Genomic DNA, 56095 nt, shown 5'->3' on the forward strand with positions numbered 1-56095 from the left:
TAGTCGCCGCCCTTCACGAGCACGTCCGGATGCACGGCTTCGATCAGTTGCAGCGGCGTCGATTCCTCGAACTTCACCACCCAGTCCACGCTTTCCAGCGCCGCGAGCAGCGCCATGCGATCGTCTTCGCGATTGATCGGCCGGTCGTCGCCCTTGCCGAGCGTTCGCACGGAAGCGTCGCTGTTCACGCCGACGACGAGCGTCGCGCCGAGCGCTTTCGCGTCCGCGAGATACGTGACGTGTCCGCGATGCAGGATGTCGAAAACGCCGTTCGTGAAGACGACGGGCCCGGCGAGCGTCGGACGGAGCGCGGCGAGCGCGTCGCGCGTGATGATCTTGCGTTCGAAGATGGCGGGCATGGCGAGGCTCGGCGGGAAGTTCTGAAAGCGCGCATTGTGCCACGGCGCACTATGCGCCAAGCGGAGCGCAATGCGCGGGCAGGAAGCAAAACGGCCCGCCGGTTTTACGTGGCGGGCCGTCTTTTCAACGATAGCGGGAAAGCTCAGGCGGGCTGCCCGGACGAGCCGCCCGGCGCGGCCTGAAGACGCTGGACCACTTCCTTGCGATAGCGGTTCAACTCCTGCGCGGTCACGAACGAGCGCTCGAAAAGAATCGACAGGTTGTGCAGGATACGCTCGACCACCTTCTTCTCCCAGAGGTCGTCGAAGCGGATCTGGTCGTCCAGCCAGCGCTCGAGCCACTCGGGATCGGGCAGGCGCGACTGCACGGTATCGCGCGGGAAGAGCGCCTGATTGACGTGCAGGTTCGTGGGATGCAGCGGCTTTTCGGTGCGGCGCGCGGAAGCCATCAGCACGCCGATCTTCGCGAACGCGGCGCGCGCGGTGTCGCCCGCATTCGCGAGCGCCTTCTTCATGTAACGCAGATACGCGCCACCGTGACGGGCTTCGTCGCGCGAGATGGTTTCGTAGATGTGCTTGATGACCGGCTCTGTATGCCATTCGGCCGCGCGGCGATACCAGTGGTTCAGGCGGATTTCGCCGCAGAAATGCAGCATCAGCGTTTCGAGCGGCGGCGCGGGATCGAATTCGAAGCGCACGGCGTGCAACTCCTCTTCGGTCGGCACGAGTTCGGGCCTGAAGCGGCGCAGGTATTCCATGAGCACCAGCGAATGCTTCTGCTCCTCGAAGAACCACACGCTCATGAAAGCGGAGAAGTCGCTGTCGTGATGGTTGTCACGCAGGAACATTTCGGTTGCGGGAAGAGCGGACCATTCGGTGATCGCGTTCATCTTGATGGTCCTTGCCTGCTCGTCGGTGAGCAGGGACGCATCGAACTTGTCCCAGGGGATGTCCTTCTCCATATCCCAGCGGACGGATTCCAGCGATTTATAAAGTTCCGGATAAAGCATGGTGTTCATAGTCCACCCCTGATGCCACTTATGCGACGTTATATCTATATGACGTTCGGCCGAGCGTGCGACAGACCGCTGCACACAAGCAACCAAGCTTTCAATTTTACGCGGGATTCGGGCGGCCGCAGGCGAAAACCGACAAGGGTCCGCCACATTTTGGCGCAGCGGCAACGCGCGGCGCGGCGCATTCGACATCGCACCGTTGCGTGCCGATGCCCTTCACTTAGGTCTTGTTCTACCGTGGGTAAAAAGCCAATCGTGTGCCTCAGGTAGGACCAAGGCTGCGTTCGGTACCTTCCCGCCGCCTTGCCGCGCGACTGCTTCAGCCCGGCGCACGCGTATGACAGCGACACGGCGCGCCGGTTTCCCGGCACATGAAAACGCCTATTTCGGCGACCCGGCGACCGATGCAACTTCGTCCGCGAGCCCGCTCCAGTGCGCGCCGACGAGCGTCTTCGATCATAGCACGGCGCCTTCGCGCCACCCCGTCACGAACTCCTCGATGGGCGTCAGCCCGGGAATGTAATCGATGCCCTCGCTGAACTTGCGGCGCAGCGCCGGGCTGCTGCCGCCCGCCCAAATCCGCACGTGCGACGGCAACATCGCGCGCAATTCCGTGAGTCCGTTCGCGATGCCTTGCGCCGGCAGCACCGCCGTGAACGACAGCCCGACGATGTCCACGTCATGCGCCGACGCCGCCGTCACGATGTCGTGCAGCGGCGTCTGCAGTCCCAACTGAATGCAGTCGCATTCCGAGAGCAGGAACATGGCTTCGGCCATCAGGATGCCGAGCCCGTGGCCTTCGCCGGAGAGCGTCGTCAACAGCACGCGGGGACGTCCGCCGCGCGCGCGCAGTGCGTCGGAGAGCGGGCGCATCAGCGTGCGCAGCGTGACCTGGATCGCCTCGCTGAAAAGGTGCTCGTGATAGACCTGGAGCGTGCCCGCCGCCCACGCATTGCCGACGCGCGCGGACAGCGGCGCGGCGACGTCGATGACGAACCGTTCGAGCCCGGCGCGCGTGGCGCGCTTCAGCAGTCCGAAGCGAAAGTCCTCGTAAGCGCCGTTGCGCAGCAGCGCGACGAGCTGATCCAGCTCCGCATCCGGCGCATCCTGCCCGACGCCCGACGATTCCGCGAGGTGCTGCAGCGTTTCGATGGGCTGCGCGAGCACTTTGCTCGGACGGTGCCCCGCGTCGAGCAGACGTTTCACGAGCCGCAGCTTCGTTACCTGCTCTTGCGGATACAGCCGCTCGCCGCCGGGCGAACGCATCGGCTCGGGAAACCCGTAGCGGCGCTCCCAGACACGCAGTGTGTCCTTCGTCAGACCAATTTCCTGCGCGATGGCGCCGATGCCGATGCCGGACACGCCGGAGCCCGAGGCCCGCGCCAGCGGCGGGTCCTGCGCGCCATCGGCTTCGCCATTGCCGGCGTGGGGTTCCGAGTCGAAGTCTTGTTCGGATGTGATTGTCATGGACAAAATCGATTTGAACGCACACCTCAGTGCGTGCAGTTTGCGTGCCCGGTCCGCAAGGTGGACAAAACGCTTTGAAGTCGACGCTTAATCATGGACAAAGCCTGTGTGCACGCGGGCGTAAGCCGCATCGAAAGACACAGCGCCCGTGCGCAAAAAAGCCCGGCGCAACAGCAGCCAGGCGTTTCTTGCATCGGGCGGGCGTTCGGCGCTTGGCGCCGAACCCCGTGGCTACTCCTTCTTTCGCGGCGGCGCCTTGCGCGCTGCCGCTTTCGTCGCTGCCGCGGCGGGCTTGTCTTCGCCAGCGTCCGCGGCCGTCTTGTCGGTTGCAGCCGCGTTTCCAGGAGCATTGGCTGGCGCGCCCGCATCGCCGGGAGATGCGCCTTCGCCGGCCGGTGCGCCCGTCATGCCGGGCTGGAGCATCGCGAGGTGCGCAAGCTGGTTGAACTGCGATTGCAGAACGTTCCACCAGCCGCCCGGATCGAAGCCGGGCGGAAGTCCCGCGCCGGCTTTGTCGCCGGATTGAGCGGCGGCGGCAGCGGCAGCGGCGGCCGGCTGCGCGGCCGCTTGCTGCGGCGCTTCGGGTGCCGCCGCGCCGGGCATCGGCCAGCGGCTTGCGGCTTTTTGCATGTCCGCCGCCGCGTTCTGCGCGCCCTGCGCCGAACTCTGCGCGAACGCGCCGAACGAACGCAGCGTCGCGAGCGTGGCGCGCTGCACTTCGAGCGCCTGAATCGCCGATTGCAGCATGTTGAGATTGAGCTTCAGCCATTGCTCGACGGCGCGCATGTCGGTCACGCGCTTGTCGAGCTCCTCGATGTTCGTGAGCGGCGCGAGCATGTCCGACATCATCGACAGCGATGGATTCGCGCCCTGCCCGCCGCCCGACATCGCCGCCGCGAACGGATTCAGGCGCATCATTTCCCACATCTTGCCCATCATGTCGGCCTGGCCGAAGCCGGCGAAGCCGGGAATGGAAAACGGCGGAGTGCCGCCGCCCGAGGTATCCGTCATTCGTCGTTCCTCCTCAATTGATTGATCGCCGATGCGTGCCGTCAGGCCCGCTTCCGTCAGAACGGCGCGCCGCCCGGAAAATCCGGCGCGCGGCGCTCGCGCAGCGAACGCATGCCTTCGTGCACGTCCGGTCCCGCAAAGCCCATGAATTCCAGCGCAAGCGACGTATCGAAGGTCGGCCCCGCCGTGCGCAGCCAGTTGTTCAACGCGTACTTGGTCCAGCGTATGGCCGTCTGCGATCCCTGCGCGAGCCGGTTCGCCACTTCGATCGCCCTGGGCAGCAGTTCGCTTTCCTCGACCGCGAGCGACACGAGGCCGATGCGCTCCGCTTCTTCGCCGCTCATCGGCTCGCATAGCAGCAGATAGTACTTGGCCTTCGCCATCCCGCACAGCAGCGGCCACACGATCGCCGCGTGATCGCCCGCCGCGACGCCTAAGCGCGTATGCCCGTCGATGATGCGCGCCGACTTCGCTGCGATCGAGATGTCGGCGAGCAGGCCCGCGACGAGGCCCGCGCCGACCGCCGGGCCGTGCATCGCGGAGACGATCGGCTTGCTGCAGTTGATGACGTTGTACACGAGGTCGCGCGCCTCGCGCCAGACGCGCGCGCGCACGTCGAAGTCGTTCGCCATCTCCTCGACGAGCGCGAGATCGCCGCCCGCCGAGAAGCCCTTGCCTTCGCCGCGAATCAGCGCGACGCGCGTGTCGGGATCGCGGTCGATGTCGCGCCAGATATCGGCCAGTTCGCGGTGCATGTTGGCGTCGGCGGTCGAGAGGCCGCTCTTGTTCGCGCCGGCGCCCGGCATCACCACTTCGAGCACGCCGTGCGCCTGCCGCCGCAATTGCAGCGACGTGTAGCCGCTATAGAGAGAAAGGTCGCTCATACCAGGTTCGCCTGTGATTTAGCGCGGCTGATACACCCATTTGCCGTCGCGGATTTCGACCATCACGCGGGCGCGCTGATCGAGACCGATGTGATCGTTCTGCGTCATGTTGACGAGCCCGTTGGTATCCGCGAAGTTCTTCGTGCCTTCGAGCGCGTCGCGCAGCGCACCGCGAAAGGCGGGCGTGCCGGGCGCGCCCGCTTTCATCGCGATGGGCACGGCGCGTTGCAGCAGCATGCCGGCATCCCACGTGTACGAGCCGAACGCCGACACCGTGCCCGCGCCCTGCTTCGCTTCGTACAGTTTGATGTAGGCGAGCGCGAGCCGCTTGGCCGGATGATCGTCGGGCAACTGCGCGGCGACGAGCACCGGGCTCGTCGGCAGGAAGGTGCCGTTGCAATCCGCTGCGCACACGCGCAGGAAGTCGCGGTTCCCGACGCCGTGGTTGTGATAGACGAGGCCCTTGTAGCCGCGCTGCGCGAGCGTCTTCGGCGGCAACGCGGCGGGCGTGCCGGCCGCGCCGACGACCACCGCGTCCGGCTTCGCCGCGAGGATCTTGAGGATCTGCCCGGTCACGCTCGGGTCCGTGCGGTTGAAGCGCTCGTTCGCCACGACCGCGATCTTGTGAATCTGCGCGAACTTCGCGACCTCGGCGTAGAACGTCTCGCCGAGCGCGTCAGCCTGGCCGATGTAGGCGAGCGTCTTCACGCCATGGTTGCTCGCGTGCTCGACGATCGCCGATGCCATCATCGCGTCGGTCTGCGGCGTCTTGAAGACCCAGCGCCGCTTGTCGTCCACCGGCTCGATGATCTTCGCCGACGAAGCGAGCGAGATGGTCGGCGTCTGGCCTTGCGCGACCACGTCGATCATCGCGAGCGAGTTCGGCGTGATCGACGAACCGATGATCGCATCGACATGCTCTTCGGTGATGAGCTTCTTCGTGCTTTGCACGGCTTGCGTGGTGTCGGAGGCGTCGTCGAGGACGATGTAATCGACCGGGGCGCCGCCCATCTGCTTCGGCAGAAGCGCGGCGGTGTCGCGCGCCGGAATGCCGAGCGATGCGGCCGGTCCGGTGAGCGACAGCACGAGGCCGATCTTGACGTGCGGCGTCTCGGCCAGCGCGGTTGTCGTTGCGGCCAGCGTGATCGCCGTGATCGCCGTGGCCGCGATGGACCCCGCCACCTTCCACCTGCTCCTGCGCATGAGAGTCTCCATGTCGTTTGTTCTTGTCGTGCGGCGCGACGCGCCCCGGCAAGTGTAAGGTGGCGGCTGCGTTCGACGCATCGGGCGAAACCCGTTGCGCCGGCGTTGCGTCGACGTTGCACCGAGGTCGCCTAAGCCGCGCTCAGTGCTCGAGCTGCACGACCGCCTGATCGATCGCGCCGAAGATCGACTTGCCGCCTTCGTCGAACATTTCGATCTTCACGCTGTCGCCGAACTTCATGAACTCCGTTTGCGGCGCGCCGTGCTCGATGGTCTCGAGGCACCGCTTCTCGGCGATGCAGCAGTAGCCGCGCTTCTCGTCCTTGTTCGAGATCGTGCCCGACCCGACGATGGACCCCGCGCGCAGATTGCGCGTCTTCGCCGCATGCGCGATCAGCTGGCCGAAGTGGAAGACCATGTCCACGCCGCAATCCGGCTGGCCGACCTTCTTGCCGTTCCAGTGGACGGTCATCGGCCGATGCACGCGGCCTTCGCGCCAGGCATCGCCGAGTTCGTCCGGCGTGACGGCGACGGGCGAGAACGAAGTCGCCGGCTTGCTCTGGAAGAAGCCGAAGCCTTTCGCGAGTTCGGCGGGAATCAGATTGCGCAGCGAAACGTCGTTGACGAGCATCAGCAGGCGCACGCTTTTCACCGCTTCGTCGGGCGTGGGCGCCATCGGCACGTCGGATGTGATGACCGCGACTTCCGCCTCGAAGTCGATGCCATACGACTCCGACGCGCACACGATGTCGTCCGTCGGCCCGAGAAAGTCGTCGCTGCCGCCCTGGTACATCAGCGGATCGGTCCAGAACTCGGGCGGCATCTGCGCGCCGCGCGCGCGTCGCACGAGTTCCACATGATTGACGTAGGACGAGCCATCGGCCCATTGAAAAGCGCGCGGCAGCGGCGCCATGCACGCTTTCGGATCGAACGCGAACGCATGGCGCGCGCGGCCCTGATTCAGCGCTTCATAGGCGTCGAGCAGTTGCGGCGCGTAGAACGCCCAGTCGTCGAGCGTGCGTTGCAGCGTCGAGACGATTCCATCGGGAATGACGGCCGTGCGCAGGTCGCGCGACACGACGATGAGTTGGCCGTCGCGCGTGCCGTCCTTCAGCGTGGCTAGTTTCATAAAGGCAGTCGTGGCTGGGATGACGTTAAGGGAAATGTATTTTACGATGGTGAATCCCTGTGACTTCGGCTCGCCCGCGCTTTTCATGTCCTCGAACTCGACCGCCACCGCCGACGACGATATCGACGCTTCTGACGCAACTTCGGAGGAGAAGGCGCGCTCCGGCATTCAATCGATCGAAGTCGGCTTCCGCCTGCTCGATGTGCTCACCAACGAGCCGCGCGCGATGATGCTGCGCGATCTCGCGCAGCGCGCGGGCATGAGTCCGGCGAAGGCGCATCGCTATCTCGTGAGCTTCGTGCGGCTCGGGCTTGCATCGCAGGACCCGCTTTCCGGGCGCTACGAACTCGGCGGCTTCGCGCTGCAGATGGGACTCGCGCGGCTCGCGCGCGTGGACGGCGTGAAACTCGCGCGCATCGCGCTCGCCGAACTGCGCGACCGGCTCGATCAGACCGTTGGCATCGCGGTGTGGGGCAATCAGGGGCCGACCGTCGTGCACTGGATGGAATCGAGCTATCCGGCGAAGGCATCGCTCAAACTCGGCGATGTCATGCCGCTGCTGTCGTCGGCGACGGGCCTCTTGTTCGCCGCGTATCTTCCGCGCAGCAAGACGCAGCCGATGCTCGACCGCGAACTCGCGGCCACGAAACAGACGCTCGCGGATGTCGAGCCGCTTCTCGCCGATGTGCGCGAACACGGCGCGGCGCGCGTCGAAGGCATGCTGCTGCCGACGATCCACGCGTTCTGCACGCCGGTGTTCGATTCGACCGGCGCACTCGCGCTCGGGCTCATCGCGCTCGGACACGAAGGCGCGTTCGACACGCGCTGGGGCGGCGAAATCGACACGGCGCTGCGCGAATGCGCGCGCGGCTTGTCGTATGAACTGGGGTACAAGACGGGCGAGCGGTGATGGCGGTTCGTGCGCCGGGGCGAGGAACATGGTTTCCGGCGCGCGTGTCTTAAGATCTCCGCTTTTTTGCTTGCAATTCCGATGTCCCTGTTTTCGATACTTCGCCCTCGTCCCGCGCGCGGGGAGCGCGCCGATGCCGCGTCGTCGCCTTTTGGGCCACGCGGCTGGGGGCGCTGGCTTCTGGCCGCGCTGATCGTCGCCGTCCTGCACTGGATCGCGATGCGCTGGATCGAGCGCGCGAAGCAGCCGGTGAATGAGCCGCCCGCCGAGAAACCGCCCGTGCAGGTGGAATTGCTGACGCCGAAGCCCATCGCGCCGCCGACGCCCGCGAAGCCGGCTGCGCCCGCGCCCGCGAAGAAGCCGCCGCCGACACCCGCCGCGCGCCCGGCGCCCGCGCCCGCGCCCGCCGCCGTTCCGAACGCGACGACGCCTTCGAGCGCCCAGCCGGACGCCGACCTTGCCGCGCAAGAAGCGGCACGGCAGGCTGCGGAACGGGCCGCACAAGCCGCAGCCGCGCAAGCCGCAGCCGCCGCGCAAAACACGGCCGTCGCTTCCGGCGACAAGTTCAGCGTCCCGCCCACCGGCGAATTGCGTTACGACACGCTGGTCAACGGCGTGATGAACCAGACCGGCACGATCCACTGGGCGAACGACGGCCAGCATTACCAGATGGTCGTTTCGATCCCGCTGCCGTTCGTCGGTCCGTACGTTTATCTCAGCCAGGGCCATATCGACGGATTCGGCATCGCGCCCGAGCAGTATTCGGAAAAGCGCGGCCGCCGCGCCGCCGACATCGCCGTCTTCAATCGCGAGACCAGGCAGATCGTCTATACGCGCACGCCGAACGCGCAGCCGCTCGCGGACGGCGCGCAGGACCGCTTCAGCTTCGTCATGCAACTGGCGAGCCTCGTGCGCGGCGCGCCGGATGTTTACAAACCGGGCGTCACGCGCCAGTTCAGCGTTGCCGACAACGACAGCAGCGAAATCTGGCCGATTGAGACCGTCGGCGATGAAACCGTGCAAACGCGCGACGGCTTCGTGAGCGCGCGCCACTTCACGCGTCTGCCGCGCCGCGAAGGAGACCGGCGCAAGCTCGACATCTGGCTCGCGCCCGCGCTGGGCTGGCTTCCCGCGCGCATCGTGCAGACCGAGCCGAACGGCATGCAGATCGAGATGCTCTGGGCGGGAAAGCTCGCGCCGCCGCCCGCTAACGGCCAGCCGGCCGCCCCGGGCATGCCGGATGCGTCGGAGGAAACGGCGCCCGCCGCGGGCGAGGCCGTGAGGCCGTAGCGGCGGCGCCTCGTACTAGACGCACAACGCACAAGCGAACTCCACGGAGCGGATATGCAGGTGAACATCAAAGGCATCGACACGCGATATGTCCTCGATAACGAAGGCGGCGGTCCCTGGCTGACTTTCATCCATCAACTGGCCGGCGATCTGTCGGTGTGGGACCAGATGGCCGGCTACTTCCGCAACAGTTTCACCGTCATGCGCTACGACCTGCGCGGACACGGCCGCACCGCGCTGTCGCCGGACGCCTTCACGATCGACGATCTCGCCGACGACCTCGCCGAATTGCTCGACAGGCTGGGCGCGCCGACCACGCATGTCGTCGGCCTGTCGATTGGCGGCATGGTCGCGCAGAAGTTCGCCATCAACCATGCGGACAAAGTGGATTCCCTGACGGTAGTCGGTGCGCCCGCCTATATCCGCGAGCAAGCGCGCCCGGCGTTCGCCGAACGCGCCGCTTCGGTGCGCGAAAAGGGCATCGGGAGCATTGTCGAGCCGACGCTCGAGCGCTGGCTGACCGAAGGATTTCGCCGCGCGCATCCCGAAGTCGTCGAGCAAATAGGTGAGACGATTGCGCATACGCCGCCCGAAGGTTTCGCGCGCGCCGCCGAAGCCGTGAGCCGTTTCGATGCGAGGAGCGGCCTCGCGTCGATCGCGAAGCGCACGCTCGTGATTGCCGGCGAAGCCGACAATGGCACGCCGCATGCTGAATCCAGAGTGATCGCCGACACCGTGCCGGGCGCGCAATTCGAACTTCTGGATGCGGCACATCTGTCTCCGGTCGAGGCGTCGCAGCGTTTTTGCGCATTGCTCGATGCGTTTCTGCGCAGCCCAGCCTGAGTGCGTTTCAAAAAGAAAAGCCTCGATAACACTGGCAGCACGTCGAGGCCACCCCTTGAATTCCAGCCTGATCGCTCCACTTTTGATGCAGGTCGCCAAGGAGCAACAGGATTAAGGAGTGTCGCCATGCAAATGATCTACAACAGCCCTAACTATTGCGTCGTCGAATTTGCGCCGCAGGCCAACCATCTCGCGATGATGTCGGGCGGTTACGAAATCGTCGACAAGAACACGCAGCGGGAGATTTTCATCGACGGCGAGCTGGCCGCGAAGTTCCGCGAGCACGTCCAGAAGCTGATCGAGGAAGAGCCGTCGCTCGAAGATGTCGACGAATTCCTCGGCCAGTTCGATATTTTGATGAACCAGCCCGTCGTGCTTCACTGAGGGAAGCCTCGCGCCGCCACCGCTTGCCGGCGAAGAGGGCGAGCCAAGCAGCACGGCACACAAGCGACACGCCAGAAAAGACCCCGTCCGTTCATCGGCGGGGTTCTTTTTTTGCGCCCGCCGCGCCTGCAGCGCCCGCGCGGGACGAGAGCGACCGCCCGACGCTGCGGCTACAATGACGGACCATTTCTCTCTCCGGTACAGGGCCCGTCCGTCATGAACCAGAACGCCATTTCGAGCACATCGGGCGCGAGAACGCCCGCGCGCGATTACACGCGCGGCGCGGCGCTGCCCGCGCTCCTGCAGCAACGCATCCTCATTCTCGATGGCGCAATGGGCACCATGATCCAGCGCTACAAGCTCGACGAAGCCGCGTATCGCGGCGAGCGCTTCGAGGACTACGGCCGCGACATCAAGGGCAACAACGAATTGCTGTCGGTCACGCAGCCGCAGATCATCCGCGAGATTCACGACAAATATCTCGCCGCGGGCGCGGACATCATTGAAACCAACACGTTCGGCGCAACGCGCGTCGCGCAGGCCGACTACGGCATGGAAGACCTCGCCGCCGAGATGAATCTCGCATCGGCAAGGCTCGCGCGCGAAGCCTGCGATGCATACTCCACGCCCGACAAGCCGCGCTTCGTCGCCGGCGCAATCGGGCCGACGCCGAAGACCGCGAGCCTTTCGCCGGACGTGAACGACCCCGGCGCGCGCAACGTCACATTCGACGAACTGCGCGAGACTTACTACGAGCAGGCAAAGGCGCTGCTCGATGCCGGCTGCGATCTCTTTCTCGTCGAGACCATTTTCGACACGCTGAACGCGAAAGCCGCGCTCTTCGCGCTCGACGAGTTGTTCGAGAACACGGGCGAGCGGCTGCCGATCATGATCTCGGGCACCGTCACCGACGCCTCGGGGCGCATTCTTTCGGGTCAGACGGTCGAGGCGTTCTGGAACTCGCTGCGCCACGCGAAGCCGCTCACGTTCGGCCTGAACTGCGCGCTCGGCGCGGCGCTGATGCGGCCGTACATCGCGGAGCTGGCGAAGCTGTGCGACACCTATGTGTCGTGCTATCCGAACGCGGGCTTGCCCAATCCGATGAGCGACACCGGTTTCGACGAAACGCCGGACGTCACGTCGCGGCTTCTCAAGGAGTTCGCGCAAGCGGGGCTCGTGAATCTCGCGGGCGGATGCTGCGGGACGACGCCCGAGCACATCGCGGAGATCGCGAAGGCGCTGGCGGAAGTCAAGCCGCGCGCTTTCCCTTCGCAATATCGCGACGCGGCCTGAACGCTTCGATCCGAACCGAGACAAGAACACCATGACCGATCACACGATGCGTCTCTCCGGCCTCGAGGCTTTCAACGTCACCGACGGCTCGCTCTTCATCAACGTCGGCGAGCGCACCAACGTCACGGGATCGAAGGCGTTCGCCCGCATGATCCTCAACGGCCAGTTCGACGAAGCGCTCGCCGTCGCGCGGCAGCAAGTGGAAAACGGCGCGCAGGTCATCGATATCAACATGGACGAAGCCATGCTCGATTCGAAAGCCGCGATGGTGCGCTTTCTGAATCTGATCGCATCCGAGCCGGACATCGCGCGTGTGCCGATCATGATCGACTCGTCGAAGTTCGAGGTGATCGAAGCGGGCCTCAAGTGCGTGCAGGGCAAGGCCATCGTCAATTCGATCTCGCTCAAGGAAGGCGCGGAATCGTTCACGCATCACGCGAAGCTGATCCGGCGCTACGGCGCAGCCGCCGTCGTCATGGCCTTCGACGAACAGGGCCAGGCCGATACCTTCGAGCGCAAGACGCAGATCTGCAAGCGCTCATACGACGTTCTCGTGAACGAAGTGGGCTTCGCGCCCGAGGACATCATCTTCGACCCGAACATCTTCGCGATCGCGACGGGCATCGAGGAACACAACAACTACGCGGTCGATTTCATCAACGCGACGCGCTGGATCAAGCAGAACCTGCCGCATGCGAAGGTGTCCGGCGGCGTGTCGAACGTGTCGTTCTCGTTTCGCGGCAACGATCCGGTGCGCGAAGCCATCCACACCGTCTTCCTGTATCACGCGATTCAGGCGGGCATGGACATGGGCATCGTGAACGCGGGACAACTCGGCGTCTATGCCGATCTCGACTCCGAACTGCGCGAGCGCGTCGAAGATGTGGTGCTCAATCGCCGCGACGACGCGACCGACCGCCTGCTCGAAATCGCCGACAAGTTCAAGACCGGCGCGGCGAGGAGAGAAGAGAACCTCGAATGGCGCAATCAGCCGGTCGAACAGCGGCTTTCGCATGCGCTCGTGCACGGCATCACGAACTTCATCGTCGAAGATACCGAGGAAGTGCGCCAGAAAATCGACGCGGCGGGCGGGCGTCCGATCAACGTGATCGAAGGGCCGCTGATGGACGGCATGAACATCGTCGGCGACCTCTTCGGCGCGGGCAAGATGTTCCTGCCGCAAGTCGTGAAGTCGGCGCGCGTGATGAAGCAGGCCGTCGCGCATCTGATTCCGTTCATCGAGGAAGAGAAAAAGCGCATGGCCGATGCCGGCGCCGACGTGCGCTCGAAGGGCAAGATCGTCATCGCGACCGTGAAGGGCGACGTGCACGACATCGGCAAGAACATCGTGTCGGTCGTGCTCCAGTGCAACAACTTCGAAGTGGTCAACATGGGCGTGATGGTGCCCTGCGCGACCATTCTGCAGAAGGCAAAAGAAGAAGGCGCGGACATCATCGGCCTGTCGGGACTGATTACACCGAGTCTGGAAGAGATGGCTTACGTCGCCTCCGAAATGCAGCGCGACGACTATTTTCGCGGCAAGCAGACGCCGCTTCTGATCGGCGGCGCCACGACCTCGCGCGTGCACACCGCCGTGAAGATCGCGCCGCACTACGATGGCCCGGTGGTCTATGTGCCGGACGCGTCGCGCTCGGTCTCGGTGGCGTCGAGCCTCTTGTCCGACGAAGGCGCCGCGAAGTATCTCGACGAACTCAAGAGCGACTACGAGCGCATCCGCACGCAGCACGCGAACAAGAAAGCGCAGCCGCTCGTCACGTATGCCGAGGCGCGCGCGAACAAGACGAAGATCGACTGGAGCGCGTACACGCCGAAGAAGCCGAGCTTCATCGGCCGGCGCGTGTTCAGGAACTACGACCTCGCGGAGCTGGCGAACTATATCGACTGGGCGCCGTTCTTTCAGACGTGGGATCTCGCGGGCCCGTATCCGGCGATTCTCAACGACGAGATCGTCGGCGAATCGGCGCGGCGCGTGTTCTCGGACGGCAAGTCGATGCTCTCGCGCATCATCCAGGGCCGCTGGCTGACGGCGAACGGCGTCGTCATGCTGCTGCCGGCGAACACGGTCAACGACGACGACATCGAAATCTACACGGACGAATCGCGCTCGCAGGTCGCGATGACCTGGCGCAATCTGCGCCAGCAAAGCGTGCGTCCGGTCGTCGACGGCGTGATGCGCCCGAACCGGTCGCTCGCCGACTTCATCGCGCCGAAGGATTCGGGCGTCGCCGATTACATCGGTCTTTTCGCGGTCACGGCGGGGCTCGGCGTCGACAAGAAGGAAAAGCAGTTCGAAGCCGACCACGACGACTACAGCGCGATCATGCTGAAGGCGCTGGCCGACCGCTTCGCCGAAGCGTTTGCCGAAGCGCTGCACGCGCGCGTGCGCCGCGAACTGTGGGGCTACGCCGCCGGCGAAACGCTCGACAACGAAGCGCTCATCCGCGAACGGTACGTGGGCATTCGTCCGGCGCCGGGGTATCCGGCGTGCCCGGATCATCTCGTCAAGCGCGATATGTTCGAAGTGCTTCAAGCAGACGAACTCGGCATGAGCGTCACCGAATCGCTCGCGATGCTGCCAGCGGCGAGCGTGTCGGGCTTTTATCTCGCGCATCCGGAGAGCACGTACTTTTCCGTCGGCAAGATCGGCGACGATCAGGTGCAGAGCTTCGCCGAGCGCATGGCGGTTTCATCGGCGGATGCGGAGCGCGCGCTCGCCCCGCTGCGCTGAAACACTGCGCGCCAGCCTGCGCTGGCGCACTCGCGCGCCGTGGCAAAACAACATATGCGTGGCGTGATGGCGAAGAAAAGCGTCATGCCGCCAGCGCGAACTTTTTTTAATCCGTAGACTGTCGAAGCGATGGGCCGTCATCACGGCGGTCACGCATTCTTTTGCCACGGAGAAAGTCGCATGAAGAAGATGACGTCCGCCGTAACCATAGCGATGGCCGCGGCTGTGCTCGCCGCATCGAGTCCGGCTGCCTTCGCGCAGGCCAGCAGCACGCAGGCATCGTCGTACTCGCCGCCGCAGACGGAGCACAAGAAGAACACGAAGAAGCCGAGAAAGCCGAAGTCTTCGACGAACGGTCAGTCGCAATAAGCCGTTCGACGGCGACGGCAGGTAAGGAACCCCGCATCGTCATGGTGCGGGGTTTTTGCTTTCAGCGCCGCGCGGCGAGCGGGCCGCGCGTCAGACGCCCCAGAGGATGTCCTTGTTCTCTTTGCGCGCGAGACGCAGCATGTCGAGAAACGGATAGGCGCGCTGCGCAAGCCCGATTGGAATTTCGTGCGGATCGTGGCCAGCTTCGCCTTCGTGGAAGTGACCGTCGTGCTCGGCGCGCTCTTTCTTGTCGCTGATGACGGCCGCCTCCAGCTTTTCGATGGCGACAGGCAGTTCGTCGTGCGTGATGACGCCCCGTTCGGTCAGTTGCTTGCCGATGATGCCGAGCAGATACTCCGCGAGGTTATCGAGCATCATGACATCCGGTGCAGCCATGGTCTTGAATGTGATCAGCATGGAAGAGTCCTTTTCCTTATGTTGGATGACAGCCGGCGTGCGCGAGGCGCGCCGACAAGCCGATCTTTGCAGAACAACCACCCTGAATAGACAGTTTAGCACCTGCTAAACTGCCGGTTTCAGCGGTGGCCGGGCGTCTGGACGCGCCCTCGCGAGTTGCAGGCACGCCTGGCTCGCGCAGGGGTCGGCTATTCAAATCCGCGTCGTATCGGCGCCCCGCATCGCCCGCACCCGACGCACCCGACGCATCGCTCGCATCGCACCCGCATTCGACTCCGCATTCGCTCCACTGGATCACACTCAGCATGCTGCCCGCACACAAAGAAACCCTGGAAACGCTCCTCTCCGACGCCGTCAGGCAGGTCGCGCAATCCACGCAAGGCGCAACCGAAGCCGCGTTCATAGCGCCCGCCATCGTACTCGAACGTCCGAAGGTCGCCGCACATGGCGACGTCGCGTCGAATGTCGCGATGCAGCTCGCCAAGCCGCTGCGCGCGAATCCGCGTCAACTGGCGCAACAGATCGCCGATGCGGTGATGGGCCATGCGGCCGCGAAGGGTCTCGTCGAGAGCGCGGAAGTCGCCGGTCCGGGCTTCATCAATCTGCGTCTCGCCGCGAAGGCGAAGCAAGACGTGATCCCGGCGGTGCTGGACGAAGGCGCGGCGTTCGGCCGCTCGCCGCGCGATGCCGGCAAGCGCGTGCTCGTCGAATTCGTGTCCGCGAACCCGACCGGACCGCTGCATGTGGGCCACGGCCGTCAGGCCGCGCTCGGCGACGCGCTTTCCAACCTGCTCGCGACGCAAGGCTATGCCGTGCATCGCGAGTTCTATTACAACGACGCCGGCGTGCAGATCGGCAACCTCGCCATTTCCACGCAGGCGCGCGCGCGCGGCTTCAAGCCGGGCGACGCGCAATGGCCGGAAGCGGCGTACAACGGCGAGTACATCGCGGATATCGCGCGCGACTACATGGCGGGCGCGACCGTCGCGGCGAAGGACGGCGAGCCGGTCAAGGGCCGCGGCGATGTCGAGGATCTCGAAGCCATCCGCCACTTCGCGGTTGCGTATCTGCGCCACGAACAGGACATGGACCTGACCGCGTTCGGCGTGAAGTTCGACCAGTTCTATCTGGAGTCGTCGCTGTACAAGGAAGGCCGCGTCGAAGAGACGGTGAAGGCGCTGATCGACGCGGGCAAGACCTACGAGCAGGACGGCGCGCTGTGGCTGCGCACCACCGACGACGGCGACGACAAGGACCGCGTGATGAAGAAGTCCGACGGCACGTACACGTACTTCGTGCCCGACGTCGCGTATCACGTCACCAAGTGGCAGCGCGGCTTCACGAAAGTCATCAACGTGCAGGGCTCGGACCATCACGGCACCATCGCGCGGGTGCGTGCGGGGCTGCAAGGGCTCGGCATCGGCATTCCGAAGGGCTATCCCGACTATGTGCTGCACAAGATGGTGACCGTCATGCGCGACGGTCAGGAAGTGAAGATTTCCAAGCGCGCGGGCAGCTACGTGACGGTGCGCGACCTGATCGAATGGTCGGGCGGCATGACACCCGGCAGCGAGACCGCGCCCGATCAGCTCGACGCCGACATGATCCGCCGCGGCCGCGACGCCGTGCGCTTCTTCCTGATTTCGCGCAAGGCCGATACCGAATTCGTGTTCGACATCGACCTCGCGCTCAAGCAGAACGACGAGAACCCGGTCTACTACGTGCAGTACGCGCACGCGCGCATCTGCACGATCCTCAACGACTGGAAGGAACGCTACGGCGGCGACGTGTCGAAGGCGGCGCAGGCCGACTTGTCGCCCCTGTCGAGCGATCGCGCGATGGCGCTCCTCAACAAACTCGCCGAGTTCCCCGAGATGCTCGCGCACGCCGCGGACGAACTCGCGCCGCATGCGGTCGCCTTCTATCTGCGCGACCTCGCTGGCGAATTTCACTCGTTCTACAATGCGGAGCGCGTTCTCGTCGACGACGAAAAGGAGCGCACCGCGCGCATCGCGCTGCTCGCGGCAACGCGTCAGGTGCTCGAAAACGGCCTCGCGACCATCGGCGTGTCGGCCCCGCAGAAGATGTAGTCATCGGTCGCGCGCGCTGTGAATTTGTGACGTTTTGGGCGCGCGCGGGCGAACGCATGGCGCGGGCTTGCTTAGCGCGACCGCTATAATCGTCGGCCAACTCGAAGACTTTTTGCAGGTGATTCATACGATGGCAAAACCAAGCCGCACGTCGAAGCAGTCGCAGTCGAAGCAAACGGGGGGAACCTTTCTCGGCATCGTGCTGGGTCTGATCGTCGGACTCGCGATCGCCGTGATCGTCGCGCTTTACATCACGCGCGCACCGACGCCATTCGTCGCGAAGGTCGCGCCGCCATCGGAATCATCGTCCGCGCCCGCCGCGCAGCCCTACGACCCGAATCGCCCGCTGCAGGGCAAGTCGCCCGGCCAGCCGGTGCCGCAGGCCGCGCAGCCCACGCCGCCGAACACCGCGCCGGGACAGAGCAACAATCAGACGCAATCGTCCGGCGTGCTGGACGAACCGCAGATCGTCGAAGTGCCGCCGAGCGGCGCGGGCACGACGGCTTCCGCGCCGAAGAACGCGAGCCCGGTCATCGCGAAAAAGCCTGAAGCCGCGCCGGGCACGAACGTGCTGGGCGGCTCGACCACCGCCGCCACGCCGCCGAAGAGCGGCTCGACGCCGCCCGCCACGGCAAAGACCACGCCGCCCGCACCCGGCGACGTGAACACCGGCTATTTCCTGCAAGTCGGCGCGTACAAGACGCAGGCGGACGCCGAGCAGCAGCGCGCGCGTCTCGGCTTCCAGGGTTTCGAATCGAAAGTCACGCAGCGCGATGCCGGCGGCGTGACGTACTATCGCGTGCGTATCGGCCCGTTCGCGAAGTTCGAGGACATGAATACGGCGCGTCAGCGTCTGTCCGATGCGGGCGTCGATACCGCCGTCATTCGTTTCTCGAAGCAGTAAGCCCGGTGCGGGCGGCCAGCGATCATGACTGGCGGCCCGCTTCCGGACCGGTTTAAGCCCGGCTTAAGCGTCGTATGTCCCACTAACGGACCTTTCACGCAACCTCGCCTCTTCGCCTCCTTGCACTTCTCGATCATGAAAAAACTCCTCAGCGCCCTCGCCCTTTCCCTCGGCATCGCCGCGTCGTTCAGCGTCGCGGGCACCGCATCGGCCGCGCCCGCCGCAGGCAAGGACTACACCGTGCTGCAGGCGCCGCAGCCGGTCGGCGCGCAGGCGGGCAAGATCGAGGTCATCGAGTTCTTCTGGTACGGCTGCCCGCATTGCAACGAGTTCGAGCCGTACATCGAAGCGTGGGAGAAGAAGCAAGGTCCGGATGTCGTGTTCAAGCGCGTGCCGGTGGCTTTCCGCGACGACTTCATCCCGCATTCGAAGATGTACCACGCGCTCGTTGCGCTGGGCGTCGCGGAGAAAGTCACGCCGGCCGTCTTCAACGAAATCCATGTGAAGAAGGACTACTTGCTCACGCCGCAGGCGCAGGCCGACTTCCTTGCGACGCAAGGCATCGACAAAAAGAAGTACATGGACGCCTACAACTCGTTCTCGACGCAAAGCGACGTCCAGCGCGACGCGAAGCTCTTGCAGGACTACAAGATCGACGGCGTGCCCACTGTCATCGTGCAGGGTAAGTACGTGACCGGCCCGGCGCAGACGAACAGTCTCACCGGTACCACGCAGGTCATGGACTTTCTCGTTCAGCAAGTGCGCGACAAGAAGATGTGATCGCGTGACGCCGGTATGAACGCAGCACCGTTGAAAGTCTTCATCACCGGCGCGTCGAGCGGCATCGGCCTCGCGCTCGCCGACGAATACGTGAAGCGCGGGGCCGTCGTCGGGCTCGTCGCGCGACGCGCCGACTCTCTCGCGGCATTCGCCGCGCGCCATCCTCAGGCTTCCCTCTCCATTTATCCCGCCGACGTGCGCGACCCCGACGCGCTCGCCGATGCCGCGCGCCGCTTCATCGCGGAACACGGCGCTGCGGATGTCGTGATCGCGAACGCGGGCATCAGCCAGGGCGCGCTGACCGGGCACGGCGAGCTCGCGACGTTTCGCGCGGTGATGGACGTGAACTACCTCGGCATGGTCGCCACGTTCGAGCCGTTCATCGCGTCGATGACGGCCGCGCGGCGTGGCACGCTCGTCGGCATTGCGAGCGTCGCGGGCGTGCGCGGGTTGCCGGGCTCGGGCGCGTACAGCGCGTCGAAAGCGGCGGCGGCGAAGTATCTCGAGGCGTTGCGCGTCGAGATGAGGCCGCAGGGCGTCGCGGTCGTCACCATCGCGCCGGGCTACGTGCGCTCGGAAATGACCGCGCACAACCCATATCGCATGCCGTTTCTGATGGACGCGGACCGCTTCGCCGCGAAAACCGCCGACGCCATCGCGCGCAAGGTGCGCTACGCGACGTTTCCGTGGCAGATGCGTGTCGTCGGCATGCTGCTGCATGTGCTTCCGCGCTGGCTCTACGATCCGATCTTCGAGCGCGCGCCGCGCAAACCGCGCGCGATCGACTGACGGACGCTTGAACGAAAAAAAATCCGGCCTCGCAGCCGGATTTTTTTTCAAACGCGAACGCGGCAGGCCGGCGTACCGGCCCGCGCAGCGTACTAGAAAGCCACATACGGCGCGTTGCCGTAGCCGACGTAGACGTGCCGCCCGTAGAAGAACGGCAGGCCGAAATCGAAGTCGCCGGTCATGCCTAACTGACCGCCGAGGCTATTGAACGCGAACTTGCCGCTGCCGGCAGTCAGCGTGCGCGCGCTCACGAGGCTGAACGGAACCGTCGCGGTGTGGCCTTCCGTGCCCGTGACGCTCACCGTGAGCGACTGCTCGGAACTCGGACAGTAGAACACGCTCGTGCTCGAACATAGCGGGAAGCTGTCCTGGAAGAAGTTGCCGTTCGATCCGGTGTCGAAGAACGTCTGATACGTAGCGCCCTTGTACGAGCCGCTCACGTCGCCATACGCGTCGGTGCCGAACTGCGTCACGTTGGCGACCGCGTTGTTGCCCTGCGTGCCGATGCCGAATATCAGCGTGCCGCTCGCGCTGGCGGCACCGGTATCGGAAATCGGCGGCAACTGCACGATGACCCCGTTGTTGTCGACCGGGAACTTGCGGACCGGATTCGTCACTTGCTGCGCGACCGGCACGACGGTGCCCGTGCAATTCGTGCCGTTCGTGCAGGCGAAGTACATGGCGTTCTGCGCCGTGGACGCGCAGTTCGCGCCGCAATCCTGCGCGAGCGTGCCGATGCCGAGAATGCCGTTCGCGCCGATCTCGGCGGCGGTGTTCTCGTCGTTGCCGGACGGACAGCCGTTGAGTCCCGTCGGCGCCGCCGATGGGTCCAGATCGCCGATGATCTGCACCGGCACCGCGCTCGCCACTTCGGAACCGATGCGAACGTCCGCCTGACGCACCGTGCCGAACGTGTAGCCGTCCGCGAAGCCGGCGCATTCGGCAAGTTGTCCGCCGTTCTGCGCGGTCGCGACCGGCAGCGCGCCGATGACCGATTGCGCCGCCGAATTGAGCAGGCGCAGGCCGAACGAAGCGGTGTCGATCTGAATGTTGTCGATGGTCTGACAGACGTTCGTGCCGGGCGCACAGACCGTCACCGAGACGTTCGGGATGTTCACGAAGTTGGCGACGCCGCCGTTGACGGTGATCGGCACCGCGTTCGTGCCGTTCGGCGTGATGGGTTGCGCGGTGGCCGTGCTGGACGAACCGCCGCCCGAGCCGCCCGAACCGCCGCCTGAGCCGCCGCCCGAGCCGCCGCTGGAACTGGAGTGATTGTCGTCGCCGCCGCCGCCGCATGCCGCGAGCGTCAGCGCGAGACAGAGCGCGCCGAGCCAGCGCACTGCATTGCCGGCGCGCGAGGAGCCTTGAGCGCCGAGGCCGAGTGTCGTTCTACGCATTATCGGATTCTCCCGTCGCTTACTGGATATCGCTGGCGGAAACGCCGGCGGGCAAGGATTGCGGCAGATACGCATTGCCGGCGAACGCGCCCATGTGACCGCTCGAATGCACGACGAGATCCGATCCTTCGACGCTCACCGCGCCGCGTCCGCCGCGTTCGGCGCGCTGCGCGAGCAGGCCTTGCTTGTACTGCGGGAAATAGCTGCCAAGGAGCGTCGAGAGGTCCGGCACGCGCGGTCCGCGCCACGCGATGCCGAACACCGTGCCGCCCGAGGACACGTATTCGTTGATGACCGTGCCGCTTGCGAGCGTCGTCGTGCGGACGGAGTAGTTCGCCGCAGCCGATGCCGACGCGCCGGATGCGCCCGTCGCGGCGTGCACGACGGCGTTGGCGGCGGTCGCGCCCTGCGGCGCGGTCAGGGGCTGGCTGCCGAGCGCGGCATGCGCGGGGCCGATGGCGCATACGCCGAGCGCGCCGGCGACGAGCGCCAGCGCGGTTGTCAGATGCCCATGACGGGGTTGCTTCAGTTCCTTCACTGGGCCTCCTGTCGATCTTTCGTGGATGGTTGATTGCCTGCGGGAGCGACGCTCCCCTAGCGAGACGGCGCACTCGGACGAATCCGCAGCGATCCGGGCCAGGAAGTGGCCGCGTTTTTCGCGCTCTGCCGATGCTATAGCCATCAGTATGCCAAATCCCCCGCGGCACCCGCCGGTTCGGCGGCGCACGCGGCGCGCGTCATAGGCTTCGCAACCGTAAGGCGCCTGCAAGTTCCACGTCGATCGATGGTTGCCGAAAGCGGCGAATCCCGCCATCCGCGCGACAGACGCAACAACGCGGAACGCATCCCGAAGATGCGCTCCGCGTCATGTGCTGCGGCGAAGGGAAGCCTAGAAGCCCAAGCTCGCGAGCAGATCGTCCACTTGCGACTGATCCTGCACGACGTCGCTGCGTCCCTGCGGATTGATCTGCGGGCCGTTCATCAGGGTTTCCTGCGCGCCGCTCGCCGAAACGAGCGCCGCCGCCGATGCCGCGAACTGCTCGCGGCGCTCCGGCGCGATGTTTTCCAGCAGCACGCCGAGCAATTGCTGCTCGATCAGATAAACGACATCCGTGATCTTCTTGATGACCTGCCCGGTCAAGTCCTGAAAATCCTGCGCGAGCATGATTTCCAGCAGTTGCGTGTTGGTCGCCTGCGTCTTTTCGGGCACGCTTTGCAGAAAAGTACGCGTCTGCGCGAGCAGCTCGCCCGCCTCGCCCTGCGCGAGCGGCGCGCCGTACCATTGCGCCCAGCGCTCGTCGAGCGCCTGCGCTTCGCGCTGCATGGCTTCCTGCATCGGCTTGGCAAGCTCGATGGCGTTGAGCGCGCGGTCCGCCGCCTGCTCGGTCATCGTCGCGACGTATTTCAGGCGGTCGCGCGCGTCGGGGACGGCTTGCGCGGCGGCTTCAACCTGCTTGTCGAGTCCCAGTTCGCGCATGGAGTCGCGCAGCGTGCGCGTCAGTTGGCCGATGCGCGCCAGAATGCGGTCGGTAGACTGATCGCCTTCGCTCTCGGCAACCGCTGCGGAAAGTTCAGTGGTCAGATCGTTCACGATCAGCTCCCGGTTTTGGCCATCTTCTCGAGAATCTTGGTGAGCTTCTCGTCGAGCGTGGCGGCCGTGAAGGGCTTGACCACGTAACCGTTCGCGCCGGCCTGCGCCGCCGCGATGATGTTCTCCTTCTTCGATTCCGCCGTCACCATCAGCACCGGCAGATGCGAGAGCGTCGCGTCGGCGCGAATCTGCTGCAGCATCGAAAGGCCGTCGAGATTCGGCATGTTCCAGTCGGAAATCACGAAGTCGAAGCCGCCGCCGCGCAGACGCGCGAGGCCCGCCGCGCCGTCTTCCGCTTCGTCGACGTTCGAGTAGCCCAGCTCCTTCAGCAGATTGCGCACGATACGGCGCATCGTCGGAAAATCGTCGACGACGAGGATCTTCATGTTCTTGTCCATCACCACTCCTTGTGTTCTTCAACGCGGCGACGCCGCACATTCAATCGAAAAAATCAGACGCGCTGTACGCGGTCGCCCATCGACGCCAGCCGCGCCATCACGCGGCGGCTCATTTCAGAAAGCGGCGCGACTTCGCTTGCGCCGCCCATTGCAATTGCTTCGCGCGGCATGCCGAACACCACGCAGCTCGCTTCGTCCTGTGCGAGCGTGTACGCGCCCGCCTGCTGCATCTCCAGCAACCCCGCCGCGCCGTCGCGGCCCATGCCGGTCAGGATCACGCCGATCGCGTTCTTGCCCGCGTGCTGCGCGGCCGAGCGGAACAGCACGTCCACCGAAGGACGATGCCGGTTCACCGGCGGCGCATCGGAAAGATGCGCGACGTAGTTCGCCCCGCTTCGCGCGAGCACGAGGTGCGCATGCCCCGGCGCGATATACGCATGCCCCGGCAAGACGCGCTCGCCATGCTCCGCTTCCTTCACGGTGATGCGGCACAGCCCGTTCAGGCGCTGCGCAAACGACTTCGTGAAGCCGGGCGGCATGTGCTGCGCGATCATCACCGCGGGCGCATCGGGCGGCAGCGGCAGGAGCACTTCGCGGATCGCTTCGGTGCCGCCCGTCGATGCCCCGACGATCACGAGCTTCTCCGTCGACACGAGCGGGTTGTTGAAGTGCGGCGCCGGCTTGTTCGCCGCGTGCGTCTGCGCCGGCGAAGCGTGGCTCGTCTGCCGCACGCGCGCACGCGAGGCCGCGCGCACCTTGTCCGCGAGCTTTTCGGCGTAATCGAGCATGCCTTCGCGGATGCCGACTTTCGGCTTCGTCACGAAATCCACCGCGCCGAGTTCCAGCGCGCGCAGCGTGATTTCGTTGCCGCGCTCCGTCAGCGACGACACCATCACGACCGGCATCGGCCGCAGGCGCATCAGCTTCTCGAGAAAGTCGAGGCCGTCCATGCGCGGCATTTCCACGTCGAGCGTCAGCACGTCCGGGTTATGCAGCTTGATGAGTTCGCGCGCGACGAGCGGATCGGGCGCGGTCGCGCACACCTGCATGTCGGGCTGCGAGTTGATGATCTCGGTCATCAGGCTTCGCACGAGCGCCGAGTCGTCGACGCACAGCACGTTGATCTTCGGTGTCGCATTCGTCGCGTTCATGCTTCCTCCGCCGCTTTCGCGCCGCGCGTCGCGCGCGCGATGCCGCTGAACAATTCGACGCGCGGCTTCGCTGCGCCCGCCGTCGATGCTGTATTGACCGCGCCGGCGCGTGACGCGCCGAACAGCTCGACGCGCGGCTTTGAAGCAGCGGTCGCGGGGGGACCGGCAGGAACCGCGGGCTTCACGCGATCGACGTTGAAAAGTTCGACACGCGCGCGTGCCTGCGCAAGCCGTTGCGCGCGCTCCTCCGGCGTGCGCTGCACGAGCGCCTGCTCGCGCTCGACGACGACCGGATCGTGCTGCGTCTTCAGCTTCTTGACCATCACCTGACCGGTGCGCGGCATGAACGCGACCTTGCGCGGATACATGCCCTGCAAGTCCTCGGCGACGATGCGAATCTTCTCCAGCGCCAGATAGCGGCGCACGAACTCCGAATTGCGGTCACCGATGTTGATCGTCGTCATGCCCGCGAGCACCGCGCCGCCGCCGAAAACCTTCGCTTCGAATCGTTCGCGCCGCCCGCCCCGCTTGATGAGTTCGTTGATGAGCACTTCCATCGCGTAAGCGCCGTAGCGCATGGAGTCCGACGAAGCATGCGACGGATCGGAACCGTCGTCGGGCAGCATGAAGTGATTCATTCCGCCGATGCCCGCCGTGCGATCGTTGATGCACGCCGCCACGCACGAGCCGAGCACGGTCACGAGCACCATGTCTTCGCTCGTCATGTAGAACTCGTTCGGCAGGAGCTTCACGCCCTGCTTCTTGAAGTGATTGTCGTAATACAGGTTCGACGCGATCGGCAGTGCGCTCATGCCGGCTCTCCGGCGAGTGCGCGCGCGGCCTTCGCTGCGCCGGCCGGCTTCGCGTCGCGCATCAGTTCGTACACGGTCTGACCGCGCAGCCGGAACGCCTGCGACACATACGTGAAGTTTTCCGAATGACCCGCGAACAGCAGCGCGCCCGGCTTCATCAACGGCTCGAAGCGCGAGAGCACCTGGCCTTGCGTCGGCTTGTCGAAGTAGATCATCACGTTGCGGCAGAAGATGGCGTCGAACGGACCTTTCACGTCGTAGCGCGCATCGGTCAGATTCACGCGGCCGAAGCTCACCATCGCGCGCAACTCGGGGCGCACCTTCACGAGACCGGCGTGCGCGCCCGTGCCCTTCAGAAAGAAGCGCTTCAAGCGCTCCACCGGCAGCGCCTTCACCTGATCGAGCGAGTACACGCCCGCGTCGGCCTTGGCGAGCACCTGACTGTCGATGTCGCTCGCGAACACCGTGCAATGGCGCGCGGCCTGCTCGCCGAGCGCTTCGACGAGCGTCATGGCGATGGAATACGGCTCCTCGCCCGTCGATGCCGCCGAACACCACACCGACAGCGGCTGCTGACGGCGCTTGGCGAAGTCCGCGAGAATCGGAAAGTGATGCGACTCGCGGAAGAACGCGGTGAGGTTGGTGGTCAACGCGTTGACGAACGCTTCCCATTCGGCGTTGTCGTCGTTGGATTCGAGGCGGTCGAGATACTGCTTGAACGTGTCGAGGCCACAGGCGCGCAGGCGTCGGGCGAGCCGGCTGTAGGCCATGTCGCGCTTGTGGTCGGACAGCGAAATACCCGCGCGGCGATGAATCAGCTCGCGAATCCGGGCGAAGTCCGCCACGGTGAATTCGAAATCGCGCTCGACTTCCGGCCCGCGTATGCCGCCGGCGAGTTCGACGCGTGCGTGAGGTGCATTACGCGTTGCCATGATGATGTCTCGTGCTTTCCTGTCGCGCCCGCCGCGCCGCCCGCTGTGACTGCTGTTCGCGGCCATGCGATGCGCCGCATGGCCGCTTCAGCCAGCGTGCTTCAGAAGGTTTCCCAGTCGCCGTCGTCGGCGGTGGTCGCTTTCGCTTTGCGGGGCGCGGCTGCGAGCGCCGGGGCGCTCGCGCGGGGCGCGGCGCTTGCCGGGCTCGCGGGTTTCACTGCATCGCGAGCCTTGTTCTTGATAACGGCCGTTTCGCGCCCGACGTTAGACTGTTGCGCAACTTTCGGTGCGCTGACGGGCGCTGCGGTCGACGTTGCCGATGCCGATGCCGATGCCGATGCCGATGCCGCCGACGAAGGTTCGATGCGCGTTTCCCTGGCCGCGACGGGCGCAAGACGCGCCGCCGCCACCGATGCGCTGGGCCTCGCGGACACCGACGCCGACGCCGACGCGCCACCTTCGACGCGCCATTGCCCGACGACATCCTTCAACTGCCGCGTCTGCTCCTCGAGCGAAGCCGCCGCCGCCGCCGCTTCCTCGACGAGCGCCGCGTTCTGCTGCGTCACGCTGTCCATCTGCGTGACGGCGCGGTTCACCTGCTCGATGCCGTCCGACTGCTCTTCCGACGCCGCGCTGATCTCGCCCATGATGTCGGTCACGCGGCGCACGGCCTGCACGATCTCGCCCATCGTTTCGCCGGCGCGCGTCACCAGTTCCGAGCCGCTTTGCACCTTCCCGGCCGAATCGCCGATCAGCGCCTTGATTTCCTTCGCCGCCGCCGCGCTGCGTTGCGCGAGCGAGCGCACTTCGCCCGCCACGACCGCGAAGCCGCGTCCTTCCTCGCCGGCGCGCGCCGCTTCCACGGCTGCGTTCAGCGCGAGGATGTTGGTCTGGAACGCGATGCCTTCGATCACGCCGATGATGTCCACGACCTTGCTCGAACTCGATGCGATCGCGTTCATCGTATCGACGACCTGCTCGACGACCTGGCCGCCGCGCGACGCGATATCCGATGCGTTCACCGCGAGCTGGCTCGCCTGACGCGCGTTGTCGGCGTTCTGCTTCACCGTGCTCGTCAGCTCTTCCATGCTCGACGCCGTTTCCTGAAGCGACGCCGCCTGCTCTTCCGTGCGCTGCGAGAGATCCGTATTGCCGCTCGAGATTTCGTGCGCGCCGACATCGATCGATTCCGCGCCGCGATGCACCGCGCCGACCATCGCGGTCAGGTTCGTGCGCATGCGCTCGATGCCCGCGAAAAGACGCCCGATCTCATTCGTGCTGTCCGACTGCGCCGGCTTCGTGAGATCGCCGCGCGAGATGCGCTCGAAGTGGTCGACCGCGTCGTTGATCGGCTGCACGATCAGACTGCGCAGCGCGAAGCGCGTGCCGATCAGCATGAGCACGGACACGCCGAGCATCGCGCCGATGACCGCGATGAGCGTCGAGTCGCGCGACGCCGCGTTTTCGCGCGACTGCTGCGCGTGTTGCTGCTGGAATGCGACCGCCGCCGAGACCGCCTGATCGAACGAGACGAACATCGGGCTGATCTTCGTGTCGGCGATGGCGTGGTACGCGGCCATGTCGTTCGCGCGCATCGCGGCGAATTCGGCCTCGACGCCGGTTTTCATCAGCGTGTCGTGCTGCGAAACGAGCGCATCGAGCGTCTCTTGCGGCAGCATCGGCTTCTTGGTGTCGAGGTAGAGCTTCCAGTTCTCGTAGCTCTTGTCGAGCAGGAACTGGCCGCGCTCCATCGCTTTTTTCGCTTCCGCTTCGTTACCGGCTTCGGTGAGCGAGCGCACGCGGTCGAGCGTGACGCGCGAGCGCAGCAGATACGACGACGTTTCCGCCAGCGCACGCATCGCCACCATGTCTTCCTCGGCAAGCGAGGTGAGCGACGCGCTCGCCGATTTCAGGCCGGCGAGCGACAGCGCGGCGATGACGGCCGCGCAACCGACGAACAACAGACCGACGAGCGTGAGCGTCGTGCGGATGGACAACTTCTTGAACATGGCTTTCTTCCTTCTCGCGACGCGTGCGAGCGCCTCTTATGCGGAAACGGAGTCGATCAACTCCATCTCGCGGCTGGTCATGAGCTTTTCGATATCCATCAGGATCAGCATGCGGCCATCCACCGTGCCTAAGCCCGTGAGGTATTCCGCCGTGAGCGTCGCGCCGAATTCCGGCGCGGGCATCACCTGATCCGGCGTGAGCGTCAGCACGTCGGAGACGCCGTCCACCACCATGCCGACCACGCGATGCGCGACATTCAGGATGATGACGACCGTCTGGTTGTCGTACTCGACGCGCCCCAGGTTGAACTTGATGCGCATATCGACGATCGGCACGATGATGCCGCGCAGATTGATCACGCCCTTGATGAATGCGGGCGCATTCGCGATGCGCGTCACGCTGTCGTAGCCGCGGATTTCCTGCACCTTCAGGATGTCGATGCCGTACTCTTCCGCGCCCAGCGTGAACACGAGGAATTCCTGTCCGGCTGCTTCGGCGTGCTGCGCATCGCGGCGCGAAGAGTTTGCGGCTTGAGTCGATTGGATGTCTGCCATGAGAATCCCCAAAGTCGGTCGATATGTTTAGTGAGTGTGCGAGTGCTGCACTCGCGATTCGCGATTGAGCGCGGCCACGTCGACGATCAGCGCGACGCTGCCGTCGCCGAGAATCGTCGCCGCCGAGATGCCGTGCACCTTGCGGTAATTCGTTTCGAGGTTCTTCACGACCACTTGCTGCTGGCCGACGAGTTCGTCGATCAGCATGGCCATGCGCCGGCCTTCCGTTTGCAGGATCGTGACGATGCCCTGCGTCGGCTCGGTGCGCGCGCCTTCGACGTCGAACACCGAATGCAGCGCGATGAGCGGCAGATATTCGCCGCGCACGCGCACCACGCGTTCGCCGTTCGCCACCGTGTAGATGTCCTCGGCGACGGGCTGCAGCGACTCCATCACGAAGTTGAGCGGCAGAATGAAGATTTCGTTGCCGACCTTCACCGACATGCCGTCGAGAATCGCGAGCGTGAGCGGCAGCACGATCTTCGTCGTCGTGCCCGCGCCCTGGCGCGACATGATCTCGACGTGACCGCCCATCGACTGGATGTTGCGCTTGACCACATCCATGCCGACGCCGCGCCCGGAAATGTCCGTCACCTGTTCGGCGGTCGAGAAGCCCGGCATGAAGATGAGCTGCCACACTTCTTCGTCGCTCATCGATTCGCTGACCTGCATGCCCTGCTTCTGCGCCTTCGCGAGAATCTTGTCGCGGCGAAGTCCGGCGCCGTCGTCGCTCACTTCGATGACGATGTTGCCGCCGTGATGCGCCGCCGACAGCACGAGTTGCCCGGTCGCAGGCTTGCCCGCCGCGCGGCGCGCTTCCACGGTCTCGATGCCGTGATCGAGCGAGTTCCGCACGAGGTGCGTGAGCGGATCGATGATGCGCTCGATCAGGCTCTTGTCGAGTTCGGTCGCCTGACCGAACGTGACGAGTTCCACGTCCTTGCCCAGCTTGCCGGCGATATCGCGCACGAGTCGCGGGAAGCGGCTGAATACGTAATCCATCGGCATCATGCGGATGGACATGACGGCCTCTTGCAGGTCGCGCGCGTTGCGCTCGAGCTGCGCCATGCCGTTGAAAAGGCGGTCGTGCAGCGCGGGATCGAATGCGCTCGTCGTTTCCGCGAGCATCGCCTGCGTGATGACGAGTTCGCCGACCAGGTTGATGAGCTGATCGACCTTCTCCACGCCGACGCGAATCGAGCTGCCTTCCGCCGATGCCGCTGCTGCCGGCCGCGCCTTCTTTTCGGCGTCGCCTGCGGCGGTTTTCTGCTGTGTTTCGGGCGACGGGATGGCGGCGGCCGGTTGCGCCGCCGCCTTCGCCGCTTCTTCTTGTTTTTGGTCAGCCGCGGATGCGGGCGCGTCCTGCGCCTGCGATACGTCCGGCTGCGCCTGTAGCGCGTGCTGCACCGCCTCTGCCGGTGCGCTTCGCTGCGCGTCGCCACGGCCGATCGCGATCTGCGATTCATCGATCACGAAGCAGCACACGGCCACGATGTCGTCGGCGGAGACGTCCGAATCGAGCCAAAGCACGAGTTCGGCATCAGTCTTTTTTTCTCCGACGATACTGCCCAGGTTCCCCAGCTCCTCGGTCAAGGTCGCCAGGTCCTTCTCGCCCACCCCCCGTAGCGTAATTTTCAGGTGGGGTCCTGCTTCTTCATTCGTTGCGTTTGCGTTTGCGTTCGCGTTCGCGTTCGCGTTTGCGGCGCAGTCCGCGAGTTCGAACGCGCCGTCCCAGTTGCCGTCGTCCTCGATCGCTTCGGCGGCCTGCGCGATGACGTGCGCCGGCGGCGCATTCGGGCCTTCGTAGGCCGGCGCGGCTTCCGCTTGGACCACCGCGAGCGTATGCGCCTCTTCGACAGCCGGCGCTGCGTGCGGCTCGGCGTCTTCGCTCTTCAGGCGCTCGAGCTTCGCGCAGATCGCGGCGGCAGCGGCCGCATCCGGCTCCGCGCTCGCGCGATACGCGGCGAGCTGGTCCGAGAGCACGTCCTTGGTCGCGAGGAACGTGTCGATCATGTCGCGGCGAAGCACCAGTTCGTTGTTGCGCGCGCGATCCAGCAGCGATTCGAGAATGTGCGTCGTCTCGGTGAGCGCGGTGAAGCCGAACGTCGCCGCGCCGCCCTTGATCGAATGCGCCGCGCGGAAGATGGCCGCGAGGTCCTCGGGATCGGGATTGGCGATATCGAGAACGAGCAGCAGCTGCTCCATCTGCGCGAGCAGTTCATCGGCTTCGTCGAAGAAGGTTTGATAGAACTGGGTAATGTCGAGTGTCATGCTTGAGTCACCATCGGCGCGTTCGTGCGCGGGTTGTCTTTGCGTTCGTTCGGTTCAGTGCGCCTGCGTCTGCGCGAGCGTCGCGACCACTTCGGTCAGCAGGTCCGGGTCGAGCGGCTTTTCGATCCAGCCCGTCGCGCCCGCCGCGCGCGCCGCGTCCTTGAACGGCTCGCCGTCTTCGGTCGTCAGCACGAGGATCGGCGTCGCCTTGTACGCGTGGTTCGCCCGCAATTCGACGATCAGGTCGAGCCCGCTTTTCACCGGCATGTGGTGATCGGTGAGCACCAGATCGAAGCGCTCGGCGAGCGCGCATTCGAGCCCTTCGTTGCCGTCGGCGGCGAGCGTCACTTCGTAGCCCGCGGTCGTCAGCGTGGCGCTGAGGATTTGCCGCATGGCGGCGGAATCGTCGATTGCCAGAATGTTCTTGATCATGTGTCGCCTTTCGAGTCTGCTGCGTCGCGAGCTTCTGTCCGGATGACGGCGCAAACGTGTGGAGTCTTGAGCGTTTTTTTGTGCGGTTCGGGGCGTAAGGCAGCGTTATTGCGTCAACGCCGCCGGCATGAACTGGCCGATGGCCGTCTCCCCGCCGTTGTCGAGCGTCGCGGCGGCGCCGCCGTCGTCGCGCATCATCGACGCTTCCGCGCGGTGATTCAGGACGATGACGCTGATGCGCCGGTTCTCCGGATCGAGCGGGTCTTGCTTGTCGAGGTTCTGCGTGGACGCGAGGCCGAGCACGCGCAGCACCTTGGCTTCGTCCATGCCGCCCGCGATCAATTCGCGCCGCGACGCGTTCGCGCGGTCCGCCGACAGTTCCCAGTTGCTGTAGCCCTTCTCGCCGCCCGCGTACTTCACGGCGTCGGTGTGGCCCTGCACGACGATATGGTTCGGCACGTCGTTGAGCGTGCGGCCTATTTCGCGCAGGATGTCGCGCATATACGGCTGCACGGCGTCGCTCGAGAGCGCGAACATCGGGCGCTTCTGCGTATCGACGATCTCGATGCGCAAGCCCTGCTGCGTCGATTCGATGCGAATCTGCTGCTTGAACTGATGCAGCGTCGGGTTCGCTTCGATCGCGGCCATCAGCTTCACCTGAAGATCGTGCAGCCGCGCCTGTTCGCGCCGCTCGAGTTCACCTTGCGCCTCTTTGAGGAACTGCTCGTCGGGTTTCGACGACGAGCGGTCCGCAAGCTGCGTGCGGCCGTCGGACCTGCGCGCATCGCCCGGTTCGTTGCTGGAAATGTCGCGCCCGCCGCCGGTGATGATGCTGTTGTCCATGCCGACGGTCTTGCCGCCGACCATCGCGGCCTTGAGCGGCATCTGAAAGTACTCCGCGATGCCGCGCCGCTGCACCGGCGACGTGGACGACAGCAGCCACATCAGCAGGAAGAACGCCATCATCGCGGTCATGAAGTCCGCATACGCGAGCTTCCACGCGCCGCCGTGATGCCCCTTCGCGCCCTTGCCGACGACGCGCTTGATGAAAATGGGCCGGTCCTTGTCGACGCTCATGGTGTCACTTCGCCTTCACGCGGCGGACGTGCTCTTCCAGTTCGGAGAACGACGGGCGCTCGGTCGAGAAAAGCACTTTGCGGCCGAACTCCACGGCGATCGCGGGCGCGTAACCGTTCAGGCTCGCGAGGATCGTCACCTTGATGCACTGGAACATCTTCGTCTGCTCGGCGGCGCGTTGCTCCGCGATGTTCGAGAGCGGCGCGATGAACCCATACGAAAGCAGGATGCCGAGGAACGTGCCGACGAGCGCCTGCGCGATCATCTCACCGAGAATCGCGGGCGGCTGGTCGGCGGAGGCCATCGTATGCACGACGCCCATCACCGCGGCGACGATGCCGAACGCGGGCATCGCGTCGCCCACTTTCGAGAGCGCCTGCGCGGGCGCTTCGCCTTCGACGTGATGCGTCTCGATCTCCTCGTCCATCAGGCTTTCGATCTCGAACGCGTTCATGTTGCCGCCGACCATGAGGCGCAAATAATCGGTCATGAACTCGACGATGTGATGGTCCGCGAGCAGCTTCGGGTACTGGCTGAAGATCGGGCTTTTGTGCGGATCGTCGATGTCCGCTTCGAGCGTGAGCGTGCCTTCCTTGCGCGCTTTGGCGAGCAGCACGTAGAGCAGGCCCATCAGCTCCATGTACACGTCCTTGTTGTACTTGGAGCCCTTGAAGAGCGTGGGAATGACGAAGAGCGTCGCCTTGATGGTCTTCATGCCGTTGCCGAGGATGAACGCGCCGATGCCCGCGCCGGCGATCATCAGAATTTCGACCGGCTGCACGAGCGCGCCGAGATGACCGCCTTCGAGCGCATAACCGCCGAAAACGGACAACAGCGTGACGAGCGTTCCAACGAAAATCAGCACAGTCCAGTCCTCAGGTTCGGGTGCGGGATGACCGGCGTCAGATGCGCGGTTATGTCTCGCGGATAGGTCGCGGTTATGTCTCGCGGTTATGTCTCGCGGTTATGTCTGTTTACGGCACGGGGAGGAAAAACTTTGGCGGAGGGGCGGACGGCCGGCGCTCAGGCGGCGACCGGAGCCGCCACGGAGGCCGCGTTCGATGCGGGCTGCCGGGCGCGCGCCTTGCCGGTCTTGCCCGCGCGCGATGGCGGCTGGCACAGGCCGCAGACATAGCCGGGCCGCAGATCGTAGGCATGCGCGACAAAGTGTCCGCCGCAGCGCGTGCAGGCGTTGGTTTGCAGCATGCCGGAGTCGAAGTAGCGCACGAGCGTCCATGCGCGCGTGAGCGAGAGCACCGGTTCCTCGCCGTGAAGCGACATGTGTTCCAGATACAGGCGATAGCTCTTCACGATCGACTGGATGCCGGTCAGGGAGCCGCCGCCGTGCGCAACGATGAACCGGAAGATCGCGTGAAAGAGCGACGAATGAATGTTCGGCTGCCACGTCAGGAACCAGTCGGTCGAGTACGGCAGCATGCCCTTGGGCGGCGACGCGCCCTTCAACTCCTTGTAGAGCCGGATGAGCCGGTCGCGCGACAGATTCGTCTCGGCTTCGAGCAATTGCAGGCGCGCGCCCAGCTCGATGAGTTCGATCGCGAGCGTGGTCTCGCGGACTTCAGCGATCACGCTTCGGGTCGCCATCGCCGGAAGTCCGCGCTTAGCCGATCTGGGCGACGGGCGCGTCGGCGAGCAGGATCGCGGCGTGCGCCTGCGCGAACGCCGGGCTTTTGTCCTTGTCGGCGAGCGACGCCAGAATCGTGTGGTCGTCGAAACGAAAGCGGCACAGCAGATGGCTCGACGACGCCACCTTCACCGCCTGCGCGAGCGTCAGCGCCGAAAGCACATCCGCGACCTCGCCGGAGAGCCCGAGGCGGTACATCGCCGACATGCGGTCGTCCTGGAGCAGCCGCTGCGCGAGGAGCAGGTACGCCAGGTTCACCTCGCGGATTTCCGCGAGGGCGCTCGTATTCGTGGCCGTCATCTTTCCCCCGAAGTCGTTTCGTGGCTGGTCAGGCCTGGCGGGAAACGTTTGCTCGGATGCGCCGTGGTCGCGGCATATCCGGCCCCGCTTATCGTGTCTGCCTGATTGTCACGTAGCGCGGCGGCGGTCGGTATCGGAAGAACATGCCGATTCGCGGACCGAATTCCGGCAGACAACGTGTAGGAAAAATTCGTACAACGGCGGTCGGTTAGTTACCGAATCCGCACGCGAGGAGACTGCTTATCGGCAGGAAAAGCGCGGACTTTATCCCTGTCGTCCGGGCACGCGCCGTGCTCTGAGGTGCTTCGCCGCTCGCATAGCGCGTCAAACTCGCCTCCATCGCCCGTGTCCGTGCAATTTCTGACTTCGTAACAGCCGGTGTTTCGCGCTGTAACAACGTTAAGCGATTGAAAAATGACGTGAAATGCCGCTCTCGATCCCGATAATGATCGTAAGGGATAACCCGGTCGAGAGCCGGAACCGATCTCGGGCGGCGCCAGTGACATACCGCAGCCCGCCCGACGGCATCGCAAAACGCTCCACCTGAGTGTCAGCGCGGTGTCCATCCGAACAGCTTTGCAGCGACCGGACCTTGGCGTTCACGCCCGACTCCGGCCGACACAGGAGAGTCACGTTATGCGAATCGCACAAATTGCACCGTTGCACGAAGCAGTCCCCCCGAAGTTTTACGGCGGCACTGAGCGCGTGGTGTCCTATCTGACGGATGCGCTCGTCGACCTCGGCCACGATGTAACCTTGTTCGCAAGCGGCGATTCGCAAACCCGGGCGACGCTCGAAGCCGCGTGGCCGCGCGCCTTGCGGCTCGATCCGACGATCCGCGATCCGCTCGCGCCGCACATGCTGCTGCTGGAAACGGTCCGCCGCCGCGCGCACGAATTCGACGTGCTGCACTTTCACCTCGACTACATGCCGTTCCCGCTTTTCACGCAGCTCGACACGCCGTTCGTCACGACCCTGCACGGCCGCCTCGATCTGCCGGAACTGCAGCCGATGTTCAACACGTTCACGAAGGCGAACGTCATCTCGATTTCGGACAACCAGCGCGGGCCGCTGCCGCAGGCGAACTGGCTGAACACGGTCTATCACGGCCTGCCCGAGAATCTGCTGACGCCGCAGCCGGAGAAGAAGCCCGAATATCTGGCGTTTCTCGGCCGCATCTGCCCGGAAAAGCGCGCCGATCTGGCTATCAAGATCGCGGCGCAAAGCGGGCTGCCGCTGAAGATCGCGGCGAAGGTGGACAAGGTGGATCAGGACTATTTCAAGTCGACCATCGAGCCGCTCCTGTCGCAGGCGCATGTCGAATTCATCGGCGAAATCAACGAAGCGCAGAAGCCGGAGTTTCTTTCGGGTGCGAAGGCGCTGCTCTTCCCGATCGACTGGAACGAGCCGTTCGGCCTCGTGATGATCGAATCGATGGCGTGCGGCACGCCGGTGATCGCGTTCAACCGCGGCTCGGTGCCCGAAGTGATCGACCACGGCGTGACCGGCTTCATCTGCGAAGACGTGCAGGGCGCAGTCGGCGCGCTGCAACGCATCGACGAGTTGTCGCGCACGGAGATTCGCGCGCAGTTCGAGCGGCGCTTCAGCGCGCAGACGATGGCGCAGAACTACGTCGACACCTACGCGGCGATGCTTCAGGCCGCGAAGCGCCCGGTGCTTCGTCAGGTCGCCCTCGGCTAAACGACCCCCGTTTCACGCGCTGTAGTCGGCAGTCACGCAACGCCGCCCTTTCGGGCGGCGTTTTTGTTTCGTCCACCGAACAAGGAGAAGTCCGAAGATTGCGTCGCCGTGCGAGAAAAACGCAGAGATCCACTATTTTTGACAGTTTGCCGAAAGAGCCGCGCTTAAACTGCGCTCCGCAAGACCGCTCGGTTTCTTGCGTCAAATCAAGCATCTCTCACATTGTCGAAGGCAGGATCATGCAATTGTCGAAGCGTCTCGGCGCTGAAATTTTCGGTACTTTCTGGCTCGTGCTGGGCGGTTGCGGAAGCGCCGTACTGGCCGCTGCCTTTCCCCAACTCGGCATCGGGTTCGCGGGCGTCTCGCTGGCGTTCGGCCTGACCGTACTCACCATGGCGTTCGCCATCGGTCACATCTCGGGCTGCCATCTGAATCCGGCGGTGAGCATCGGTCTCGCGGCGGCGGGCCGTTTCCCGGTGCGCGAAGTTCTGTGCGTCAAGTTGTGCAGAAACCGGATGCCGGTGGTTTCGGTTGATCGTATGCGGTCCTTAAGGGACGCCCTAGCAATGGACGAGTGATTCTCTGATGCTACCTGTCCACGTGGACAGCTGGGATGAGAGTACATGACAGAAGATCGAGACTTGCGTAGCCGTCTGGTAGTCGGCGCGAAACGGGATGGTCGCCGGGAATACGATCCGCAAGCCCGCGAGGAACTGGTCCAGTTGTGCATGACGTCCGGCGTTTCGATAGCCCGGACGGCGATGCAATACGGCTTGAACCCGAATCTGTTGCGCGAGTGGATCACGCGCTATCAGAAGACACATGCGGCGCGGAATTCGGCGGATAAGGAACTGAGACCAGCAGACAGGGCATCGCTTGATGTCACGCCGCCTGCCTTGCGGACTGACGCGACCGACGTGCCATCACCATTTGTACCGGTCGTTCAGGGGGCTGTGACGGTTGAACGAGCGGTGTCCGCGCGCACACCATCGATCACGGTTGCCTTGCACATACGTTTGCCTAACGGTGTTGAGTTCGACATCGCAGAGGCGACCATCGACGAGCTGACCACCGTGGTCCAGATGCTCGGGAGGATGCCGTGTTCCGGTTCGACGATAATCTGAAGGTCTACCTGCACCGCGATCCTGTCGACTTCCGCTACGGCATGAACAGTCTGTCGATTCTCGTCGAGCAGTCGATGCGCCTAAATCCGATGGACACGTCGCTTTACATCTTCGGAAACCGACGTCGTGACCGGATAAAGATACTTGGCTGGGACGGCAGTGGTTTCTGGCTTTTTATAAAACGATTGGAGAGCAGCCACTTCATCTGGCCAGACAACAAGGCTGAGATCGTGACGATGACGAGCAACGTGTTGCACGCGTTGCTCGATGGCGATGACATCACCGCGATACGACGGCATCCGAAGCAGGAATATCGCCGCGTGAGCTGAACAGTGAGGCCGTGCGCCGGTCTAACCGGCCATGCCGATCAATGTCACGATCACCGCCGAGGAATTGAAGGCGTTGCTCGCCGAGCGCGATGCTGCTCGTGCATTGCGAGAAGAACAGGAGGCCTTACGCGGCGCCTTGCGGCTTATGACCGCAGAGCGCGATCTTGCTGAGGAGCGACTCCGAGCCTACCGTCGCGAACTGTTCGGCGCCAAGAGCGAGGCACGAGATTCTGATCAACTTGGCTTGTTCAACGAAGCCGAGGTGCTCGGCGCGAACAGCGCGCCTGCTCAAGAAGACACGCCGGAGACGACGGTTGGCGCGCACAAGCGCAAGAAGCGCGGTCACCGCAAGCCGCTTGATCCCAATCTACCGCGCGAGGTCGTGCGGCACGAACTGCCCGAAGCCGAACGCTTTTGCACGAACGATGGACAAGCGCTCGTCGAGATCGGCGCGGAGATCAGCGAGCAGCTCGATGTGATCCCCGAGCAGCTTCGAGTGATCCAACACCAGCGCGTTAAATATGCGTGTCCGTGCTGCGATCTCGGCATCAAGGTCACTCCAGCGCCGCCGCGCATCATCGCGCGCGGACTGTTGAGCGAAGCGGCGCTCGCATGGATCGCCACCGGCAAATATCAGTTCGGCGTGCCGCTCTATCGCCAGGCCGGTTTGCTGTGTCGCTTCGGCGGAGACATCTCGTCGAACACGATCGCCGCCAGCATGGTTCGCGTTGGCCTCGCGACCCAGCCCGTGATCAACCTCATGCGCGATGCGTTGCTTGATGCCGAACTGATCTACTGTGACGAGACGACGTTCCAGGTACTGAAAGAGAAAGGGCGCAAGCCGCAAACGAAGAGCTACCTCTGGGCGCAGATGACCAATTCAGGCATCCCCATCCGCTGCTTCAGCTATACGCCCGGACGCGGTGCCAAGCTGGCCGACAAGCTGTTCACGGGGATCCGCAAGGGCGCCGTTCTGATGACTGATGGCTACGAGCCCTACAACGACATCGCTCAACGCTACGACCTCGTGCACCTCGGGTGTTGGGCACACCTAAGACGGTACTTCATCAAAGCGGAGGAGAACGTGCCGAAAGCCGCGCGTTCGCCCGATCTGCTCGCGACACGCTTCATCACGCTGATCGGCAAGCTGTTCACTGCGGAGGCCCGCTCTAAGAAATGGGCAGCTGAGCGACGACAGCGACTGCGACGTCGATACAGCACGCGCATACTCGACGCCATCTACGCTTTAGCCCTCGCGGAGTCGCCCGGCGTCGTACCAAAAAGTTTGCTCGGAAAGGCACTGACCTATCTGCGCGAGCAGTGGCCGAAGCTGATCCGCTACGTCGAGAACGGCACTTGGGCCATCTCGAACAACCCTTGCGAGAATGCGATTCGCCCCTTCGTCGTCGGGCGCCGCTCATGGCTTTTTAGCGACACCGTAGCGGGGGCGAACGCAAGTGCAAACCTCTACAGCCTGATCGAAACCTGCAAAGCCGGGGGCATCGATCCCTATCGCTACCTTCACTGGTTGTTCCAACGTCTTCCTCTGGCGAGGACCGTTGACGACTACGACGCGCTGCTTCCTTGGAAGATGCCCGCAGATCTCCGCTGACCCGCATTGCTGACGCACATCACGCGCTCTCCACCTTACTCCGAGGGGCGTCGTTCGTGGATCGCGTACGGTTGATCCTTCTTTGCGGCGTGCGGTGCGAAGGGCGTAGCCCGCAGCGCCGAACGCCCGCTATGCAGCAGCGCGCAAGAACTCCTTCTTCTGCTCGGCCAGCAGGGCCATGTTCAGATAGCGGCTACCCTCCAGCCACGTTTCATGCGTTTCACTGCAAAGCGCCCTGACTAAGCGCAGACACGCGGCCTCGTTGGGGAAGATCCTCACGATGCGCGTGCGCCGCTTGATCTCTTCATTCAATCGCTCGAGCATGTTGGTCGACTTCAAATGCTTGTGATGCGCGCGCGGCAGCCGGTAGAACGTCAGCGTCTCAGCAATGTTGCCTTCAACCCAATCCACGAGCTTCGGATATTTGCCCTGCCATTTGATAATCCACGCCGCGAGATCTCGCTGCGCCTCCTGCAGATCGCGTCGGTCGTACATCCAGCGCAACTCCTGCAAGCAGTCGTCGTCGGCCTTGCGTGGCAGATAGTCCAGTGCATTACGCAGAAAGTGCACGTAGCAGCGCTGCCAGGCGGCCTCAGGAAGCACCTCGCCGATGGCCTTCTTCAGGCCCGCATGATCGTCCGAGGCGACGAACTCCACGCCTGAGAGCCCGCGCTTTTTCAGCCCCAGCAAGAACTCCTTCCAGCTCGAATGGCTCTCGCGGTTCGCCAGCTCCACGGCCAGCACTTGCCGATGACCTTCCCAGTTGATGCCAATGGCAATCAGCACCGCCTGCGAGCGAATCACGCCTGATTGGCGCACCTTCTCATAGCGCGCATCGACGATCAGATACGGATACGCTTCCTCGAGCGGCCGGTGCGCGAATTTCGCCAGCGTCGCGTCGAGCCCTTTGTTGATGGCGGAGATCGCTGAGGCCGAGAAGCTGTGACCGCATAGCTCTTCGGTAATCGCCTTGACCTTGCGGGTCGAGACGCCCTGCACGTACATCTCCGCGAGCGCGGCCACCAATGCTTTCTCGCTGCGTGCATAGCGCTCGAACAAGGCGGTGGAGAATTCGCCATGCCGATCACGCGGCACGCGCAGCTCCAGCTTGCCGATGCGCGTCACCAGCCCGCGGCCGTAGTAACCGGCTCGATAGCCACTGCGTGTTTCGGTCCGCTCGTTGGGTAATGCCCCAGCAGCTCGGTCATCTCCGCTTCGAGCACTTCCTGAAGCGCATCCTTCATGAGCGCCTTCATCAGGTCGCGGTCGCCGGCAACCAGCGCTTCCACTGGCTGCCGGATCGTACTACGCTTGGTCGTGGCCATGGTGCAAGCCCTCCCGAGGGCAGGTTGAGGAACTCGACATTCATCAACTTACACCACGGCCACCCCTTTCTTTGGCATCTTCCTGCCTCCGAACTTTCTGCACACTTCTCGGCACATTACCGTGCGCGACCTCGCGCCGTACATCGTCGCGCAAGTGATCGGCGCGACGCTCGGCGCCTTTGCGCTCAAGCTGATCGCCACCGGCTTGCCGGGCTTCGATCTCGTCGCGAGCGGCTTCGCGGCCAACGGCTTCGGCGAGCATTCGCCCGTGCATTACTCGATGTTCGCGGCGCTCGTCTGCGAGTTCCTGATGACGTTCTTCTTCCTGTTCGTCATTCTCGGCGCCACCGACGAACGCGCGCCCAAAGGCTTCGCGCCGATCGCCATCGGCCTGTGCCTGACGCTCATTCACCTGATCTCGATTCCGGTGACGAACACGTCCGTGAACCCGGCGCGCTCGACCGGCCCGGCGTTCTTCGTCGGCGGCTGGGCGCTCGACCAGTTGTGGCTCTTCTGGATTGCGCCGATTGCGGGCGCCATCGTCGCCGGCGTGGTGTATCCGCTGCTGAGCGCCGAGCGCGAAACGCGCAAGCTGAGCGCGGTCGCCCGATAACGGCGGCATGCGGCAAACGAAACGGGCGCTTCGGCGCCCGTTTTGCATTAAAACGGCGCGACAGATGTAATGCGTGATTACGCAAACGGGCTCGTGAATTCAGTGCGCTCGTTCGAATTGGACACGTCGACGCGCGCGGGAGCCGCACGGCACAAGGCTCGCGGCGTTATCGCGCGCTCCGGCGCATTCTTTCGCACCGCTTGCACGCGGTAACAAGTCGTCGAAGCGTGTAAGACAGCAAGCGCTTACATTGGACTCATGCGACACACGTCGCTTTCCAGGAGAAACACCATGAAGCGCATCGTCACCCATCTGCTCGTCGCGTCTGGCCTTGTACTCGGTGCCGTCGGGGCTGCTCAGGCACATAGCGATGTCCACATCGGGCTGTCGCTCGGAGCGCCCGCTTATGCCGCGCCGACTTATGTCGCGCCCGCGCCCGTTTATGCCCGCCCCGCCGCGCCGGTTTATGGCGCGTCGTACTGGCGCCATGACGAACCGCGCTGGGACCGCGATCACGGCCGCGATTATGGCCGCGATTACCGCCACGACAATGGTCACGACAGCGGCCAATGGAACCGCACCGGCTGGGACCACGGCCAGTCGAACGGCTGGGGCCGTCGCGGGTAAGGCCGGCGGCTGCCGGCGGGCGGGAAACTTCGCTCGCAGAGGCAGCCGTGGCAATGATTTATCGCGGTGACGACAGTTCGTCGCGAATGCCGAAGAGCTTGCGCAATTGATGCGCGACGCCGGCTTCGAAGTTGTTGCCGATGCGCGGCACCTGCGGCAGACGCGCGATGAGGTCCGGATTCGCGTTGTTCATCATGAAGGGATGACCGGCCGTTTCCAGCAAGTCGATGTCGTTCATGTTGTCGCCGAAAGCGACGCAATGCGCCGGATCGATGTCGAGCCGCTCCAGCACGGAGCGCAGCGCGCGGCCCTTCGAAACGTCCGATGTCATGACTTCGAGGCAATCCGGCAGCGAGTAGGTGACGTAGAGTGAATCGCCGAATTCGCTTTCCAGATTGGCGGCGACTTCCTTCAGATCGGCGGGCTCGCCGATATACAGCACCTTCGCGATGTTCTCGCCGTCGTGTTCGCGCAGGTCCATCACTTCGTATTTGAAACCGGAGTCCTGATGGAAGACGAGCAGCTCGGGAGCGTGGCGGTCGATGAGCCAGGCGTCGTCGGCGAACAGATTGACGATCACGCGCCCGTGCGCGCCCGCGACGTCCGGCTGCACGAGACGGCGCACCGCCGACGGCGCGAGATCGCGGGAATAGATGCGCTCGTCGCCGGGTGCGTGAACGCGCGCGCCGTTCGACGTGATGAGATACGCGTCGATGCCGAGCAGATCGCGAATGCCCGCGACATCGCGATAATGCCGCCCCGTCGCGATGATGATCGGCACGCCGCGCGATGCGAGCGTGCGCAGCGTTTGCGCGGTGAACGGGTCGAGCTGGTGGTCGCTGTTGAGAAGCGTACCGTCGAGATCAGTGGCGATGACCGAATACATGACTGCCCTGTTTGAGCGGATTAAGTCAAAGGAAGCGAGCGCGGAGCTGGCTATTCTAGCGTGCGCTTCCGATGCGTCCCCGCGCGCCGCGCCAGTTCCAGCGCGCCAGCGGCGGAATCGGCAAGTGGTGCGCGCAGCCGTTCGCGCAATGCCGCCGGCACCAACGGTTCATACGGCGCGGCGAGCCCGCCGCAGAGCGCGACCGGCATCACGCCCGCCGGATCGAGAGCGGCGACGAGCATCTCGATCTCGCGTCCGGCTTGCGCGAGCAGTTGCGCGGCAGCGGGATGATCGCGGAACTCGAAGACGCACGGCGCGAGCGTCGCGTAAGCCGTCTGATTCGAGGCGCACAGCCAGACGACGAGACTGTCGCGATCGGTTGCGCCCGTATGCCGCAGAAGCGCGCGCGACCAGTCATCGGCGGGAAGGCGGCCATCGAGCACGCGCTGCAAATGAACCACCGCGCGCAGGCCGAGCCACGCGCCGCTCGCTTCGTCGCCGCTTGGAAAGCCGTAGCCGCCCGCGATGCGGCACGCGCCTGCGCGATCCAGCGACGCCGCGATGCTGCCCGTCCCGAGCGCGACGATTACGCCCGGCTCGCCACCGTGGGCGCCGAGGACAGTCGTGTACGCGTCGCTTTCGACGCCGAGCGCCCGAACCGGCGGCGCCGAGCCGAGAAAGGCCGCGAGCCAGTCCGCGTTGTTGACGCCCGCGAGACCGCAGCCGAGGGCGCAGTCGCGCCAGTCGAACGCGAGCGACGCGGCGTCGAAGGCGCGCTTGCACGCATCGCCGATGGACTGCCACGCGCGCTCGACGCCCAGCGCGAGCCCTGAAGGGCCGCCGGTGGCGCGCGCGAGTTCCACGCCGCGCGCATCCGCGAGAATCACGCGCGTGCCGCTTCCGCCGCCGTCGATGCCGAGCAGGAAGCCGTCGAATGTCGAGTCTGTGAAAGTGTTCATGGCCGCAAGCATAGCGGCGCCCGCGCGGGCCGCCAATTAGCCGAATGGCCGAGGTGGCGCGCATTCGCCCTTCCGCTATGCTGGCGCGATTCAGAACGAGGAGCCGCAATGCCAGTCACCGAGCCAACCCGCTGCGCCTGGGCCACGACCGACGCGATGGCGCACTATCATGACACCGAATGGGGCGTGCCTTCGCACGACGATCGCCACCTGTTCGAAATGCTGGTGCTCGAAGGCGCGCAGGCGGGGCTTTCGTGGTCGACCATTCTCAACAAGCGCGATGGCTATCGCGCGCTCTTCGCCGGCTTCGACATCGACACGGTCGCGCGCTTCACGGAGAAGGACGCCGAGCGGATCGTCGGCGACGCTCGCGTGGTTCGCAATCGCGCGAAGATCGCATCGGCCATTGTCAATGCGCAAGCCGTGCAGCGCATTCAGGCCGAACACGGCTCGTTCGCGGACTTCGTGTGGTCCTTCCTCGACGGCGCACCGATCGACACGCCGCGCGACGCGAACAATCCGACGCCCGCATCGACGCCCGAATCCGACGCACTCAGCCGCGCGCTCAAGCAGTACGGCTGCAAGTTCGTCGGCACGACCATCTGTTACGCGTTCATGCAGGCGACCGGCATGGTGAACGACCACGCCGCCGACTGCGTGTCGCGCACCCGAACTCGGACAAAGCGCAAAGCCGCACTGAAAGCCGCACATTAGGCTCCGTCCGATGCGGAGGTTTTGCTTTTGGGCAACACCCATCTCGCAAAAGTGCGTTGCCTAGGGAAACTCCCAATCGCGCGTGTTTTATTGCACTGAAGCACGGCGTCATGCCCGCCGAGTAATGCGCGGGTCGTGCTTCTGCGGCGCTGCACGAACGTGCGCGTCGTGTAAAAATGGCGGCATCGCGTGCGCTACCGCACCTTTTTACCGGCCCGAACCGTTATAACTGACGGTGTGCGGATCGTCATTGAGTGGAGAGATTCGTCGCGAGTACGGGACGCCGGGGCAAATCCCGCGTCCCAAGGCCGGGGAAACCATCGTGCTCGAAGCAGTAGCGGGGCGGCGAAGTGCGCCGTCCGATGCCGCAGGTGCAGGTTGCTCTAAATTCAACGCATGGCCGCTGCGCAGGGGCGCAGGGGAGAAAGATCATGAAAAGCTTGAACTTCCTGACGCATCAGGAGATTTTCAACAACGCGGTCGAGCATCTTTTCGCGCAGGGACAAGCTGCCTTGCTGCCGCACGGCGGCGGCGCTTACCGCGGCTACTGCGGCGGCTGCCCGGTCGGAAGCTACATCAAGCCGCGCGACTACGTCACGGCGATGGAAGGCGTGCCGATCCGCTATCTCGCGAAATCGCCCGAGGCGGTGCCGGCTTATATGGATGTCGGCGTCATGGCGCTCAAGCGCGCCTTGCTGCGCGCGCGCATCAACGTGTTCGATCCCAACACCGTCGAATTGCTCTCGTGCCTGCAGAACGTGCACGACGTCTTCGGCAAGTGGGAATGGCGCGAGCGGCTGAGTTCCATCGCGCGGCAATTCTGCTTGTCGGCCGAACTTCTGAAGACCGCTGCGTAAGCGTGCAGGTGCCGTATGTTGAGCCCTATCACGATGTTGAGCCCGAAGGACATCTACGAACGCGTAAGCGCGCATTTGCTGGCGCAAGGCGCGGTCTCCGAGGATGACAACGGCTCGTGCCGTCTGCGCAGCGCGCACGGCCGCAAGTGCGCGATCGGTTCCCTCTTGCGCGACGATCTCTACGAAGCGGATCTCGAAGGCGTCGGCATTTCGTACTATCGGCATGCGCAGGACGGCAAGCTGCTGCGCGCGCTGTATGCATCGAACGTCAATGCCTACGACCCGGCCGTGATCGACCTTCTGATCGAACTGGAGGAGGTTCACGACGACGCGAGCGTCGAAGCGTGGCCGCATCTCCTGAACGCGCTCGGCAAGCGGCACGCATTCGTTTGATCCGTGTGCGGCCCGGCGCGAGAAACGCCGGCCAAAACGAAACGGCGGTGCGCCCTCTCGGACGCACCGCCGTTTTGCATTTCGCGGCCGGCGAACCGGCTTTGGCCGGCCCCGGCGAAGACGCTTAGTGCATCTTCTTCGGCAGCATCTGGCTGCGCAGACGCTTGCGCAGCCGCGAGACGGCCGCAGCCTTCTTGCGCTTACGCTCGGTGGTCGGCTTTTCGTAGGACTGGCGCTCGCGCAGTTCCGCGATCAGGCCATTCTTCTCGATGGTGCGACGGAAACGCCGAATGGCGACGTCGAACGGCTCGTTTTCTTTAAGGACGATAGTGGTCATGAAAATCCTGTTTTGCTAAACGTATTTCTAAGTGCGCAACGGAAAAACCGCCGCGCGCCGGCACTCCGATCGTCCGCCGGACACGACACAGCACAACGAGGCGCAGCGCGACGGACACGAGCAAAGCGGCCACGGAGGCCGGAAAAGAGAGAGTTTGAGATTCGGCCGCCGGGAGCGGCATGCGAGTTCGCGAGAGCTTGCCGAACGCGCATTTCAGAGCCGTTCACCGCTGGCTGTCGACGTTGTCATTTTCAGCGGCGAAGGCAAAATCGGGCACATTTCTCGATTCGGGCGCGATGTTACCAGAACACCGCGCCCCTGCCAACACTTCGAAGCGCGCCAACTCTTTGATGCAACAGATTTATTTCTGCCAGGCGCTCGCTTGGTCGAGCGTTTGCACGTCTTCGGTGGACAGCTCGAGGCGCGTCGCGGCAGCGAGACTTTCCAGTTGCTTCACCGATGTGGCGCTCGCGATCGGCGCGGTCACGCTCGGGCGCGCGATCACCCACGCGAGCGCGACGGTTGCAGGCGTCGCATCGTTGCGCTTCGCGACTTCGTCGAGCGCATCGAGAATACGCAGACCGCGCTCGTTCAGATACTTCTCGACGCGCGAGCCGCGCGCCTTGCCTTCCATGTCTTCCTTCGAGCGGTACTTGCCCGACAGAAAGCCGCTCGCAAGACTGAAATACGTGACGACGGCGATCTTGTGCTTCTGGGCCACCGGCTCGAGATCCGTTTCGTACCCTTCACGGTCGTACAGGTTGTACTCGGGCTGGAGAATCTGATACGCGGGCAGCCCCGAATCCTTCGCGACGGCAAGCGCCTCTTCCAGCCGCTCGCCCTTGTAGTTCGACGCGCCGACGACGCGCACCTTTCCCGCCTGAACGAGCTTCTGGTACGCGCCGAGCGTTTCGTCGAGCGGCGTCTTGTCGTCGTCCAGATGCGAGAAATAGACGTCGATGTAGTCGGTCTTCAGGCGCCGCAGCGAGTCGTCGACGGCCGCCGCGATGTTCGCCGCCGACAGTCCCGCGCGCGTGCCGAGCATGCCGACTTTCGTCGCGAGCACGATCTTGTCGCGCTTGCCGCTTTCCTTGAACCACTTGCCGATGATCGTTTCCGATTCGCCGCCCTGATGTCCGTCGACCCAGGCGGAATAGACGTCTGCCGTGTCGACGAAGTTGAGGCCGTGATCGACGAACGCGTCGAGGATGGAGAACGACGTGCGCTCGTCCGCCGTCCAGCCGAAGACGTTGCCGCCGAAGACGAGCGGCGCGACCTCGAGGTCGGAAGTGCCGATGCTGCGGGTTTGCATGGGTGCTCCGTGTGCGTGAGAAGAACGGATCGAAAAGGATACGCGCGATCCGCAACGCTTGCCGGAGGCGGCCGTGCGCTTTGTTGCACGAATCGTTTGCGTGGGGGGTTAAGTTTTTTTCGACGGGCCCGATAACCACAAGTAGGCGGCCGGCTATCACCGAGCGCAGGACCGCCAGGCAACACTCGGTGCCAAAGCCTAAGCCAAGCTAGACCAAGTCTCTCAGGAGAGAACAAATGATCGGTATCAATAGCAACATCAACTCGCTGGTTGCTCAACAGAACCTCAACAGCACGCAGAGCGCGCTGTCGTCGGCCATCACCCGCCTGTCGTCGGGCAAGCGCATCAACAGCGCCGCCGACGATGCAGCAGGTCAGGCGATTGCGTCGCGCATGACGACCCAGATCAACGGCCTGAACCAAGGCGTCTCGAACGCGAACGACGGCGTGTCGATGACGCAAACCGCGGCGTCCGGCCTGTCGCAGATCTCGGACAACCTGCAGCGTATCCGCCAGTTGGCCGTTCAGGCTTCGAGCGGCTCGCTGTCGACGACCGACCAGGCAGCGCTGCAAAAGGAAGTGACGCAGCGTATCGCTGAAGTGAACCGTATCGCTTCGCAAACGACGTACAACGGCACGAACGTGCTCGACGGCTCGGCTGGCAAGGTGAGCTTCCAGGTCGGCGCGAACGTCGGTCAGACGATCAGCCTCGATCTGAGCAACGGCGTTTCGGCAGCACAACTCGGCACCGGCGTAGCCACGAGCGGTTCGACGCTCGGCACGCTGAGCGGCCTGAGCCTGACGTCGTCGGGCCAGACCTACTCGGGTACGGGCAAGGCAGACATCACGTCGATCAACGTGCTGGCTGACGGCAAGGGCGGTTACACGTTCACCGACCAAAACAACCAGAAACTGGGCGACACTGCGGTTACGTCGCTGTTCGGCGGCGCGGCGGCTAACACGGGCACGGGCAAGGTCATTCCGCTGAAGGCGCAAGGCGCGATCGCCAGCACGACCGACGCACTTGCTTCGGCAGTGTCGAAAAACGTGACGACGGCTGCTGGAACGCCCACCACGACGACCACCTTCACGGCGGCATCATCGACGCCGCTTACCACTATCAGCATCAATACGCCGCTGAACAGCTCGGACTTCGGTGGCAGCGGTTCGGCTGACATTGACGAAATTCAGGTGCTCGCGGCGGGTGACGGCACCTACACGTTCAAGGCGATGAGCGGCACCGGTGCCTCGGCCACCGCAATCAGCGGTACGGACGTGTCGTCGCTGTTCGACGTGGGCAGTGCGACCGCCGGTGCGACGCCGACGGCAGCTACGATCGGCTTCGCTGCGAAGGAAGCGGATGGCACTACCGATAACCCGCTGATCACCGACACCGGCTCGTCAGGCACGGACTTCTCGGCGATCCAGACGGCTAACACCACGACGACGACGTCCGCGGCTCTGACCGGTCCGACGTCGCAACTCGGCAGCGTCTCGGTGAACCTGACCTCCGGTGGCGCTGTTGCCGGTGCGACCGATACGACTGCGTTCACGTCGATCAACATTTACGGCAACGGTTCGGGCGGTTACACGTTCAAGGCCGTGGATAGCTCGGGCAACGAATCGACGGACGCAACGTTGAACAGTTCGCTGAGCGGCCTGTTCAACATCGGCACCTCGGCAACGGCCCCGGCCGGCAAGTCGCTCACGGCAAGCCCGGCACTCGCCGCGGCGACCAACCCCAACGCCACGAACGCCAAGGCTGGTCTGGACCAGGCAACCGCACTCGCGTCGCCGCCCAAGGTTTCGGATATCGACCTGACCGCCGCGAACGGTGCGAACCTGGCAATCGAATCGATCGACAACGCACTGAACGCAGTCAACTCGATCCAAGCTGACCTCGGCGCCGCGCAGAACCGCTTCACGTCGATCGCTTCGACGCAAACGGCGCAGTCGACGAACCTGTCCTCGGCACAATCGCAGATCACCGACGCGAACTTCGCGCAGGAAACCGCGAACCTGTCGAAGGCTCAAGTGCTGCAACAAGCTGGTATCTCGGTGCTGGCTCAAGCGAACTCGATGCCCCAGCAGGTTCTGAAGCTCCTCGGCTAAGCATCAACGCCTAAGCAGTAACCGGCGCGCATTGCGAAGTACAATGCGCGCCGAACGTAAAAAAGCATCAAAAGCATCAAAGCAGTCAGCGCCCGGGGAGCTCGTCTCCCTGTGCGCGTTTTCGGGAGATGACGACTCCCGCCCTATTCCAAACGATCGCGCAGCAACACGACCGGAGCACCCATGACCACCGTAGCGACGACAACGGCTTCCACTGTCGACCCGACGAGCGCCGTACAACAGGCCGCACAGTCGATCATCAGCGGTTCCACGAACTCGACGATGGACGTGAATTCGCTCGTCACCGCGATCGTCAACGCGAAGGTCGCAGGACAGACCGACGCGCTAAACAACAAGCAAACCGCCGACAACACGCAGTTGACCGCGGTCGGCACGCTCAAGTCGGTGATGTCGCTGCTGCAAAGCTCGCTCACGAATCTGTCGAACGGCACGGCGCTCGGCGCCTTCACCGCGACCGCCGATGGCAAGGGCATCACCGCGAGCGCCGACACCGATGCGGTCGCCGGCAGTTACGACGTCAGCGTCGGCAATCTCGCCACGGCGCAGACGCTCACGTCCGGGACGATCGATGCCAGTTCGATCGGCACCGGCTCGATGACGCTCACTGTCAACGGCAAGAGCAGCACGATCAAGATCGACGACACCAACAACACGCTGTCGGGCATGGCATCGGCGATCAATTCGGCATCCGACAATCCGGGCGTCACGGCGACCGTCGTCAACGGCTCGGACGGGCAGCACCTCGTGTTGCGCTCGACGTCGACCGGCGTCAACAACGGCATCAATATCGACGTCGATTCGTCAAGCAGCGATACGCTCAAGTCGTTTCAGGTGAAGTCGACGCCGTCGACGGTAGCTGCGGGCTCCACTGATTACAGCAAGACCGAAATCTCCAGCGATGCGACGGGCGGCGGTACCTGGACGCTGACGACAGCCGGCTCGGACGCGCATATGACGATCGCGGGCACTAACGTGTCGAGCGCGAGCAACACGATCAAGGAAGCGGTTTCCGGCGTCACCATCAATCTCACCGCGGACTCGGTCGGCCAGAAGCAAACCCTGACCATCGGCCAGGACACCGACAGCCTGAAGACCGCGATCACCTCCTTCGTCACCGCGTACAACAACTTCATCAGCACGGCGTCGTCGCTGACGTCGTACGATTCGACCGCCAGCACGCAAGGCGCGCTGCTGGGCGACTCGATGATGAACACGATCAAGAACACGATCTCCAGCACGATCAGCAAGGCGATCGGCTCGGGGTCGGGCGCTGTGAATTTGGCATCGATCGGCATCACGCTGCAGCCGGACGGCACGTTGTCCACCGACGACGACGCCCTCTCCACCGCGCTTACCAACAACGGCGGCACGGTCGCGAAGCTCTTCAACTCGACCGACGGCGTCGCGGCTTCGCTCAACAATAGCCTCACCTCGTTCCTCGCGACGGGCGGCATCATCGACACGCGCACGACCGCGCTGAACGACGACCTGTCCAGCATCGCCGATCAACAGACGCAGCTCACCGCGTACACCGCGCAGCTGACGACGGATTACAACAATCAGTTCACCGCGCTCAACACGCTGATGTCGAGCATGTCCACGCAATCGAGCTACCTGACCGCCCTCTTCGGCGGCACGAACAGCGCGGGCGCGATGTCCGATAACAAGTCCTGAGGACCGCATCATGCAACAGCACGAAATCATCCAGCGCGCATGGGCGCTGACCGAAGCGATCGAAGCCGCCGTGACCGCGCAGGACTGGACGCGCGCCGCCGAACTCACTGCATCGCGCACGCCGCTCGTCATGGCGATCGAAGCGGATCAGCCGGAAGAATCCCTCACGACGATTCGCAGAATTCAGGCGAGCATGGAATCGTTGATGACGCGCGCGCAAGCCGCGCAGACGATGCTCGCGGCGGGGTATCGGCAGTCGATGGAACGCGCCAAAGCCGCCGGGCGGTATCAACAGGCGGCGCGGTTCTAAAGTTCTGCTTTGAAACGCCGTTAAACGGAATAAGAACAACTAGAACGACGCGTTGCAGTCCGACGCGGTGGTTCGATTGGCGCCCGCTTCGTGCGGGCGTTTTTGTTTTCTGCGAATGCGTCGAGCGTCGCGGCGAATCGGACAAGGAAACGCCGCGACATCGGCTTACCTCCCCAGCGTCAACGTCAAATAAGCCAAATACAGCACGCCGTTGCCGAGCAACGCCCACAGCGCCACGCCCTTCCCCCGCGCGTTGAACCGCAGCCACGCCGCCGCCGCGAGCGTGATCAGCACGCCAGTCAGCACCTCCACGCGTGGCTCCCAGGGCGTCAACATGATGCCGATGGCCGGCAGCAACGTTCCCTGAAACACCATCGCGCCGGTGATGTTCCCAAACGCGAGCGTGTCCTTGCCGCGCCGCGCCCAGAGAATGCTATTTACTTTCTCGGGCAGCTCGGTCGCAATCGGAATGATGATGAGCGAAAGCAGCAGCGCCGATATGCCCAGCGCCTGCGATACGCCTTCGACGCCATGAATGAAGCCCTTCGCGCCGCCCACGAGCAGCACGATGCCGACGAGAAACTGCAGCACGATCGACCCGAGATTCGTCTTCAGCCCCACGCGCGACATGAACAACGTCTCGGGCGCTTCGGTGCCGTGTCCGCTTTCGACGAGATTCGCCGATGCCCTGAACGTCGAAATCACATAGATCACGTACAAGGCCACGAGCCCGGCGGCAAAGAGCGCGCGCACCTGCCACGCGTGATGCGGCACGAACATCGCTCCGGCCGCGATCAGGAACGCGAAGAGAAAGAAGTTGAGATCGCGCGTGAAGCCACTGCGCTCGGGCGCGATCACGCCGCCCAGTCCGCGCGATTTGACGATGGCAAGCGTCATCAGAAATGTGGACAGCGTGGCGAGCATCAGCGGCGCGCCGAGTATCGCGCCGACGCCGATTTCTTCATTGACCGCGCGGCTCGCCGTGCCGCCCAATAGCGCGATGATCGGCACCGTCGTCTCCGGCAACGCCGTGCCGACCGCCGCGAAAAGCGAGCCCGTCACGCCTTCCGATATGCCGAGCCGCTCGCCGAGATGTTCCAGCGCGTTCGTAAAAAGCTCGGACGCGACGAGGATGATGGCGAGCATCAGCGCGAGCTCGAGAAAGAGCATCGTCATGCGGCACCTCGCATTGAACGATGACGAGGCGCGGCGCATGCGCCGGACAAGAAGAGATGTTGGAGTTGTGGGGACACGATGATTCCACGGTCGGACGCAAGCGAACCATGATGCGCCACGCGCCGTCCGACCAAGAACGACATAGCGCATCAATGGTCTCGCCAAACCGGACCGGTCGAACGCGCCACGGCGTGAGAGCCGAGGATGTTGACGCGTTCTCCTTCGCAAGCGGAAGGAAGGCTACTCCCCAAAGACGGGGGCCAGTTTAGCGTGATGCGCCATGTTCGGCAAGCCGATGCCCCGGTGCGAGGCCATATCGGTATGCGCAATGATTCGTTGTCGCCCGTTGCGCGCTTCGTTAATCTACGCGCGCGGGCGCGGTGCTTGCTCGGCATCCCGCGTCACCGTCAATCCATCGACAACAACGAACAGGCTGTGACCGCAGTCACAGGAGATCCTATGCGCCTCAAATTCATCGCGGCCCTTGTGATGGCCGCGCCCGTGCTTGCCTTCGCCAAGCCGCTCACGGTGTGCACGGAATCGAGTCCTGACGGCTTCGATGTCGTGCAGTTCAACTCGCTCGTGACGACGAACGCATCGGCGGACGTGATCTTCAACACACTCGTCTCCTACGACGAAGCCGCGAAGAAAGTCGCGCCGGCGCTCGCCGACAAATGGGAAGTATCGAGCGATGGCCTCAGCTACACGTTCCATCTGCGGCCGAACGTGCAGTTCCAGACAACCGATTACTTTAAGCCGACGCGCCCGCTCGATGCCGACGATGTCGTCTTCACGTTCGAGCGCATGTTGTCGGAGAACAATCCGTGGCACAAGGTGGCGGGCGCAAGCGGCTTTCCGCATGCGCAGTCGATGGGGCTCGTGAAACTCATCAAGGCCGTCACGAAGGTCGACGACCAGACGGTCAGATTCCAGTTGAACGAGCCGAACGCGACCTTCGTGCCGATTCTCACGATGGGCTTCGCGTCGATCTATTCGGCGCAATACGCGGATCAGCTCGCGAAAGCGAACAAAGAGGTCGATCTCAACAGCAAGCCCATCGGCACAGGGCCATTCGTGCTGAAGAGCTACACGAAGGATTCGGTGATTCGCTACGACGTGAATCCGACGTATTGGGGCGCGAAGCCGAAGGTTGATCGCCTGATCTACGCGATCACGCCCGATGCCGCCGTGCGCGCGCAGAAGATCAAGGCGGGCGAATGCCAGATCGCGCTGTCGCCGAAACCGCAGGACGTGCTCGACGCGAAGAAGGACAAGTCGCTGAAAGTGAGCGAGACGCCCGCGTTCATGACGGCGTTCGTCGCGCTCAATACGCAGAAGAAGCCGCTCGACAATCCGAAGGTGCGCCAGGCGCTCAACATGGCGTTCGATCGCGCAACGTACATGAAGACCGTCTTCGACAACACAGCGACGGCCGCCGTGAATCCCTATCCGCCGAACACATGGAGCTATGACAAGAGCGTGCAGGCGTATCCGTATTCCGTCGATCGCGCGAAGAAGCTGCTTGCGGACGCCGGCCTTCCGAACGGCTTCGAGACGACCATCTGGGTGCGGCCGAACGGCAGCGTGCTCAATCCGAATCCGAAAGCGGGCGCCGAGTTGCTGCAGGCCGACCTCGCGAAGATCGGCGTGAAGGCGCAGGTGAAGGTGATCGAATGGGGCGAGCTCATCAAGGAAGCGAAGCAGGGTCAGCACGACATGCTCTTCATGGGCTGGGCCGGCGATAACGGCGATCCGGACAACTATCTCTCGCCGCTATTCAGCTGCAATGCGGTGAAGTCGGGCATCAACTTCGCGCGCTTCTGCGATCCGCAACTCGACAAGCTCATCGCGGACGGCAAGGCGACGCCCGAGGTCGCGAAGCGCACGAAGGCGTATGTGGAGGCGCAGAAGATCATTCACGATCAGGCGCTGTGGATTCCGCTCGTGTATCCGACGGCCGCCGCGATCACGCGCGCGAATGTCAGCGGGTATAACGTCAGTCCGTTTGGGAGGCAGAATTTTGCGGGCGTGACGGTGCAGTAATCGGGAGCGTCAGGCGGGCGAAAAGCGTACTACCCCATCATCGCCAGCCCGACGCACGAGCACGCCATCGAGCCAGAGCATGTTCAGATGCGCGAGCGCTTCGCCGAGCGCGAACGTCATCTGATGCACATCGAGCTTTCGCCTGAACATGATCGGCACGATGTCCGCGGCGCTACGCGGCTTCTCCGCGCACGCGTCGCGCACTTCCGCAAGCCGCGCGCGATGATGCTCCCGCAACTGCGCGATGCGCGTCTGCACGCCGCGAAACGGCTTGCCATGCGAAGGCAGCGCGAGCACGTCGGCGGGCATGGACTCGTAGCGCGCGAGCGACTCCAGATACAACGCAAGCGGATTGCCTTCCGGCTCGATCGCGAACACGGACACGTTGGTCGAAATGCGCGGCAAGACCATGTCGCCCGAAATGAGCAGCTTGTCAGCCGCGCAATACAGCGCGCTATGTTCAGGCGAATGACCGTAGCCCGCCACGACTTCCCATTCGCGCGCGCCGATACGCAGGCGCTCGCCATCGCGGATACGGCGAAACGCCGGCGGAATCGAAGGCACGAGCGTCGGATAGTAGCTGTCGCGCTTTCTCAACGCTTCGAGCGATGCCTCGTCCGTCATGCCGTGCGCCGCGAAGTGCCGCGCCGCGCGCTCGCCGCCCGCGTTCGAGCCGTCGCCCGCGGCCATCACGCGGCCCATCGCGTATTCGCCGAGCGACATCCATAGGCGCGCGTTCCAGCGCTTCTTCTCACCGCCACGGCAGACCCAGTCCGCGAGACCGAGATGATCCGGATGGCAGTGCGTGACGATCACGCGCAGCACCGGAAGGCCGTCGAGCGCGGTATCGAATACGCGCTCCCAGTTCGCGCGAATCTCGTCGCTCGCAATGCCGCAATCGATCACCGTCCAGCCCTCGACGCCGTCGATTTCGTCGCGCAGCAGCCATAGATTGATGTGATCGAGCGCGAAAGGCAGCGGCATGCGCAGCCAACGGACGCCCGGCGCGACTTCCTTCACTTCGCCGGATGCGGGCAATTCGTCGGCAAATACATATTCGAGCTGATGTTCGAGTGCGTTCATCGGTCGGTGCTGTGAGGGTTGCGCCGCGTTGCAATCCGGCGAGGTTGACGATAACGTAAACGTCATTCTAACGTTGCATGTGCATCCAGTGCACTTACGCGCGCCGCTTCTGCAATGACTCAAACCACGCATTACACGATCACCGAACTGGCGCGCGAATTCGACGTCACGCCGCGCGCCATCCGTTTCTACGAAGACCAGGGCCTGCTCGCGCCGCGACGCGAAGGCGCGAACGGTCTGCGGCGCGTCTATTCGGCGCGCGACCGCACGCGCCTGAAGCTGACGCTGCGCGGCAAGCGGCTCGGCTTCACGCTCTCCGAGATTCGCACGCTGCTCGATCTTTACGATTCGCCCACAGGCACGGCGACGCAACTGCGCGCGTTCGTCGATACCATCGCCGCGCATCGCGAAGTGCTCGAACGCCAGCTCGACGA

54 protein-coding genes, 4 pseudogenes and 1 riboswitch (2 of these 59 running past the window's edge) are annotated in these 56095 nt (G+C 64.2%); of the genes and pseudogenes, 27 read left to right on the forward strand and 31 right to left on the reverse strand.

Going from position 1 to position 56095, the window contains the following annotated elements; all coding sequences use genetic code 11:
* From rfaE2 to LDZ27_RS13620, 7 genes are all read right to left on the reverse strand, one after another.
* Positions 1–359, reverse strand: the 5' portion of a protein-coding gene (gene rfaE2, locus LDZ27_RS13590; protein ID WP_244814584.1) for a D-glycero-beta-D-manno-heptose 1-phosphate adenylyltransferase. It extends 124 nt beyond the left edge of the window; 359 of the gene's 483 nt are visible here — the first part of the coding sequence; it begins with the start codon at positions 357–359; the stop codon falls past the left edge of the window.
* A 143-nt stretch (positions 360–502) separates the two neighbouring features.
* A complete protein-coding gene (locus tag LDZ27_RS13595; RefSeq protein ID WP_244814585.1) occupies positions 503–1378 on the reverse strand; it encodes a ferritin-like domain-containing protein in 876 nt (291 codons plus the stop codon).
* Between the two features lie 453 nt (positions 1379–1831).
* Positions 1832–2842: a MerR family transcriptional regulator gene (locus LDZ27_RS13600; protein ID WP_244814586.1), complete on the reverse strand. Its 1011-nt coding sequence runs from the start codon at positions 2840–2842 to the stop codon at positions 1832–1834.
* A 231-nt stretch (positions 2843–3073) separates the two neighbouring features.
* Positions 3074–3853 (reverse strand): PhaM family polyhydroxyalkanoate granule multifunctional regulatory protein, encoded by a 780-nt coding sequence (locus LDZ27_RS13605; protein WP_244814587.1) that lies wholly within the window; start codon positions 3851–3853, stop codon positions 3074–3076.
* Positions 3854–3909: 56 nt separating this feature from the next.
* Positions 3910–4737: an enoyl-CoA hydratase/isomerase family protein gene (locus LDZ27_RS13610; RefSeq protein WP_244814588.1), complete on the reverse strand. Its 828-nt coding sequence runs from the start codon at positions 4735–4737 to the stop codon at positions 3910–3912.
* A gap of 18 nt (positions 4738–4755) precedes the next feature.
* Positions 4756–5940: an ABC transporter substrate-binding protein gene (locus tag LDZ27_RS13615; RefSeq protein ID WP_244814589.1), complete on the reverse strand. Its 1185-nt coding sequence runs from the start codon at positions 5938–5940 to the stop codon at positions 4756–4758.
* A gap of 142 nt (positions 5941–6082) precedes the next feature.
* Positions 6083–7069, reverse strand: coding sequence for a fumarylacetoacetate hydrolase family protein (locus LDZ27_RS13620; RefSeq protein ID WP_244814590.1), 987 nt, complete (start codon positions 7067–7069; stop codon positions 6083–6085).
* Between the two features lie 85 nt (positions 7070–7154).
* Between LDZ27_RS13620 and LDZ27_RS13625 the strand changes: the two genes are divergently transcribed.
* From LDZ27_RS13625 to LDZ27_RS13655, 7 genes are all read left to right on the forward strand, one after another.
* Positions 7155–7979: an IclR family transcriptional regulator gene (locus LDZ27_RS13625; protein ID WP_370653322.1), complete on the forward strand. Its 825-nt coding sequence runs from the start codon at positions 7155–7157 to the stop codon at positions 7977–7979.
* A gap of 81 nt (positions 7980–8060) precedes the next feature.
* Complete coding sequence (locus LDZ27_RS13630; RefSeq protein ID WP_244814592.1) at positions 8061–9269, forward strand: DUF3108 domain-containing protein; 1209 nt, start codon at positions 8061–8063, stop codon at positions 9267–9269.
* Between the two features lie 54 nt (positions 9270–9323).
* Positions 9324–10112, forward strand: a complete 789-nt coding sequence (locus LDZ27_RS13635) for an alpha/beta fold hydrolase (RefSeq protein WP_244814593.1) — start codon at positions 9324–9326, stop codon at positions 10110–10112.
* Positions 10113–10238: 126 nt separating this feature from the next.
* The gene (locus LDZ27_RS13640; RefSeq protein WP_244814594.1) at positions 10239–10496 is read left to right on the forward strand and encodes a DUF3567 domain-containing protein; all 258 of its coding nucleotides are present in this window, start codon (positions 10239–10241) and stop codon (positions 10494–10496) included.
* 216 nt (positions 10497–10712) lie between these two features.
* The gene (locus LDZ27_RS13645; protein WP_244814595.1) at positions 10713–11789 is read left to right on the forward strand and encodes a homocysteine S-methyltransferase family protein; all 1077 of its coding nucleotides are present in this window, start codon (positions 10713–10715) and stop codon (positions 11787–11789) included.
* A 31-nt stretch (positions 11790–11820) separates the two neighbouring features.
* On the forward strand, positions 11821–14538 hold the full coding sequence (gene metH, locus LDZ27_RS13650; RefSeq protein WP_244814596.1) for a methionine synthase: 2718 nt from the start codon (positions 11821–11823) through the stop codon (positions 14536–14538).
* A gap of 180 nt (positions 14539–14718) precedes the next feature.
* Positions 14719–14907 carry a hypothetical protein gene (locus LDZ27_RS13655; RefSeq protein WP_244814597.1) on the forward strand — a complete coding sequence of 63 codons (189 nt, stop codon included), beginning with the start codon at positions 14719–14721 and terminating at the stop codon, positions 14905–14907.
* Positions 14908–14997: 90 nt separating this feature from the next.
* On the opposite strand, the gene LDZ27_RS13660 is transcribed toward LDZ27_RS13655, so the two are convergent.
* The gene (locus tag LDZ27_RS13660; RefSeq protein ID WP_244814598.1) at positions 14998–15324 is read right to left on the reverse strand and encodes a DUF1840 domain-containing protein; all 327 of its coding nucleotides are present in this window, start codon (positions 15322–15324) and stop codon (positions 14998–15000) included.
* 305 nt (positions 15325–15629) lie between these two features.
* Here LDZ27_RS13660 and argS point away from each other — a divergent pair, with 305 nt between their 5' ends.
* From argS to LDZ27_RS13680, 4 genes are all read left to right on the forward strand, one after another.
* A complete protein-coding gene (gene argS / locus LDZ27_RS13665) occupies positions 15630–17414 on the forward strand; it encodes an arginine--tRNA ligase (protein ID WP_244814599.1) in 1785 nt (594 codons plus the stop codon).
* A 130-nt stretch (positions 17415–17544) separates the two neighbouring features.
* The gene (locus tag LDZ27_RS13670; protein WP_244814600.1) at positions 17545–18318 is read left to right on the forward strand and encodes an SPOR domain-containing protein; all 774 of its coding nucleotides are present in this window, start codon (positions 17545–17547) and stop codon (positions 18316–18318) included.
* A gap of 135 nt (positions 18319–18453) precedes the next feature.
* Positions 18454–19098, forward strand: a complete 645-nt coding sequence (locus tag LDZ27_RS13675) for a thiol:disulfide interchange protein DsbA/DsbL (protein ID WP_244814601.1) — start codon at positions 18454–18456, stop codon at positions 19096–19098.
* A 15-nt stretch (positions 19099–19113) separates the two neighbouring features.
* On the forward strand, positions 19114–19887 hold the full coding sequence (locus tag LDZ27_RS13680; RefSeq protein WP_244814602.1) for an SDR family oxidoreductase: 774 nt from the start codon (positions 19114–19116) through the stop codon (positions 19885–19887).
* A 92-nt stretch (positions 19888–19979) separates the two neighbouring features.
* Here LDZ27_RS13680 and LDZ27_RS13685 read toward each other — a convergent pair whose 3' ends face one another.
* From LDZ27_RS13685 to LDZ27_RS13760, 16 genes are all read right to left on the reverse strand, one after another.
* Positions 19980–21284: a DUF3443 domain-containing protein gene (locus LDZ27_RS13685; protein ID WP_244814603.1), complete on the reverse strand. Its 1305-nt coding sequence runs from the start codon at positions 21282–21284 to the stop codon at positions 19980–19982.
* A gap of 19 nt (positions 21285–21303) precedes the next feature.
* Positions 21304–21822, reverse strand: a complete 519-nt coding sequence (locus LDZ27_RS13690) for a DUF2844 domain-containing protein (protein WP_244814604.1) — start codon at positions 21820–21822, stop codon at positions 21304–21306.
* A gap of 351 nt (positions 21823–22173) precedes the next feature.
* Positions 22174–22875 carry a protein phosphatase CheZ gene (gene cheZ, locus LDZ27_RS13695; protein WP_244814605.1) on the reverse strand — a complete coding sequence of 234 codons (702 nt, stop codon included), beginning with the start codon at positions 22873–22875 and terminating at the stop codon, positions 22174–22176.
* A gap of 2 nt (positions 22876–22877) precedes the next feature.
* The gene (gene cheY, locus LDZ27_RS13700; RefSeq protein ID WP_244814606.1) at positions 22878–23273 is read right to left on the reverse strand and encodes a chemotaxis response regulator CheY; all 396 of its coding nucleotides are present in this window, start codon (positions 23271–23273) and stop codon (positions 22878–22880) included.
* Positions 23274–23326: 53 nt separating this feature from the next.
* The gene (locus LDZ27_RS13705) at positions 23327–24424 is read right to left on the reverse strand and encodes a chemotaxis response regulator protein-glutamate methylesterase (RefSeq protein WP_244814607.1); all 1098 of its coding nucleotides are present in this window, start codon (positions 24422–24424) and stop codon (positions 23327–23329) included.
* Positions 24421–25236, reverse strand: a complete 816-nt coding sequence (cheD, locus tag LDZ27_RS13710) for a chemoreceptor glutamine deamidase CheD (protein WP_244814608.1) — start codon at positions 25234–25236, stop codon at positions 24421–24423. Before cheD ends, LDZ27_RS13705 begins: the two co-directional genes overlap by 4 nt.
* On the reverse strand, positions 25233–26171 hold the full coding sequence (locus LDZ27_RS13715) for a CheR family methyltransferase (RefSeq protein WP_244816151.1): 939 nt from the start codon (positions 26169–26171) through the stop codon (positions 25233–25235). Before LDZ27_RS13715 ends, cheD begins: the two co-directional genes overlap by 4 nt.
* Positions 26172–26269: 98 nt before the next feature.
* Entirely contained in the window at positions 26270–28177 is a 1908-nt protein-coding gene (locus LDZ27_RS13720; RefSeq protein ID WP_244814609.1) for a methyl-accepting chemotaxis protein, read from the reverse strand.
* A gap of 36 nt (positions 28178–28213) precedes the next feature.
* On the reverse strand, positions 28214–28732 hold the full coding sequence (gene cheW / locus LDZ27_RS13725) for a chemotaxis protein CheW (protein WP_244814610.1): 519 nt from the start codon (positions 28730–28732) through the stop codon (positions 28214–28216).
* Between the two features lie 27 nt (positions 28733–28759).
* On the reverse strand, positions 28760–31003 hold the full coding sequence (gene cheA, locus LDZ27_RS13730) for a chemotaxis protein CheA (protein ID WP_244814611.1): 2244 nt from the start codon (positions 31001–31003) through the stop codon (positions 28760–28762).
* 54 nt (positions 31004–31057) lie between these two features.
* Entirely contained in the window at positions 31058–31435 is a 378-nt protein-coding gene (locus tag LDZ27_RS13735) for a response regulator (protein WP_244814612.1), read from the reverse strand.
* Between the two features lie 105 nt (positions 31436–31540).
* Positions 31541–32512: a flagellar motor protein MotB gene (gene motB, locus LDZ27_RS13740; protein ID WP_244814613.1), complete on the reverse strand. Its 972-nt coding sequence runs from the start codon at positions 32510–32512 to the stop codon at positions 31541–31543.
* 4 nt (positions 32513–32516) lie between these two features.
* Positions 32517–33377 carry a flagellar motor stator protein MotA gene (gene motA / locus LDZ27_RS13745; RefSeq protein ID WP_244814614.1) on the reverse strand — a complete coding sequence of 287 codons (861 nt, stop codon included), beginning with the start codon at positions 33375–33377 and terminating at the stop codon, positions 32517–32519.
* A gap of 158 nt (positions 33378–33535) precedes the next feature.
* Positions 33536–34114, reverse strand: a complete 579-nt coding sequence (gene flhC / locus LDZ27_RS13750) for a flagellar transcriptional regulator FlhC (RefSeq protein ID WP_244814615.1) — start codon at positions 34112–34114, stop codon at positions 33536–33538.
* A 16-nt stretch (positions 34115–34130) separates the two neighbouring features.
* A complete protein-coding gene (flhD, locus tag LDZ27_RS13755; RefSeq protein WP_244814616.1) occupies positions 34131–34454 on the reverse strand; it encodes a flagellar transcriptional regulator FlhD in 324 nt (107 codons plus the stop codon).
* A 399-nt stretch (positions 34455–34853) separates the two neighbouring features.
* Positions 34854–35057 (reverse strand): hypothetical protein, encoded by a 204-nt coding sequence (locus tag LDZ27_RS13760; protein ID WP_244814617.1) that lies wholly within the window; start codon positions 35055–35057, stop codon positions 34854–34856.
* A 33-nt stretch (positions 35058–35090) separates the two neighbouring features.
* On the opposite strand from LDZ27_RS13760, the gene LDZ27_RS13765 reads away from it, so the two are divergent.
* The 5 genes and pseudogenes from LDZ27_RS13765 (at position 35091) to LDZ27_RS13785 (ending at position 39220) form a co-directional block, all read left to right on the forward strand.
* Positions 35091–36155: a glycosyltransferase family 4 protein gene (locus LDZ27_RS13765; protein ID WP_244814618.1), complete on the forward strand. Its 1065-nt coding sequence runs from the start codon at positions 35091–35093 to the stop codon at positions 36153–36155.
* 239 nt (positions 36156–36394) lie between these two features.
* Positions 36395–36646, forward strand: a pseudogene (locus LDZ27_RS13770) (aquaporin); the annotation flags it as partial.
* A 132-nt stretch (positions 36647–36778) separates the two neighbouring features.
* On the forward strand, positions 36779–37279 hold the full coding sequence (locus tag LDZ27_RS13775) for a transposase (protein WP_244814114.1): 501 nt from the start codon (positions 36779–36781) through the stop codon (positions 37277–37279).
* Positions 37255–37608, forward strand: a complete 354-nt coding sequence (gene tnpB, locus LDZ27_RS13780; RefSeq protein WP_244814113.1) for an IS66 family insertion sequence element accessory protein TnpB — start codon at positions 37255–37257, stop codon at positions 37606–37608. The genes LDZ27_RS13775 and tnpB overlap by 25 nt, the downstream gene beginning before the upstream one ends.
* Positions 37609–37639: 31 nt before the next feature.
* Positions 37640–39220: an IS66 family transposase gene (locus tag LDZ27_RS13785; RefSeq protein ID WP_244814112.1), complete on the forward strand. Its 1581-nt coding sequence runs from the start codon at positions 37640–37642 to the stop codon at positions 39218–39220.
* Between the two features lie 129 nt (positions 39221–39349).
* On the opposite strand, the pseudogene LDZ27_RS13790 reads toward LDZ27_RS13785, so the two are convergent.
* Positions 39350–40545, reverse strand: a pseudogene (locus LDZ27_RS13790) (IS256 family transposase).
* Positions 40546–40669: 124 nt separating this feature from the next.
* On the opposite strand from LDZ27_RS13790, the pseudogene LDZ27_RS13795 reads away from it, so the two are divergent.
* Positions 40670–41158, forward strand: a pseudogene (locus LDZ27_RS13795) (aquaporin); the annotation flags it as partial.
* Between the two features lie 291 nt (positions 41159–41449).
* Entirely contained in the window at positions 41450–41785 is a 336-nt protein-coding gene (locus LDZ27_RS13800) for a hypothetical protein (RefSeq protein WP_244814619.1), read from the forward strand.
* Positions 41786–41843: 58 nt separating this feature from the next.
* On the opposite strand, the gene LDZ27_RS13805 is transcribed toward LDZ27_RS13800, so the two are convergent.
* Positions 41844–42671 carry a Cof-type HAD-IIB family hydrolase gene (locus LDZ27_RS13805; RefSeq protein WP_244814620.1) on the reverse strand — a complete coding sequence of 276 codons (828 nt, stop codon included), beginning with the start codon at positions 42669–42671 and terminating at the stop codon, positions 41844–41846.
* 50 nt (positions 42672–42721) lie between these two features.
* Positions 42722–43630, reverse strand: coding sequence for a BadF/BadG/BcrA/BcrD ATPase family protein (locus LDZ27_RS13810; RefSeq protein WP_244814621.1), 909 nt, complete (start codon positions 43628–43630; stop codon positions 42722–42724).
* 108 nt (positions 43631–43738) lie between these two features.
* On the opposite strand from LDZ27_RS13810, the gene LDZ27_RS13815 reads away from it, so the two are divergent.
* The 3 genes from LDZ27_RS13815 to LDZ27_RS13825 all read left to right on the forward strand — a co-directional run bounded on the left by LDZ27_RS13815 (position 43739) and on the right by LDZ27_RS13825 (position 45594).
* Positions 43739–44344, forward strand: coding sequence for a DNA-3-methyladenine glycosylase I (locus LDZ27_RS13815; RefSeq protein WP_244814622.1), 606 nt, complete (start codon positions 43739–43741; stop codon positions 44342–44344).
* Between the two features lie 431 nt (positions 44345–44775).
* The gene (locus tag LDZ27_RS13820) at positions 44776–45201 is read left to right on the forward strand and encodes a hypothetical protein (RefSeq protein ID WP_244814623.1); all 426 of its coding nucleotides are present in this window, start codon (positions 44776–44778) and stop codon (positions 45199–45201) included.
* 15 nt (positions 45202–45216) lie between these two features.
* Positions 45217–45594, forward strand: a complete 378-nt coding sequence (locus LDZ27_RS13825) for a hypothetical protein (protein WP_244814624.1) — start codon at positions 45217–45219, stop codon at positions 45592–45594.
* Between the two features lie 124 nt (positions 45595–45718).
* On the opposite strand, the gene rpsU is transcribed toward LDZ27_RS13825, so the two are convergent.
* Both rpsU and LDZ27_RS13835 read right to left on the reverse strand, forming a co-directional pair.
* Positions 45719–45931, reverse strand: a complete 213-nt coding sequence (rpsU, locus tag LDZ27_RS13830) for a 30S ribosomal protein S21 (protein ID WP_244814625.1) — start codon at positions 45929–45931, stop codon at positions 45719–45721.
* A 361-nt stretch (positions 45932–46292) separates the two neighbouring features.
* Positions 46293–47243 (reverse strand): aldo/keto reductase, encoded by a 951-nt coding sequence (locus LDZ27_RS13835; RefSeq protein WP_244814626.1) that lies wholly within the window; start codon positions 47241–47243, stop codon positions 46293–46295.
* A 236-nt stretch (positions 47244–47479) separates the two neighbouring features.
* Between LDZ27_RS13835 and LDZ27_RS29025 the strand changes: the two are divergent.
* The 4 genes and pseudogenes from LDZ27_RS29025 to LDZ27_RS13850 all read left to right on the forward strand — a co-directional run.
* Positions 47480–48256 (forward strand): annotated as a pseudogene (locus LDZ27_RS29025) (flagellin); the annotation flags it as partial.
* A 216-nt stretch (positions 48257–48472) separates the two neighbouring features.
* Complete coding sequence (locus LDZ27_RS29030) at positions 48473–49354, forward strand: flagellin (RefSeq protein WP_370653402.1); 882 nt, start codon at positions 48473–48475, stop codon at positions 49352–49354.
* Between the two features lie 183 nt (positions 49355–49537).
* Positions 49538–51049 (forward strand): flagellar filament capping protein FliD, encoded by a 1512-nt coding sequence (gene fliD, locus LDZ27_RS13845; RefSeq protein WP_244814628.1) that lies wholly within the window; start codon positions 49538–49540, stop codon positions 51047–51049.
* A gap of 10 nt (positions 51050–51059) precedes the next feature.
* The gene (locus LDZ27_RS13850; RefSeq protein ID WP_244814629.1) at positions 51060–51359 is read left to right on the forward strand and encodes a flagellar protein FliT; all 300 of its coding nucleotides are present in this window, start codon (positions 51060–51062) and stop codon (positions 51357–51359) included.
* A gap of 165 nt (positions 51360–51524) precedes the next feature.
* Here the strand turns inward: LDZ27_RS13850 and LDZ27_RS13855 are convergent, their stop codons facing one another.
* The gene (locus LDZ27_RS13855) at positions 51525–52535 is read right to left on the reverse strand and encodes a sodium:calcium antiporter (RefSeq protein WP_244814630.1); all 1011 of its coding nucleotides are present in this window, start codon (positions 52533–52535) and stop codon (positions 51525–51527) included.
* Between the two features lie 87 nt (positions 52536–52622).
* Positions 52623–52796: riboswitch (yybP-ykoY riboswitch) on the reverse strand.
* A gap of 198 nt (positions 52797–52994) precedes the next feature.
* On the opposite strand from LDZ27_RS13855, the gene LDZ27_RS13860 reads away from it, so the two are divergent.
* A complete protein-coding gene (locus LDZ27_RS13860) occupies positions 52995–54578 on the forward strand; it encodes an ABC transporter substrate-binding protein (protein ID WP_244814631.1) in 1584 nt (527 codons plus the stop codon).
* A 9-nt stretch (positions 54579–54587) separates the two neighbouring features.
* Here the strand turns inward: LDZ27_RS13860 and LDZ27_RS13865 are convergent, their stop codons facing one another.
* Positions 54588–55661 carry an MBL fold metallo-hydrolase gene (locus LDZ27_RS13865; protein WP_244814632.1) on the reverse strand — a complete coding sequence of 358 codons (1074 nt, stop codon included), beginning with the start codon at positions 55659–55661 and terminating at the stop codon, positions 54588–54590.
* Between the two features lie 114 nt (positions 55662–55775).
* Between LDZ27_RS13865 and LDZ27_RS13870 the strand changes: the two genes are divergently transcribed.
* Positions 55776–56095 carry the 5' portion of a MerR family DNA-binding transcriptional regulator gene (locus LDZ27_RS13870; protein ID WP_244814633.1) on the forward strand. The gene runs 103 nt beyond the window's last position, so only the first 320 of its 423 coding nucleotides appear in the window; its start codon is at positions 55776–55778; its stop codon lies beyond the right edge, outside the window.

Source organism: Caballeronia sp. Lep1P3 (assembly GCF_022879595.1).
GTDB lineage: Bacteria > Pseudomonadota > Gammaproteobacteria > Burkholderiales > Burkholderiaceae > Caballeronia.

Coding starts and splice junctions, on each gene's coding strand:
- LDZ27_RS13860 (WP_244814631.1), top strand. CDS start 52,995: ATGCGCCTCAAATTCATCGCGGCCCTTGTGATGGCCGCGCCCGTGCTT.
- flhD (WP_244814616.1), bottom strand. CDS start 34,454: ATGACGGCCACGAATACGAGCGCCCTCGCGGAAATCCGCGAGGTGAAC.
- rpsU (WP_244814625.1), bottom strand. CDS start 45,931: ATGACCACTATCGTCCTTAAAGAAAACGAGCCGTTCGACGTCGCCATT.
- LDZ27_RS13610 (WP_244814588.1), bottom strand. CDS start 4,737: ATGAGCGACCTTTCTCTCTATAGCGGCTACACGTCGCTGCAATTGCGG.
- LDZ27_RS13705 (WP_244814607.1), bottom strand. CDS start 24,424: ATGAACGCGACGAATGCGACACCGAAGATCAACGTGCTGTGCGTCGAC.
- LDZ27_RS13835 (WP_244814626.1), bottom strand. CDS start 47,243: ATGCAAACCCGCAGCATCGGCACTTCCGACCTCGAGGTCGCGCCGCTC.
- LDZ27_RS13735 (WP_244814612.1), bottom strand. CDS start 31,435: ATGATCAAGAACATTCTGGCAATCGACGATTCCGCCGCCATGCGGCAA.
- LDZ27_RS13635 (WP_244814593.1), top strand. CDS start 9,324: ATGCAGGTGAACATCAAAGGCATCGACACGCGATATGTCCTCGATAAC.
- LDZ27_RS13615 (WP_244814589.1), bottom strand. CDS start 5,940: ATGCGCAGGAGCAGGTGGAAGGTGGCGGGGTCCATCGCGGCCACGGCG.
- cheA (WP_244814611.1), bottom strand. CDS start 31,003: ATGACACTCGACATTACCCAGTTCTATCAAACCTTCTTCGACGAAGCC.
- LDZ27_RS13810 (WP_244814621.1), bottom strand. CDS start 43,630: ATGAACACTTTCACAGACTCGACATTCGACGGCTTCCTGCTCGGCATC.
- LDZ27_RS13670 (WP_244814600.1), top strand. CDS start 17,545: ATGGCAAAACCAAGCCGCACGTCGAAGCAGTCGCAGTCGAAGCAAACG.
- LDZ27_RS13765 (WP_244814618.1), top strand. CDS start 35,091: ATGCGAATCGCACAAATTGCACCGTTGCACGAAGCAGTCCCCCCGAAG.
- LDZ27_RS29030 (WP_370653402.1), top strand. CDS start 48,473: ATGAGCGGCACCGGTGCCTCGGCCACCGCAATCAGCGGTACGGACGTG.
- LDZ27_RS13775 (WP_244814114.1), top strand. CDS start 36,779: ATGACAGAAGATCGAGACTTGCGTAGCCGTCTGGTAGTCGGCGCGAAA.
- cheD (WP_244814608.1), bottom strand. CDS start 25,236: ATGAGCGCACTGCCGATCGCGTCGAACCTGTATTACGACAATCACTTC.
- motB (WP_244814613.1), bottom strand. CDS start 32,512: ATGAGCGTCGACAAGGACCGGCCCATTTTCATCAAGCGCGTCGTCGGC.
- metH (WP_244814596.1), top strand. CDS start 11,821: ATGACCGATCACACGATGCGTCTCTCCGGCCTCGAGGCTTTCAACGTC.
- LDZ27_RS13865 (WP_244814632.1), bottom strand. CDS start 55,661: ATGAACGCACTCGAACATCAGCTCGAATATGTATTTGCCGACGAATTG.
- LDZ27_RS13600 (WP_244814586.1), bottom strand. CDS start 2,842: ATGACAATCACATCCGAACAAGACTTCGACTCGGAACCCCACGCCGGC.
- LDZ27_RS13645 (WP_244814595.1), top strand. CDS start 10,713: ATGAACCAGAACGCCATTTCGAGCACATCGGGCGCGAGAACGCCCGCG.
- LDZ27_RS13630 (WP_244814592.1), top strand. CDS start 8,061: ATGTCCCTGTTTTCGATACTTCGCCCTCGTCCCGCGCGCGGGGAGCGC.
- LDZ27_RS13820 (WP_244814623.1), top strand. CDS start 44,776: ATGAAAAGCTTGAACTTCCTGACGCATCAGGAGATTTTCAACAACGCG.
- LDZ27_RS13800 (WP_244814619.1), top strand. CDS start 41,450: ATGAAGCGCATCGTCACCCATCTGCTCGTCGCGTCTGGCCTTGTACTC.
- LDZ27_RS13720 (WP_244814609.1), bottom strand. CDS start 28,177: ATGTTCAAGAAGTTGTCCATCCGCACGACGCTCACGCTCGTCGGTCTG.
- cheW (WP_244814610.1), bottom strand. CDS start 28,732: ATGGCAGACATCCAATCGACTCAAGCCGCAAACTCTTCGCGCCGCGAT.
- argS (WP_244814599.1), top strand. CDS start 15,630: ATGCTGCCCGCACACAAAGAAACCCTGGAAACGCTCCTCTCCGACGCC.
- flhC (WP_244814615.1), bottom strand. CDS start 34,114: ATGGCGACCCGAAGCGTGATCGCTGAAGTCCGCGAGACCACGCTCGCG.
- LDZ27_RS13815 (WP_244814622.1), top strand. CDS start 43,739: ATGCCAGTCACCGAGCCAACCCGCTGCGCCTGGGCCACGACCGACGCG.
- LDZ27_RS13850 (WP_244814629.1), top strand. CDS start 51,060: ATGCAACAGCACGAAATCATCCAGCGCGCATGGGCGCTGACCGAAGCG.
- LDZ27_RS13640 (WP_244814594.1), top strand. CDS start 10,239: ATGCAAATGATCTACAACAGCCCTAACTATTGCGTCGTCGAATTTGCG.
- cheY (WP_244814606.1), bottom strand. CDS start 23,273: ATGGACAAGAACATGAAGATCCTCGTCGTCGACGATTTTCCGACGATG.
- LDZ27_RS13675 (WP_244814601.1), top strand. CDS start 18,454: ATGAAAAAACTCCTCAGCGCCCTCGCCCTTTCCCTCGGCATCGCCGCG.
- LDZ27_RS13595 (WP_244814585.1), bottom strand. CDS start 1,378: ATGAACACCATGCTTTATCCGGAACTTTATAAATCGCTGGAATCCGTC.
- LDZ27_RS13805 (WP_244814620.1), bottom strand. CDS start 42,671: ATGTATTCGGTCATCGCCACTGATCTCGACGGTACGCTTCTCAACAGC.
- LDZ27_RS13855 (WP_244814630.1), bottom strand. CDS start 52,535: ATGACGATGCTCTTTCTCGAGCTCGCGCTGATGCTCGCCATCATCCTC.
- LDZ27_RS13680 (WP_244814602.1), top strand. CDS start 19,114: ATGAACGCAGCACCGTTGAAAGTCTTCATCACCGGCGCGTCGAGCGGC.
- LDZ27_RS13660 (WP_244814598.1), bottom strand. CDS start 15,324: ATGCTGATCACATTCAAGACCATGGCTGCACCGGATGTCATGATGCTC.
- LDZ27_RS13685 (WP_244814603.1), bottom strand. CDS start 21,284: ATGCGTAGAACGACACTCGGCCTCGGCGCTCAAGGCTCCTCGCGCGCC.
- LDZ27_RS13620 (WP_244814590.1), bottom strand. CDS start 7,069: ATGAAACTAGCCACGCTGAAGGACGGCACGCGCGACGGCCAACTCATC.
- LDZ27_RS13605 (WP_244814587.1), bottom strand. CDS start 3,853: ATGACGGATACCTCGGGCGGCGGCACTCCGCCGTTTTCCATTCCCGGC.
- fliD (WP_244814628.1), top strand. CDS start 49,538: ATGACCACCGTAGCGACGACAACGGCTTCCACTGTCGACCCGACGAGC.
- LDZ27_RS13825 (WP_244814624.1), top strand. CDS start 45,217: ATGTTGAGCCCTATCACGATGTTGAGCCCGAAGGACATCTACGAACGC.
- LDZ27_RS13625 (WP_370653322.1), top strand. CDS start 7,155: ATGTCCTCGAACTCGACCGCCACCGCCGACGACGATATCGACGCTTCT.
- LDZ27_RS13785 (WP_244814112.1), top strand. CDS start 37,640: ATGCCGATCAATGTCACGATCACCGCCGAGGAATTGAAGGCGTTGCTC.
- LDZ27_RS13655 (WP_244814597.1), top strand. CDS start 14,719: ATGAAGAAGATGACGTCCGCCGTAACCATAGCGATGGCCGCGGCTGTG.